General features: G+C 72.0%; 46 protein-coding genes (1 of these 46 running past the window's edge). 10 read left to right on the top strand and 36 right to left on the bottom strand.

The window, feature by feature from the left end:
• The 3 genes from ABIA33_RS12505 to ABIA33_RS12495 form a co-directional block, all read right to left on the bottom strand.
• Window positions 1-41 carry the 5' end (the start) of a hypothetical protein gene (locus tag ABIA33_RS12505; protein ID WP_370080510.1) on the bottom strand. It extends 334 nt beyond the left edge of the window, so the window shows 41 of its 375 coding nt (coding positions 1-41); it begins with the start codon at window positions 39-41; its stop codon lies beyond the left edge, outside the window.
• Between the two features lie 433 nt (window positions 42-474).
• Window positions 475-1,155, bottom strand: a complete 681-nt coding sequence (locus ABIA33_RS12500; RefSeq protein WP_370080508.1) for a ribonuclease HII — start codon at window positions 1,153-1,155, stop codon at window positions 475-477.
• A gap of 161 nt (window positions 1,156-1,316) precedes the next feature.
• A complete protein-coding gene (locus tag ABIA33_RS12495; RefSeq protein WP_370080506.1) occupies window positions 1,317-1,931 on the bottom strand; it encodes a TetR/AcrR family transcriptional regulator in 615 nt (204 codons plus the stop codon).
• 113 nt (window positions 1,932-2,044) lie between these two features.
• On the opposite strand from ABIA33_RS12495, the gene ABIA33_RS12490 reads away from it, so the two are divergent.
• Complete coding sequence (locus ABIA33_RS12490) at window positions 2,045-3,601, top strand: MFS transporter (RefSeq protein ID WP_370080504.1); 1,557 nt, start codon at window positions 2,045-2,047, stop codon at window positions 3,599-3,601.
• Between the two features lie 44 nt (window positions 3,602-3,645).
• On the opposite strand, the gene ABIA33_RS12485 is transcribed toward ABIA33_RS12490, so the two are convergent.
• Window positions 3,646-4,125 (bottom strand): pyridoxamine 5'-phosphate oxidase family protein, encoded by a 480-nt coding sequence (locus ABIA33_RS12485; RefSeq protein WP_370080502.1) that lies wholly within the window; start codon window positions 4,123-4,125, stop codon window positions 3,646-3,648.
• A 200-nt stretch (window positions 4,126-4,325) separates the two neighbouring features.
• Between ABIA33_RS12485 and dapA the strand changes: the two genes are divergently transcribed.
• The gene (gene dapA, locus ABIA33_RS12480) at window positions 4,326-5,252 is read left to right on the top strand and encodes a 4-hydroxy-tetrahydrodipicolinate synthase (protein ID WP_370080500.1); all 927 of its coding nucleotides are present in this window, start codon (window positions 4,326-4,328) and stop codon (window positions 5,250-5,252) included.
• On the opposite strand, the gene ABIA33_RS12475 is transcribed toward dapA, so the two are convergent.
• The 4 genes from ABIA33_RS12475 to nrdR all read right to left on the bottom strand — a co-directional run bounded on the left by ABIA33_RS12475 (window position 5,242) and on the right by nrdR (window position 9,924).
• Window positions 5,242-5,529 carry a YciI family protein gene (locus ABIA33_RS12475; RefSeq protein ID WP_370080498.1) on the bottom strand — a complete coding sequence of 96 codons (288 nt, stop codon included), beginning with the start codon at window positions 5,527-5,529 and terminating at the stop codon, window positions 5,242-5,244. The two genes, dapA and ABIA33_RS12475, sit on opposite strands and share 11 nt — an antisense overlap.
• Before the next feature lie 20 nt (window positions 5,530-5,549).
• The gene (locus ABIA33_RS12470) at window positions 5,550-6,182 is read right to left on the bottom strand and encodes a phosphoglycerate mutase family protein (protein ID WP_370080496.1); all 633 of its coding nucleotides are present in this window, start codon (window positions 6,180-6,182) and stop codon (window positions 5,550-5,552) included.
• Between the two features lie 101 nt (window positions 6,183-6,283).
• Window positions 6,284-9,205: a vitamin B12-dependent ribonucleotide reductase gene (locus ABIA33_RS12465; protein WP_370080494.1), complete on the bottom strand. Its 2,922-nt coding sequence runs from the start codon at window positions 9,203-9,205 to the stop codon at window positions 6,284-6,286.
• Window positions 9,206-9,423: 218 nt separating this feature from the next.
• Entirely contained in the window at window positions 9,424-9,924 is a 501-nt protein-coding gene (gene nrdR, locus ABIA33_RS12460; protein ID WP_370080492.1) for a transcriptional regulator NrdR, read from the bottom strand.
• Between the two features lie 742 nt (window positions 9,925-10,666).
• On the opposite strand from nrdR, the gene lexA reads away from it, so the two are divergent.
• Window positions 10,667-11,389 carry a transcriptional repressor LexA gene (gene lexA, locus ABIA33_RS12455; RefSeq protein WP_370080490.1) on the top strand — a complete coding sequence of 241 codons (723 nt, stop codon included), beginning with the start codon at window positions 10,667-10,669 and terminating at the stop codon, window positions 11,387-11,389.
• A gap of 78 nt (window positions 11,390-11,467) precedes the next feature.
• Here the strand turns inward: lexA and ABIA33_RS12450 are convergent, their stop codons facing one another.
• The 14 genes from ABIA33_RS12450 to miaB all read right to left on the bottom strand — a co-directional run bounded on the left by ABIA33_RS12450 (window position 11,468) and on the right by miaB (window position 31,102).
• Window positions 11,468-13,615, bottom strand: a complete 2,148-nt coding sequence (locus ABIA33_RS12450) for an ATP-dependent DNA helicase (protein WP_370080488.1) — start codon at window positions 13,613-13,615, stop codon at window positions 11,468-11,470.
• Between the two features lie 40 nt (window positions 13,616-13,655).
• A complete protein-coding gene (locus tag ABIA33_RS12445) occupies window positions 13,656-14,531 on the bottom strand; it encodes a carbon-nitrogen hydrolase family protein (RefSeq protein WP_370080486.1) in 876 nt (291 codons plus the stop codon).
• A 227-nt stretch (window positions 14,532-14,758) separates the two neighbouring features.
• On the bottom strand, window positions 14,759-16,126 hold the full coding sequence (locus tag ABIA33_RS12440; RefSeq protein WP_370080484.1) for a lysine N(6)-hydroxylase/L-ornithine N(5)-oxygenase family protein: 1,368 nt from the start codon (window positions 16,124-16,126) through the stop codon (window positions 14,759-14,761).
• Between the two features lie 55 nt (window positions 16,127-16,181).
• A complete protein-coding gene (locus tag ABIA33_RS12435; RefSeq protein WP_370080482.1) occupies window positions 16,182-16,871 on the bottom strand; it encodes a GNAT family N-acetyltransferase in 690 nt (229 codons plus the stop codon).
• Complete coding sequence (locus ABIA33_RS12430; RefSeq protein ID WP_370080480.1) at window positions 16,868-18,871, bottom strand: IucA/IucC family siderophore biosynthesis protein; 2,004 nt, start codon at window positions 18,869-18,871, stop codon at window positions 16,868-16,870. Before ABIA33_RS12430 ends, ABIA33_RS12435 begins: the two co-directional genes overlap by 4 nt.
• Complete coding sequence (locus ABIA33_RS12425; RefSeq protein WP_370080478.1) at window positions 18,868-20,343, bottom strand: aspartate aminotransferase family protein; 1,476 nt, start codon at window positions 20,341-20,343, stop codon at window positions 18,868-18,870. The genes ABIA33_RS12430 and ABIA33_RS12425 overlap by 4 nt, the downstream gene beginning before the upstream one ends.
• Window positions 20,340-21,791 (bottom strand): diaminobutyrate--2-oxoglutarate transaminase, encoded by a 1,452-nt coding sequence (locus ABIA33_RS12420; protein WP_370080476.1) that lies wholly within the window; start codon window positions 21,789-21,791, stop codon window positions 20,340-20,342. The genes ABIA33_RS12425 and ABIA33_RS12420 overlap by 4 nt, the downstream gene beginning before the upstream one ends.
• 241 nt (window positions 21,792-22,032) lie before the next feature.
• Window positions 22,033-23,565, bottom strand: a complete 1,533-nt coding sequence (gene hflX, locus ABIA33_RS12415; protein WP_370080474.1) for a GTPase HflX — start codon at window positions 23,563-23,565, stop codon at window positions 22,033-22,035.
• 66 nt (window positions 23,566-23,631) lie between these two features.
• Entirely contained in the window at window positions 23,632-25,983 is a 2,352-nt protein-coding gene (locus ABIA33_RS12410; protein ID WP_370080472.1) for a bifunctional (p)ppGpp synthetase/guanosine-3',5'-bis(diphosphate) 3'-pyrophosphohydrolase, read from the bottom strand.
• 200 nt (window positions 25,984-26,183) lie between these two features.
• Window positions 26,184-27,071: a diaminopimelate epimerase gene (gene dapF / locus ABIA33_RS12405; RefSeq protein ID WP_370080470.1), complete on the bottom strand. Its 888-nt coding sequence runs from the start codon at window positions 27,069-27,071 to the stop codon at window positions 26,184-26,186.
• A gap of 43 nt (window positions 27,072-27,114) precedes the next feature.
• The gene (locus ABIA33_RS12400) at window positions 27,115-27,567 is read right to left on the bottom strand and encodes a hypothetical protein (RefSeq protein WP_370080920.1); all 453 of its coding nucleotides are present in this window, start codon (window positions 27,565-27,567) and stop codon (window positions 27,115-27,117) included.
• 264 nt (window positions 27,568-27,831) lie between these two features.
• Window positions 27,832-28,767 carry a tRNA (adenosine(37)-N6)-dimethylallyltransferase MiaA gene (gene miaA, locus ABIA33_RS12395; RefSeq protein ID WP_370080468.1) on the bottom strand — a complete coding sequence of 312 codons (936 nt, stop codon included), beginning with the start codon at window positions 28,765-28,767 and terminating at the stop codon, window positions 27,832-27,834.
• 141 nt (window positions 28,768-28,908) lie between these two features.
• Window positions 28,909-29,613 carry a class III extradiol dioxygenase subunit B-like domain-containing protein gene (locus tag ABIA33_RS12390; protein WP_370080466.1) on the bottom strand — a complete coding sequence of 235 codons (705 nt, stop codon included), beginning with the start codon at window positions 29,611-29,613 and terminating at the stop codon, window positions 28,909-28,911.
• 28 nt (window positions 29,614-29,641) lie between these two features.
• Window positions 29,642-31,102: a tRNA (N6-isopentenyl adenosine(37)-C2)-methylthiotransferase MiaB gene (miaB, locus tag ABIA33_RS12385; protein WP_370080918.1), complete on the bottom strand. Its 1,461-nt coding sequence runs from the start codon at window positions 31,100-31,102 to the stop codon at window positions 29,642-29,644.
• 157 nt (window positions 31,103-31,259) lie between these two features.
• Between miaB and ABIA33_RS12380 the strand changes: the two genes are divergently transcribed.
• Complete coding sequence (locus ABIA33_RS12380; protein ID WP_370080464.1) at window positions 31,260-32,279, top strand: TAXI family TRAP transporter solute-binding subunit; 1,020 nt, start codon at window positions 31,260-31,262, stop codon at window positions 32,277-32,279.
• Between the two features lie 49 nt (window positions 32,280-32,328).
• Here the strand turns inward: ABIA33_RS12380 and ABIA33_RS12375 are convergent, their stop codons facing one another.
• The 4 genes from ABIA33_RS12375 to ABIA33_RS12360 form a co-directional block, all read right to left on the bottom strand.
• Window positions 32,329-33,195, bottom strand: a complete 867-nt coding sequence (locus tag ABIA33_RS12375) for a MerR family transcriptional regulator (RefSeq protein ID WP_370080462.1) — start codon at window positions 33,193-33,195, stop codon at window positions 32,329-32,331.
• A gap of 39 nt (window positions 33,196-33,234) precedes the next feature.
• Window positions 33,235-34,176, bottom strand: a complete 942-nt coding sequence (locus tag ABIA33_RS12370; RefSeq protein ID WP_370080460.1) for an alpha/beta fold hydrolase — start codon at window positions 34,174-34,176, stop codon at window positions 33,235-33,237.
• Between the two features lie 134 nt (window positions 34,177-34,310).
• Entirely contained in the window at window positions 34,311-35,708 is a 1,398-nt protein-coding gene (locus tag ABIA33_RS12365; protein WP_370080458.1) for a sensor histidine kinase, read from the bottom strand.
• Window positions 35,708-36,487 (bottom strand): response regulator transcription factor, encoded by a 780-nt coding sequence (locus ABIA33_RS12360; protein WP_370080456.1) that lies wholly within the window; start codon window positions 36,485-36,487, stop codon window positions 35,708-35,710. Before ABIA33_RS12360 ends, ABIA33_RS12365 begins: the two co-directional genes overlap by 1 nt.
• A 243-nt stretch (window positions 36,488-36,730) precedes the next feature.
• Here ABIA33_RS12360 and ABIA33_RS12355 point away from each other — a divergent pair, with 243 nt between their 5' ends.
• From ABIA33_RS12355 to ABIA33_RS12340, 4 genes are all read left to right on the top strand, one after another.
• Window positions 36,731-37,519: an amino acid ABC transporter ATP-binding protein gene (locus ABIA33_RS12355; protein ID WP_370080454.1), complete on the top strand. Its 789-nt coding sequence runs from the start codon at window positions 36,731-36,733 to the stop codon at window positions 37,517-37,519.
• A gap of 194 nt (window positions 37,520-37,713) precedes the next feature.
• Window positions 37,714-39,339: an FAD-dependent monooxygenase gene (locus ABIA33_RS12350; RefSeq protein ID WP_370080452.1), complete on the top strand. Its 1,626-nt coding sequence runs from the start codon at window positions 37,714-37,716 to the stop codon at window positions 39,337-39,339.
• Window positions 39,340-39,800: 461 nt separating this feature from the next.
• Window positions 39,801-40,334, top strand: a complete 534-nt coding sequence (locus ABIA33_RS12345; protein WP_370080450.1) for a cysteine dioxygenase — start codon at window positions 39,801-39,803, stop codon at window positions 40,332-40,334.
• A gap of 41 nt (window positions 40,335-40,375) precedes the next feature.
• Window positions 40,376-40,861 (top strand): rhodanese-like domain-containing protein, encoded by a 486-nt coding sequence (locus ABIA33_RS12340; protein WP_370080916.1) that lies wholly within the window; start codon window positions 40,376-40,378, stop codon window positions 40,859-40,861.
• On the opposite strand, the gene rny is transcribed toward ABIA33_RS12340, so the two are convergent.
• From rny to ABIA33_RS12315, 5 genes are all read right to left on the bottom strand, one after another.
• Window positions 40,818-42,233, bottom strand: a complete 1,416-nt coding sequence (gene rny / locus ABIA33_RS12335; RefSeq protein WP_370080448.1) for a ribonuclease Y — start codon at window positions 42,231-42,233, stop codon at window positions 40,818-40,820. The two genes, ABIA33_RS12340 and rny, sit on opposite strands and share 44 nt — an antisense overlap.
• 243 nt (window positions 42,234-42,476) lie before the next feature.
• Window positions 42,477-43,184 (bottom strand): recombination regulator RecX, encoded by a 708-nt coding sequence (recX, locus tag ABIA33_RS12330; RefSeq protein ID WP_370080914.1) that lies wholly within the window; start codon window positions 43,182-43,184, stop codon window positions 42,477-42,479.
• Window positions 43,185-43,258: 74 nt separating this feature from the next.
• Window positions 43,259-44,446: a recombinase RecA gene (gene recA, locus ABIA33_RS12325; protein ID WP_370080446.1), complete on the bottom strand. Its 1,188-nt coding sequence runs from the start codon at window positions 44,444-44,446 to the stop codon at window positions 43,259-43,261.
• 232 nt (window positions 44,447-44,678) lie between these two features.
• The gene (locus ABIA33_RS12320) at window positions 44,679-44,873 is read right to left on the bottom strand and encodes a DUF3046 domain-containing protein (RefSeq protein WP_370080444.1); all 195 of its coding nucleotides are present in this window, start codon (window positions 44,871-44,873) and stop codon (window positions 44,679-44,681) included.
• Window positions 44,874-44,946: 73 nt separating this feature from the next.
• On the bottom strand, window positions 44,947-46,545 hold the full coding sequence (locus tag ABIA33_RS12315) for an MFS transporter (RefSeq protein ID WP_370080442.1): 1,599 nt from the start codon (window positions 46,543-46,545) through the stop codon (window positions 44,947-44,949).
• A 170-nt stretch (window positions 46,546-46,715) separates the two neighbouring features.
• Here ABIA33_RS12315 and ABIA33_RS12310 point away from each other — a divergent pair, with 170 nt between their 5' ends.
• Window positions 46,716-47,345, top strand: a complete 630-nt coding sequence (locus ABIA33_RS12310) for a TetR/AcrR family transcriptional regulator (RefSeq protein WP_370080440.1) — start codon at window positions 46,716-46,718, stop codon at window positions 47,343-47,345.
• A 7-nt stretch (window positions 47,346-47,352) separates the two neighbouring features.
• On the opposite strand, the gene ABIA33_RS12305 is transcribed toward ABIA33_RS12310, so the two are convergent.
• Entirely contained in the window at window positions 47,353-48,912 is a 1,560-nt protein-coding gene (locus ABIA33_RS12305) for a S8 family serine peptidase (protein WP_370080438.1), read from the bottom strand.
• Between the two features lie 192 nt (window positions 48,913-49,104).
• Here ABIA33_RS12305 and ABIA33_RS12300 point away from each other — a divergent pair, with 192 nt between their 5' ends.
• The gene (locus ABIA33_RS12300) at window positions 49,105-53,793 is read left to right on the top strand and encodes an ATP-dependent helicase (RefSeq protein ID WP_370080436.1); all 4,689 of its coding nucleotides are present in this window, start codon (window positions 49,105-49,107) and stop codon (window positions 53,791-53,793) included.
• Between the two features lie 379 nt (window positions 53,794-54,172).
• Here the strand turns inward: ABIA33_RS12300 and ABIA33_RS12295 are convergent, their stop codons facing one another.
• The 4 genes from ABIA33_RS12295 to rimO form a co-directional block, all read right to left on the bottom strand.
• Window positions 54,173-54,529 (bottom strand): helix-turn-helix domain-containing protein, encoded by a 357-nt coding sequence (locus ABIA33_RS12295; protein WP_370080434.1) that lies wholly within the window; start codon window positions 54,527-54,529, stop codon window positions 54,173-54,175.
• Between the two features lie 192 nt (window positions 54,530-54,721).
• Entirely contained in the window at window positions 54,722-55,234 is a 513-nt protein-coding gene (locus ABIA33_RS12290) for a CinA family protein (RefSeq protein ID WP_370080432.1), read from the bottom strand.
• Window positions 55,231-55,917 (bottom strand): CDP-diacylglycerol--glycerol-3-phosphate 3-phosphatidyltransferase, encoded by a 687-nt coding sequence (gene pgsA / locus ABIA33_RS12285; RefSeq protein WP_370080430.1) that lies wholly within the window; start codon window positions 55,915-55,917, stop codon window positions 55,231-55,233. Before pgsA ends, ABIA33_RS12290 begins: the two co-directional genes overlap by 4 nt.
• Window positions 55,914-57,416 carry a 30S ribosomal protein S12 methylthiotransferase RimO gene (gene rimO / locus ABIA33_RS12280; protein ID WP_370080428.1) on the bottom strand — a complete coding sequence of 501 codons (1,503 nt, stop codon included), beginning with the start codon at window positions 57,414-57,416 and terminating at the stop codon, window positions 55,914-55,916. The genes pgsA and rimO overlap by 4 nt, the downstream gene beginning before the upstream one ends.
• Window positions 57,417-57,671: the final 255 nt, after the last annotated feature.

The raw sequence follows: 57,671 nt of genomic DNA, 5'->3' as shown, positions 1-57,671 counted from the left end.
AGCGCGTGCTCCGGGGCGACGGGGATGGACTGGATGGCCACGGCCGGAACCTCGGCGGCCGGCGGCGCAGCCTGAGGCGCAGGCGCAGGCGCAGGCGCAGACGCGGGCGGGTGCAGGGGGGCAGCCGGGCGGCGCGGTGCCGGGCCCGGCTTGGGGATGCGCGGCGGCCCGGGACGCGGAATCGGGCGCGACGCGGCGGACGGACTGTGTGCGGCGGTGGTCCCAGCGGACGGTGTCACAGAAGGCATGATGCGGGTTGTCGCGTCCGTCTCGTCGTTGGATGGAACACGAGGGCCCGGGGCGGTCTTGTGGATCTCCAGCTCCTCGGCAGAATCTGGCGGCACACCGGATGGCGTCGCACAGCGCCCCAGAGCTTACTCGGTGCGGTCGAACAGCCGGTAGGGGGACCGGCCCTCCCTTTGAATCCGCCTGCTCCGGCGTCTGCGGCCACCCTTCCTGCGCCCCGACGCGGCGTCAGAAACCTAGCGACAACTGCTCCGAGCCGTCGCGCTGCCGTGAGGTGCGCAGATGGCTCCAGGCGGGCAGATCGTCCAGGTAGGCCCAGGAGAGCCGGTGATGCGCGGTCGGCCCATGCTCGGTGAGTGCCGCGCGGTGCACCGGGGACGGGTATCCGGCGTTGTCCGCGAACGCGTAGTCAGGGCAGTCCGACCCCAGCTCGGCCATATAGCCGTCCCGCTGCACCTTGGCGATGACGGACGCGGCGGCGACCGAGACGCACGACTGGTCGCCCTTGATCACCGTCCGGACCCACCAGGGACCGCCCAGGTAGTCATGCTTCCCGTCAAGGATGACCGCGTCGGGCCGGACCGGCAGCGCCTCCAGGGCCCGTACGGCGGCGAGCCGCAGCGCGGCGGTCATGCCCAGCTCGTCGCACTCCAGTGGCGAGGCGTGGCCGAGCGCGTAGGCGGTGACCCAGTCGGCGAGCAGCGGCGCGAGCTCGGTTCGCCGACGCGGCGACAGCAGCTTGGAATCGGTCAGCCCCAGCGGAGGGCGGCGCAGGCCGGTGACCGCGGCGCAGACCGTCACCGGACCGGCCCAGGCCCCTCGTCCCACCTCGTCGACGCCCGCGACCACGTCGGCGCCCGCCCTGCGGAGCGCGCGCTCGACACCGTGGGTCGGGGGTTCGACCGGCATGTCTGCTGCCCTCCGTGGCTCGGGGTGCGCGGTGGTTCGGCACCGGACGTGTCAGTGGTCGGGTGCACAGTAGAAGGTGCACCGCTCCAGTGTCCCAGGAATTCGGGGCCTCCCTGCCCAGCAGAAGGGAGCAGCGGACGATGAGACGGACGGCCTGCCCGTCACGCGCGGACCGCGGGCAGCAGCACCTGGTCGACGACCGCGACGGCGTCCTGCTCCGTCGGCGGTCCCAGCATCTTGGACCGGTACATCATCAGGGCCGGAGCGATGTCGGCGATGAGCGGGGTGGCCGCCCCCGGACGCACCTCGCCGCGCTCCACGCCCCGCCGCAGCACTTCGGTCATCAGTGCCTTACTCGGCTCGATCAAGCGCTGGTGCATCAGTCCGACGAAGGGGCGGGCCCGCTCGTGGTCCAGCTCGCTCATGATCGCGCGCCCGGCGCAGCCGGGGACCGAGACCATCGCCGCCCGCATCCGCAGGACCAGTTCCAGCAGATCGTCACGCAGACTGCCGAGGTCAGGTGCGGGACCGGGTTGGGGCAGAGTCGCCCGCAACGTGTCCAGGACCAGTTCCTCCTTGGACGCCCAGCGGCGGTAGATCGCGGCCTTGCCGGTACGCGCGCCAACGGCGACCGCCTCCATGCTCAACCTCGCGTAGCCGGTGTTGACCAACTGGTCCAGCGTCGCCTCAAAGATCGCCTGTTCGAGCACTCGGCCACGTCGACGCAGCGGTAGTGGATCGTTCCTCGCGCCGTCACCGCTGGTCGTGGCCGTCAACGGAATCCGCCTCCAGAAATCTTTAGTGAACGATTGCGTTCACAATGCCAGCGGCACTACCGTCAAACTCTAGTGAACGCGACCGTTCACTCATAGTCCACAGGGGGATTGTCGTGGCTATACCAAGCATCCTGAGCAGACCCGCCCCACCCCAGGCGCGCCGAGGTCAGCACCCTGGCGTCGCCCTCACCGTCATCGCCGCCACCCAGCTGATGGTGGTCCTCGACGTGACGATCGTGAACATCGCACTGCCTCACATCCAGACGGCACTGAAGCTCTCCACCACAAACCTTTCGTGGGTCATCAACGCCTACGCCCTCACTTTCGGTGGCCTACTGCTACTCGGCGGACGCATCGGCGACGTGCTCGGCCGCCGTCGGACGCTGATCACCGGCGTCCTGCTGTTCAGTCTCGCCTCCCTGCTCGGCGGCCTGGCCACCGCATCGTGGATGCTGCTGGCCGCCCGGGCGCTCCAAGGCGTGGGCGCGGCCATCGCCTCACCCACCGCGCTCGCCCTGATCACCACCAACTTCGCCGAAGGCCCGCCCCGCAACCGCGCCTTCGGCGTGTTCTCCGCCGTCGCCGGAGCCGGCGGGGCCATCGGCCTGCTCGCAGGCGGCATGCTCACGTCCTGGCTGTCCTGGCGCTGGGTCCTCTTCGTGAACGTCCCGATCGGCATCGCCATCGCCCTGCTCGCACCGCTGTACATCAACGGCTCCGAGCGCCGCCCCGGCCGCTTCGACCTCCCCGGCGCGCTGACCTCGACCCTGGGCATGGTCTCCCTGGTGTACGGATTCATCCGGGCCGCCCAGTACAGCTGGACCGACCGCCTGACGCTCGGGGCCTTCGCGCTGGCCGTCCTCCTGCTCACGTCCTTCCTGCTGATCGAGTCGCGGACAGCAGAGCCGATCACCCCGTTGAAGCTGTTCCGCAACCGGAACCGCTCCGGCAGTTACGGAATCATGCTCTGCCTGGCCGCGGCGATGTTCAGCGTCTTCTTCTTCGTCACCCTGTTCGTCCAGGACGTCCTCGGATACAGCCCGCTCCGCGCGGGGGTGGCATTCCTGCCGATCAGCGCCGCGATCATCACGGCTGCGCAGATCTCCGCCAGGCTCCAGGTCAAACTGGGTCCCAGGCCGTTCATGATCACTGGACCGCTGCTGGTCAGCGGTGGTATCGCCTGGTTGACCACGATCAGCGTGAACAGCAACTATGCGGAGGGGGTGCTCGGGCCCACGCTGATGGTCGGTTTCGGTATGGGCTGCGTCTTCGTCCCGATCATGCTGACCGCCGTGGCCGGGGTCGCGCCGCAGGAGACCGGGTCCGCGGCCGGACTCCTCAACACCACCCAGCAGGTCGGCGGCTCGCTCGGTCTGTCCATCCTGGTCACGGTGTTCGGCACGTCGAGCCGTCACGAGGGCAAGCAGCAGGTCGCGCAGTTCCTGGCCCACGCGACGCCGCAGCAGATCGCCGCCTTCCGGCACAGCGGCCAACTGCCCAAGCCGTACGCGAACCAGGTACTCGCCCAGGGAATCTCCAGCGCGTTCGAGATGGGACTGGTCTTCGCCCTCATGGCCGCAGTCATCGCCGTTTTCGTGATCAAGACAAAGCGGGCGGCGGCGACACCGGGCGGTTCCGGCATCCAGGACGCCCCGGCGATCGCCGCCTGACGGCGGCGAGCCGGGTCGCCGACCCGGCTGCCGGCCTCCGGCTGTCAGCTTCGCTCGAGCAGCCGGACGTCGCCACCCTCGCTCCATGCGTGGATGTCCAGGTGGTCACCGGCCGGTCGGACGAACGACAGTCCGGTGACCTCCACCCGGAACACGTCACACCCCTCCGGCTCGAACCCGGTGGCCGCGCTCAGCGCCTCCAGGTACTCCTGCCGGATTCCCTCCTCGGTGATCTCCACCGCCCGGCCGGCGATCTTGGCGTCGCCCTCCTTCACGTCCTTGTCCTCCGTGGCACTGTGCAGCGCCAGCCGGGGATCACGCCGCAGATCCGCCCCCTTGAGCGAGTCGGGCATCATGCCCAACCACAACTCGCCCAGGGCGAACAGCGGCTCGATCCCGCTGATCCGCGGCGAACCGTCCCGCCGCAGCGTGGCCATCAGGCCCATCCCGTGCGCCTCGAACCGCCCCCGCACAGCGGCGGCGAGCTCAGGCGCGACAACCTCGGTCTCGCTCCAGGTACTCATGCGCCCATCGTCCCGCCGGGGTCTGACAATCGGCGACCGAGCCGGTCGTTGACGTTTACTGAACGGTTTCCCTTAGAAGGGATCGCTGGTGCTTCATCGATGAGCCACGGCATGCTGATCGGGACCCGACGCACAACGGGCACAGACCCCCACAGCTCCGACCACCCAAGCTCCGACTACCAAAGAAGAGGTGGCCCAGCATGAATCCCGTCTTCGGGCGCGTCGTCCCGGCCATGGTCACGCCCTTCCACGCCGACGGAAGCCTCGACACCGAGGGCGCCCAGGCGCTCGCCTGCCACCTCGTCGAGCAGGGATGCGACGGGCTCGTCCTGAGCGGCACCACCGGCGAGTCCCCCACCACGACCGACGCGGAGAAGGACGCCCTGCTGCGCGCCGTCCTGGAGGCTGTCGGCGACCGGGCCATCGTGACCGCCGGAGTCGGCAGCAGTGACACCCGGCACACCCAGGAGCTGGCCCGCGCCGCGGAACGGGCGGGCGCGCACGGCCTGCTGATCGTCACTCCGTACTACAGCAAGCCGTCCCAGGAAGGCATCCGGCAGCACTTCACCGCAGTGGCCGACAGCGCCTCGCTGCCGGTGATGATCTACGACATCCCCGGCCGGACCGGAACCCGCCTCGAACGCGAGACCCTGCTCCGCCTCGCCGAACACCCGCGCATCGCCGCCGTGAAGGACGCCAGCTACGACCTGGCCGGCAGCGCGCAGGTCATCGCCCGCACCGAGCTCGACTACTACTCAGGCGCCGACGAGCTCAACCTTCCGCTCTACGCCCTCGGCGCGGTCGGTGCGGTCAGCACAGTCGCCAACGTCGCCCCCCACGCCACCCGCGCGATCCTCGACGCCCACACCAGCGGCGCGGCCAGCGCCGCCACCCGCCTCAACCAGCAACTCCTGCCGCTGGTCGAGGCCATGATGTCGCTCGCCCCCGGCGCGGTGACCGCGAAGGCACTCCTCCGCCACGAGGGCCTTCCCGCGGGTCCGGTCCGGCTGCCGCTGCTCGACGCGGACGCGGGGCTGACGGCGACCCTGAGCGTCGCTCTCAAAGAGGCCCTCGCACCCGCCCTGCGAGCGGACCGGCGAGCCGTGAGGTACGCGGCTACTCCTTGAGGAAGGCCAGCTCAGGCGCCGTCTTGGTGGCGGTGAACTCCACTACCTGGTAGGTCGCCACGCCGCCCACCCGGAACGGGTCCCCGGCCAGCACCGCGTCCAGCGCGGCGCGGCTCTCGGCACGCGCCAGCACCACACCGCCGACCCGGGGAATCTGCGCCCCGGAGGCGAGGAACGCTCCGTCCGCGTAGTTCCGGTCCAGCCACTCGCGGTGCGCCGGCACCAGCGCGTCGATCTGCTCCAGCGGAGCGGTGTAGGTGAGGGTGACGACGTACATCAGCGACTCCCGTGACTCGGTCAGACCCAGCGATCGAACGGTCGATCGAGGGTGTAGCGATCATCGGAACCCAGCAGCAGCGTCCGGAATTCCCCGTTCCCCGGATTGGACAGCGCCTCGAACTCCTCCACCGTCCAGTGGAACCAGCGCATGCAGAAGAGACGCATCATCAGCCCGTGCGTGACCAGCAGCACATTGGGCGGGTAGTCCGCGCGCTCGAAGTTCCGGTGCAGCGTTTCGAAGAAGGCGCCCACCCGGTCGTAGACGTCCGCTCCCGACTCTCCCTGCGTGAAACGGTAGAAGAAGTGGCCGTAGGCATCCCGGGTCTTCCGCTGCCGACGAATATCCTCCACGTCCTGGAGATTGCCCCAGTCCTGCTCCCGCAGACGGGGCTCCTCCATCGCCCGCAGACGCGCGGGATCGAGTCCGAGCAGCCCGAAGGTCTGCCGGGTCCGCAGGTACGGCGACACGTAGGCCTGCACGGGCTCCTCGCCGAAGAGGACCCGCAACTCCCGCCCGTTGGCCCTGGCCTGCTCCCGCCCCCGCGCCGTGAGTTGCAACGCATGGTCGGGTACCCGCTCGTAGATCGACTCGTCGATGTTGCCCTGGGACTCCCCATGCCTGAGCAGCACAATGCGCCGTGGACGTGCCATGTCCGCCACCCTAGCCCGACTCGAGGACGATCAACGCGAGGAGGGTGCCGACCGCGGTCGCGGTCGGCACCCCCTACTGCTGGGCTACTGATCCGGGCGGATCAGCTGCAGCCGCTGGTGGAGCCGCAGCCCTCGCAGAGGTAGCAGCTGCCCGCGCGGCGCATCTTGGTGCCGCAGGAGAAACAGAGCGGGGCGTCGGAGTTGATGCCCTGCTGGAGCTCGAGCAGCTCGGTGGAGTTGTGGACCACCGGGGTGGGCAGCGGCTGGACCGCGGTCGGGGCCGGGGCGGGGGCCGCCTTCGGCGCGACGTGGGGCTTGGCGACCGCACGGGGGGCGGACTGGGCCAGGCCCTCGACGTCCAGGTCCTCGTCGGTCGGCTCGTAGGAGCCGGTCTCCAGGTGACGCTGGCGCTCCTCGACCGAGTGGATGCCCAACGCCGAGCGAGTCTCGAACGGAAGGAAGTCCAGCGCCAGCCGGCGGAAGATGTAGTCCACGATCGACTGCGCCATCCGCACGTCCGGGTCGTCCGTCAGACCGGCCGGCTCGAAGCGCATGTTGGTGAACTTCGAGACGTAGGTCTCCAGCGGGACGCCGTACTGCATGCCGACCGAGACCGCGATGGAGAAGGCGTCCATCATGCCTGCGAGGGTCGAACCCTGCTTGGACATCTTCAGGAAGACCTCGCCGAGGCCGTCGTCCGGGTAGGAGTTGGCCGTCATGTAGCCCTCGGCGCCACCCACCGTGAAGGAGGTGGTGATGCCCGGGCGACCCTTGGGGAGGCGCTTGCGGACCGGGCGGTACTCGACGACCTTCTCGACCGCGGCAGGGACGGTGGCCACGACCGCCGGGGTTCCCTCGGCCTTGCCGTCGTTCTTGGTCTTCGCCGAGAGCGGCTGGCCGACCTTGCAGTTGTCGCGGTAGATGGCGAGGGCCTTCACGCCCAGCTTCCACGCCTCGAAGTAGATCTCCTCGATCTCCTCGACGGTGGCGACCTCGGGCATGTTCACGGTCTTCGAGATCGCGCCGGAGATCCAGGGCTGGATCGCGGCCATCATCCGGACATGGCCCATGGCGGAGATGACCCGCTCGCCCATGGCGCAGTCGAAGATCGAGTAGTGCTCCGGCTTGAGTCCGGGGGCGTCCACGACGATGCCGTGGTCGGCGATGTGCGCGACGACCGCCTCGACCTGCTCGGGCTGGTAGCCGAGACGGCGCAGCGCGCGCGGCACCGTGCCGTTGACGATCTGCATGGAGCCGCCGCCGACGAGCTTCTTGAACTTGACCAGGGCCAGGTCCGGCTCGACCCCGGTGGTGTCGCAGTCCATCATCAGGCCGATGGTGCCGGTGGGTGCGAGCACGCTGGCCTGGGCGTTGCGGAAACCGTTCTTCGCGCCAAGCCGGAGGACGTCCTGCCAGGTCTCGGTGGCAGCGGCCCAGATCGGGCTGTCCAGGTCGTCGGCGTGCTTGGCGGCGGTGTTGGCGTCGGCGTGCTGGCGCATGACCCGCTGGTGGGGCTCGGCGTTGCGGGCGTAGCCGTCGTACGGGCCGACGATGCCGGCCAGTTCGGCGCCGCGCTTGTAGGCGGTACCGGTCATCAGCGAGGTGATGGAGCCGGCGAGCGCGCGGCCGCCCTCGGAGTCGTACGCGTGACCGGTCGCCATCAGCAGCGCGCCGAGGTTGGCGTAGCCGATGCCGAGCTGGCGGTAGGCGCGGGTGGTCTCGCCGATCTTCTCGGTCGGGAAGTCGGCGAAGCAGATGGAGATGTCCATCGCGGTGATGACCAGTTCGACGACCTTGGCGAAGGTCACCGCGTCGAAAGTGTCGTCGTCGCGAAGGAACTTCATCAGGTTGAGCGAGGCGAGGTTGCAGCTGGAGTTGTCCAGGTGCATGTACTCGGAGCAGGGGTTGGACGCGTTGATCCGGCCGGACTCCGGGCAGGTGTGCCAGTGGTTGATCGTGGAGTCGTACTGGATGCCCGGGTCGGCGCAGGCCCAGGCCGCCTCGGCCATCTTGCGGAACAGGCTCTTGGCGTCGACCGTCTCGATCACCTCGCCGGTGAGCCGGGCGCGCAGCCCGAACTCGGTGCCGTTCTCGACGGCCTCCATGAACTCGTCGGAGACGCGGACGGAGTTGTTGGCGTTCTGGTACTGGACCGAAGTGATGTCGTCGCCGCCGAGGTCCATGTCGAAGCCCGCGTCGCGCAGGGCGCGGATCTTCTCCTCCTCCTTCACCTTGGTCTCGATGAAGGCCTCGACATCGGGGTGGTCCACGTCCAGGACGACCATCTTCGCCGCGCGGCGGGTGGCGCCGCCGGACTTGATCGTTCCGGCGGAGGCGTCCGCGCCGCGCATGAAGGAGACCGGGCCGGAGGCGTTTCCGCCGGAGCGCAGCAGTTCCTTGGAGGAGCGGATCCGGGAGAGGTTCAGGCCGGCGCCGGAGCCGCCCTTGAAGATCATCCCCTCTTCCTTGTACCAGTCCAGGATCGAGTCCATGGAGTCGTCCACGGCCAGGATGAAGCAGGCGCTGACCTGCTGCGGCTGCTGGGTGCCGACGTTGAACCAGACCGGGGAGTTGAAGCTGAACACCTGGTGGAGGAGGGCGTGGGTCAGCTCGTGCTCGAAGATCTCGCCGTCGGCCGGGGAGGCGAAGTAACCGTTCTTCTCGCCGGCCGCGCGGTAGGTCAGCACCACCCGGTCGATGATCTGCTTCAGGCTCCACTCGCGCTGCGGGGTGCCGAGCGCGCCGCGGAAGTACTTGCTGGTGACGATGTTGGTGGCGTTGACCGACCAGAAGTCGGGGAACTCGACGCCGCGCTGCTCGAAGTTGACCGAGCCGTCACGCCAGTTGGTCATGACGACGTCGCGACGCTCCCAGGTGACCTCGTCGTAGGGGTGCACGCCGGGGGTGGTGTAGATGCGCTCGATGCGGAGGCCCGCGCCCGCCTTGGAACCTGCGGCACCGGCCTTGCCGCCCTTGGCCGCACCGCCCTTGCCTGCTCGGGTACCGCTGGTGGTGTCTGTCATTGCCGCCTCCTCCTGGGCAAACGCCCTGAGCGCCCCGCTGCTTCCCGGGGACGCCCTTCGTGTCCGCAAATCAATTCCGCGCAGGCGGGCGCACCCCACGGGGGTCCCTCATGCGTTCGTCGTGAAGCTCGTGCAAACGTGTCGGTCGTGCTGGTCGTGCGTGCTGGTCCTACGTGTCGGTCGTGAAAAAAGTCGTGGGCGTCGGCGGCCGGGTGCGGCTACTGCGACGCGGGGGCGGGGGCGGGAACGGGAACGCCCTCCTCCGCCGCAGGAGGCCGATCCACGCGGAGCTCCGCGATGGCGGCCTCGAAGTCCTCCAGCGATTCGTACGCCCGGTACACCGAGGCGAACCTGAGATAGGCCACCACGTCCAGCTGCTTGAGTGGGCCGAGTATGGCCAGACCCACGTCATGGGTGGACAGCTCGGCGCTGCCGGTCGCCCGGACCGTCTCCTCGACCCGCTGGCCGAGGACGGCGAGTGCGTCCTCGCCGACCGGACGGCCCTGGCAGGCCTTGCGGACTCCGCTGATCACCTTGTCGCGGCTGAACGGTTCAGTGACTCCGCTCCGCTTGACCACCATCAGTGCCGCGGTCTCCACCGTGGTGAACCTGCGGTTGCAGTCCGGACACTGGCGGCGGCGGCGGATCGAGGTGCCGTCGTCGGTGGTGCGGGAGTCGACGACGCGGCTGTCCGGGTGCCTGCAGAAGGGGCAGTGCATGTCCGTTCCCTCCTGTCGTCGGCGTACCGGTCACGGGCCCGAACCCATGCCCGGACACGGGCCCGCGGTCGCGGTTTCCGGCCGTGGTCCCAGGCGATGATTCTAGGCGATGCCCGGCGGTCGTTCCCCCCGGGGGACCACAACCTGTGGGCTTCGAGGACCAATGTAACCACTAGATCTGGGGTGAGTGGCAAGCTTCGCCCACCGCGTGTCGTAGTGTCCGACTCACGCCCCGCGATCACCGCAGGTCAGAACGGAGGGGCGCCCGGAGGACTCACCCGGATGGCCCGGGAGCCTCTTGCCCGCCCCGCTCGTTGGCCGGGAAGGGGACGCCGGGATGCGCGAGGACGGCGCGCGCGGGGACGATTCATGAGATCCTGCTGATCGAACAAACGATCGCATCGGATTGCGCGCAGTACACCTGAAACCTTGATCACGTCAGGCAACTGGGCAATAATTCACTCGAACGTGTGTTTGGCGCAACCTTTCGATAGGCCATACCGTTGGCCTATTCAAGGGAGAACGTCCGTCGAGAGGGGCCGCCGTGACCACCGCAGAAAGTAGCACCGTCCCGGTGCAGGAAAGCTCCCAGCACGCCTTTGATCCGATGGCCCCGTCGGCCGGGATCGACCCAACGCCCAGCACGCAAACCCGTAGCCGGGAAGACCTCGGAAATGCCGCCTCCGGACTCGTTCCGGGGCAGGCTTCGGGCCCTTCCGCACCGCACTCCTCGGGACACTCCTTGGACGCTCTTGAAAGCCCGGCAACCGAAAGCACCGTGGGCGAAAGCCCCGCGCGGTCGCTTCCCGGCCGCCCGCCCGGAATCCGCACCGACGAGGCCGGGCTGACCGAACGGCAGCGCCGGGTCATCGAGGTGATCAGGGACTCCGTGCAGCGGCGCGGATATCCGCCGAGCATGCGGGAGATCGGCCAGTCGGTGGGCCTCTCCAGCACCTCCTCGGTCGCCCATCAGCTGATGGCCCTGGAACGCAAGGGCTTCCTGCGCCGCGACCCGCACCGTCCGCGGGCCTACGAGGTGCGCGGGATGGACGTCGTCCGCCCCGTGCCCGAGAGCACCACCGGGCGTCCCGCAACGTCCTATGTGCCCCTGATCGGGCGCATCGCCGCTGGTGGGCCGATCCTGGCCGAGCAGTCGGTCGAGGACGTCTTCCCACTGCCGCGCCAGCTGGTGGGCGACGGCGAACTGTTCGTACTCAAGGTGAGCGGCGACTCGATGGTCGAGGCAGCGATCTGCGACGGCGACTGGGTCACGGTGCGCCGCCAGCCGGTCGCGGAGAACGGTGACATCGTCGCCGCCATGATCGACGGCGAGGCCACGGTGAAGCGGCTCAAGCGCGAGGACGGCCACATCTGGCTGATGCCGCACAACGCCGCCTACGAGCCGATCCCAGGCGACAGTGCGACCATTCTCGGCAAGGTCGTCGCCGTACTGCGCCGCCTCTGACGGGATTCGACCACAGCACCTGCCGGGCGCGCCGTCCTGTGGACGGCGCGCCCGGCTGTGTCCAACCGGCCTCGGTGTTCAGCGCGCCTTGATCGGTCTGGGCGGAACGGCGGCCGCGTTAATCGCCGCCAGAGAACGGCGAACCTGGTTGCGGTCGGTGGTGTACCAGAAGTCCGGCATCGAGGAGCGGAAGAAACCGCCGTACCGGGCCGTGGCGAGCCGCGAGTCGAGGACGGCGACCACCCCCCGGTCGTCCGCCGCCCGGATCAGACGGCCCGCACCCTGTGCCATCAGCAGAGCCGCGTGGGTCGCCGCGACCGCCATGAAGCCGTTGCCACCGTGCTCCTCCACCGCCTTCTGCCGGGCGCTCATCAGCGGATCGTCGGGACGCGGGAAGGGAATCCGGTCCATCACGACGAGCTGGCAGGCGGAACCCGGGACGTCCACGCCCTGCCACAGCGACAGCGTGCCGAAGAGACAGCTCTCGGTGGAGGCCGAGAACGAGCGGATGAGCTCCCCCAGCGTGTCCTCGCCCTGGAGCAGGATCTCCCCGGGGACGCGCTCGCGCAGCGCCTCGGCGGCGGCCTTGGCAGCGCGCATCGACGAGAACAGGCCGAGCGTGCGTCCGCCGGCCGCCTGGATCAGCTCCGCCAGCTCGTCCAGCATGGCCGGTCGGTCCGGTTCCCGACCCGGCGGCGGCAGATGGCGGGCGACGTAGAGGATGCCCTGCTTGGGGTAGTCGAAGGGCGAGCCCACATCCATGGCCCGCCAGGGCGGGGTGGCCTCCTCCAGTGACTCCCCCACGTCGTCCCGTCCCGGTGCCGCCAGCCGGGCCGGCGGGGAGGCCGCGGCCGGGCTGGTGCGCTCGTCGGGCAGGCGGCCTTCGGGGCCGAGGCCCAGCGACAGGCCGACCCCGTTGAAGTCGCCGCCCAGTTTGAGTGTGGCCGAGGTCAGAACGACCGAGCGTTCCTTGTAGAGGTTCTCCCGCAGCAGTCCGGACACGCTCAGCGGGGCGACCCGGAGCGAGGAGGCCCCGTTGCCGAAGCGGTCGTTGTTCTCGATCCACACCACGTCGTAGAGGGAGCCCTCGAGCAGCCGGTCGGCGGTCTCGTGGACGGTCTCCACCGAAGCCATGGCCTGCTTGCGCACGGCGTCCTCGTCAGTGACGCCCTTGTCCCGCACCTCTCCCAGGGAGGTGATGACGGAACGGCAGGCCTCGCGGATCGCGGCGACGGCGTAGGCGATGTTCTCCGGGAGCTCCTCGACCCGACCCGGCTGGGCGATCTCCATCAGGCCGTGGAAGTTCTCGGCGGCGGCCTGGAGCGCGTCCACCGCCTTCTCGTTGGCGAGCTTCGCGGCGCGCTTCACCGCGCGGTTGACCGCTCCGGTGGTCAGCTCGGCGGTGGCGATGCCGGTCACCCGGGACACCAGTTCGTGCGCCTCGTCCACGATCAGCAGCTCGTGTTCGGGGAGCACGGGCGCGCCTTCGAGCGCGTCGATGGCAAGCAGCGCGTGGTTGGTGACGACCACGTCGGCGAGCTTGGCGCGCTCCCGGGCGGACTCGGCGAAGCACTCGCCCCCGTAGGGGCAGCGGCTCGCGCCCAGGCACTCCTTGGAGCTGACGGTCATCTGCGCCCAGGCCTTGTCGGACACACCCGGCGTCAGATCGTCACGATCGCCGGTCTCGGTCTCGTCGGCCCAGTCCCTGAGCCGCACGATGTCCTGGCCCAGCTTGCTGCTCGGCCCGCCGAGCACCACTGCCGGATCGAACAGGCCCTCGCCCTCGTCACTCGGGGCACCTTCGTGGACCCGGTGCAGGCAGAGGTAGTTGGAGCGGCCCTTGAGCATGGCGAACTGCGGTCGGCGGCGCAGCAGCGGCTGCAGCGCGTCCACGGTGCGCGGCAGGTCGCGCTCCACCAGTTGCCGTTGCAGGGCGAGGGTGGCGGTGGCGACGACGACGCGGTCACCGTGCGCGAGGGCCGGCACCAGGTAGGCGAGGGACTTGCCGGTTCCGGTGCCGGCCTGCACCAGCAGGTGCTCGGCGGAGTCCACCGCCGAGGCCACGGCCTCGGCCATGGCGACCTGACCGGGACGTTCCACGCCGCCGACGGCGGTGACGGCGGCGTGGAGAAGCTCCCCGATCCGGGAGGCCGGCGGGTCCGCCGCGGGGTCTGCCGATGGGGTGTCGTCGATGGCGCCCTCGCCGGGCGTGGAAAGTTGAGTCATGGCTTGCCCAGCCTAAGGCTCAGCACTGACAACAGGAGGTTCAGCCGAGGGTGGTGAGGGAGCGCGGCAGGTTCGGCGCGACCAACGAGGGGTCGATGAGGACCGGCTCCTCGGCACGGGCCCGGGCCAGCAGACGGGGGTCGAGCCGGGCAGTGGCCAGGCCGGGGTCGGCTGGGCCGGCATCAGCGAGGAGGGTTCCGTCCGGGTTCCAGACGGCGCTGCCACCGCAGCCGTGGTACGGGCCGGACGGCGCGCAGTGGTTGGCGAGCACGGCGTAGGACGTGTTGTCGAGCGCGCGGGCCGGGAAGACGGTGCCGCGCTGCTGCGCTCCGGACCCCCGTCCGAACATCGCCCCGACCAGGTAGGCGTGGCAGCCGTCGAGAGCGGCGGCCCTGGCGTGCTCGGGGAAGCCCGAGTCCCAGCAGATGCCGAGGCCGAGCCGCCACCCCGCCAGGTCGAGGGTGCAGCCGCGGCTTCCCGCGCTGACGCCCGCCGCCCGCTCGTTCGGCGTGACGTGCTGCTTGTCGTACCGGGCGGCGGTATGTCCGGCCCGGTCGAGGACCAGTGCGGAGATGCGCAGGGCGCCCGTGTCGACGTCCCGGGTCGGCGCACCCACCACGACGGCGGTGCGGGTCTCGGCGCAGGCGGCGGCGAGCGGGTCCAGCCGCGGGTCGTCGGGGGCGAGCGCGTACTTCCCCGGGTCGCCGCTGATGCCGGGCAGCTCATAGCCGGTGAGGAAGAGTTCCGGCAGGAGCAGCAGGTCCGCGCCCTCGTCCGCGGCACGCCTTAGCAGGGCGGTCGCGGTCGCGGTGTTGGCTGTGACGTCCAGCCCGACGCAAGCCGCCTGAGCGGCGGTGACGGTGAGCGGAGCGGCGGGGAGCGGGGCGGCGATCGGGGTCGTCAGGAGTGCGTCCATGGACTGCGAGCTTACGACCTGGGGGCGATAGGGCTCGGGTCGGCGCACGCCGTCGCAGTGACACTGTGCGGCTCCGCAGCGTGGCCCTCGATGGCAGCGCGCGGGGACGCCCTTGTAGCGGAGCTATTGGGGCCCCGGCGCCGGCCGCTGATGTCAGGGCCGCCGAAGCGGCAAGCGGAGGTGCCTGGCGGCGTGCGCCCGAGCCCCGTCGCTCCCCAGGTCGCCGGTCACGGCTCGGGTGTCAGGGCCAGGGCGGACGCCTCGGACCATGCGCTCGACTGCCGGGGAACGCCGAAGGTGGTCCAGGCCGTGCGGGCGGGAAGGCGGTGAATGGTGCGGCCGGCCACGGCGTTGAGAATGGTGGCGGCGCGGTGCGCACCGAGGCCGAGGTCGGGGGTCCCGACGCCGTGCGTGTGCAGTTCGGCGTTCTGGACGTAGAGGCCGGCGGTGACGTCGGGGCGCAGGCCCACCCGGTGGTCGAGGTCGACGCGGTAACGCCCCTGCTGGTCCCAGTCCACGAGGTCGGCCAGCGGGTCGAGCAGGGCCGGGCGGCGTGCGGAGTAGCCCGTGGCGAGGATCGTCGCGTCCGTGCGCACGGTGTGGGCGGAGCCGGTCTGCAGGTGGCGGCAGTGCAGTTCGAGGCCGCCGCAGGGGCCGGGGCGGGCGGCCTCGATCTCGGTGCCGGGCAGGATCACCGCATCGGCCGGCGCGCCGCCGAGGGTCCGGTCGTAGAGGGCGGCGTGGATCTCGGCGAGGGTGTCGGCACTGGCGGCCTTGTAGAGCTGCCACTGGGCCGGGACGAGGCGTTCCCGCACCCCCTCGGGCAGGCCGTGGAAGTAGCGGGTGTAGTCCGGGGTGAAGTGCTCCAGGCCGAGTTTGGAGTACTCCATCGGCGCGAGGGCCTGGCTCCGGGTGATCCAGCGCAGTTGCGGCCCGGGGGCGTCGCCGCGCCTGCGCAGCAGGTCGAGGAAGATCTCGGCACCGGACTGCCCGGAGCCGACGACGGTGACATCGCTCGCTCCCGACAGCGAATGGCGCACGCCGAGGTACTCCTCCGCGTGGTGGACGGAGCCTGCCGTGTGGAGCGCCGTGAAGGCCGCCGGTACGACCGGCGCGGTTCCGACGCCCAGGACCACGTTGCGGGCGGGGACGGTCCTGCCGCCGGGCAGTGAGACCTGGAAGAGCCGCGTCCTGGCATCCCAGCTGACGGCGCGGACCGGGCTGGCGAAACGGCAGTTGGGGAGGCGTTCGGCGGCCCAGCGGCAGTAGTGCTCGTACTCCCGCCGGGTCAGGTGCGACTGCTCGGCGAAGTAGAAGGGGAACAGCCGGTCGTGGGCCCGCAGATAGGCCAGGAACGACCACGGGCTGGTCGGGTCGACCAGCGAGACCAGGTCGGCGAGGAAGGGGACCTGCATCCTCGCCCCGTCGACCATCAGGCCCGGATGCCAGCGGAACTCCGGCTTGGCGTCGAGGAAGAGGGTGCGCAGCCCCGGTACGGCGTCGGCGAGGGCGGCCAGGGAGAGGTTGAACGGCCCGAGGCCGACGCCGATCAGATCGTGGGGAGTACGGGGCGGGAGCGGGGAGGTGAGGTCCACGGCAGGAGTTGCTTTCGGCGACAGGAGAGTGGGGAGAGAGAGTCGGGGAGGAGACTCAGCGGCGGGCGTAGATCAGCAGAGCGGCGTGTTTGTCGGCGAGCACGAGGTCCCGGTCGTGGTGGAACCCGGCGCGCAGGAACGCCTGGAGTGAGGGAACGTTGCGCACGTCCGGCTCGGCGACGATCCGGCGGGCGGCCTGGCGCTCCCGCAGCGCACGTTCGGCCACGGCACGGAGGAGGACCGGGCCGAGGCCCCTGCCCCGGCACTCCGCAGGGCCGAGCAGCAGGTGCACACCCGTGTCGTGGGGGCGGGCCGGGTAGTGCCGGGCCAGCGGGTCGAGGTCGGCGCGGTAGATCTCCCAGTAGCCGATCGGGACTCCGTCCAGCAGGCCGAGGCAGGGGACGCTGCGCCCGTCGCCGTCCAGTTGGGTCCGGATATGATGCTCGGTCAGTTCCGCCGGGCCTGCGAGTTCCCAGAAGGCGGTGACGACGGGATCGTTCATCCAGGCGGCGACGAGGGTGAGATCGCGCGGCAGGCGAACCGGCCGCAGCCGGAACGGGCCGAAACGCGTGTCCATCACGCCCCAGCTTCCGACACCGTCGAGCAGGTCGGCACTCGGCTGCCGATGCGGCAGCGGACGCGGTCCGGGCGGCGGGGAGACGGCCTGTTGCGCGGGGATGGCGTTGTGGCGGTCGCCCAGAGTGCGCCTGGGGCCGCCGGGGCCGGGCGGGGTCGGGCGGCTCACTGGGGGGCTCCTGAGGTCTGGTGAGTACGGACCGGGCCCGACGAGGCGCCGCCGACGACCGCGAGGGGGTTGTCGATGGTGACGTACACCGACTGGGACTCGACCGGGCCGACGAGTTCGTCCAGGCCGTGCAGTCGGGTCATCAGGTTGGCCTTGCAGCGCAGCGTGGGAGCGTCCAGCAGCAGCGCGGGCAGGGTGGACCGGGTGGCGGCCGCCGACGGCCCGGCGAGGAAGCCGCGCAGGGCGGCCAGCAGGACGCTCTCGTCGGCGAGGCGCTGGGAGCCGAAGGCGCCGACGAGGCCGAGCAGGTGGTTGATGCCGAGGTAGTAGGCGAAACGCTCGTCGGCGACGGCATCAGGGACGAAGGTGCCACTGGCCCTGCCGATGCCCGGGAGCCGGGCCTCGAGGGCACCGGCGCGGGACTCGCGGAAGTAGAAGCCCTGGTTGTCGCGGTAGCGGCCGCCGGTGGGCAGGCCGTGGGCGTCCAGCAGGACGAGGCTGTTCTGCTGGTGTGCCTCCAGGGCGATCCCGGCGTGCCCGTCGAGCCAGAGGACCGGCAGGACGGCGGCGTCGAGGTAGCGGAGGAACCACTCGGCGGCGACGGTCGGGGTGGGGCGTCCGCTGCGGGCGGCGAGGGTGTGGATCAGGTCGCCCAGGCGCGAGCGCGCGGGGGTGCCCGCAGCGGTGCTGTGCGGGCGCTCGGCGACCAGCCCGGCGACGCAGTGCGCCTGGTCGCCCGGGCCGAAGGGGCACTGCCGGATGACGGCGTCGACGCCGTTGGCCGCCGCCGGGTCCGCTCCCGGCAGGTCCACGCCGATCCAGGCCGGGTCGCGGACGACGTCGAATCCCGGATGCGCGGCCTGCCACTCCTGCCCGAGCCCGCCGCTGAGCAGGCGGTGGACCTCCAGGCCCCGATGGAGCTCCTTGCGGAGGTTCTCCCGGCGGGAGTTGGTGATCCGCAGGCCGAGGGACAGCTTCAGCATGTAGCGGGTGCCGGGCTGATGGACCGTACGCAGCGACGACGTGGGATACCAGGGGCTGCCGGACGGGCCGAGGTCGTGCAGCCGACCCGCGTCGAGGAGTTCGCGAACAGCTCGACGGTGCGTCAGCTCCCGTGCCTGCCAGGGATGCAGAGGGAGAGCAACGGTCCCCGGCGGGAGCGGCGGCCCGTCCTCGCCGCGCAGCGAGGCGGTGATCGCTGCAGCGTCCTCGGGCAGCGCGGAGTCGGCAGCGGCGAGGTCCTGGTCGACGGCGAACCAGTGCAGGAGGTGTGCGCCGCGCAGTTCCGGCGAGTAGGCGGCGGACTCGGCCTCGCTCAGGCCCTCCCGGCTTTTGGGCGTGGGATGCAGCGGATGGCCGAGGAGCAGCGCCTGTTCGCTGTCGAGGAACGGGGTGAGGAACGGGGTGGTGCCGAGAGCCGGCTCGGGAGCCCTCCTCCTGTCGGCGATGAAACCGGCGGTGCGGCGCACGGAGTCGGCGACGCGACCGGCCAGATCGGCGATGTGCCGCGGAACAGCTCCGTCGAGGCTCGTGGCCGGTGCGCTGCCGCGCGCGAGCAGGGCGGCCACCGTGACGGCGTCCACGGGGTGACCTGGATGCTCTGACGCCCCGGGGACCAGGCGGGCTCGGCCGAAGCGGTGCCAGCCGCTCGCCGACCAGTACCGGACCGGGACGGCGAGGAGCAGGCCGTCGCCGAGGGCGAGCCGGAGCACGCCGCCGGGGGGTTCACCGAGGTCGGTCTCCCGCACCCAGCAGCGCAGCAGGCTCTCGGTGGCGGCGCAGTCCGCGGCGACGGTGGCGTCGGGGTGCAGGAGCGGGTCGTCGGTCTCGGGCACGGCGATCGCACGTGACGCATCGCTCTGCGCCGCCGGAGCATGCGCCGCCTGGTCGTGGGCTGCCTGGTCGTGGACTGCGTGGTCGTGGACTGCATGGTCGTAGGTTGCGTGGTCGTGGGTTGCGTAGGTCTGCGCGGGGAGCCCGCCGGCGGCAGCAGTGCTCACGGATGCATCTCCTGATCTTCTTCTGCTCCTGCGGCGAGGACCAGCCCCAGCAGGCGGTCGACATCCGCTCGGGTCGCGTGCGGGTTGAGCAGGGTGAACTTCAGCCGGACGGCGCCCGGGCCGTCGCCGAGGGAGGTGCGGCCGACGACGGCGCGGCCCTCCGCCAGCAGGCGGCGCCGCAGCGAGGCGTTCACCCGGTCGGACCCGCCCTTCACTGGCAGATAGCGGAAGAGCACCGTGGTGAGCACGGGTTCGGCGGTGAGTTCGAGCCTCGGCTCGGCGGCGATCCGCTCGGCGGCGTAGCGGGCGAGTTCGTGGCAGCGGTCGACGAGGGCGCCGAGGCCCTCACGTCCGAGGGCGCGCAGTGTCACCGCGACCTTGAACGCGTCGGCCCTGCGGGTGGTGCGCAGGGAGCGGCCGAGCAGGGAGGTGTATCCGGCGTCCTCGTCGTCCTCGGGGTTGAGGTAGGCCACCCGTTGCGCGAGGGGTTCCAGCAGCTCGGCGTCACGGGCCAGCAGCACCCCGGCGGCAACCGGCTGCCAGCCCAGCTTGTGCAGGTCGAGCCCGACGGTGTCGGCGAGCTCGAGACCGTCGAGGAGCGGCGCGAGCCGCCGAGAGAACAGTGCCCCGCCGCCGTAGGCGGCGTCGACGTGCAGCCGTACGCCGTGCCGCCGGGCGATCGTGGCGACGGCCGGAAGCGGGTCGATCGCGCCGAGGTCGGTGGTTCCCGCGGTGGCGACGACGCACATCGGGGTCCGACCGGCCGTGCGCGCATCGGAGAGGGCCCAGTCCAGCAGGCGCGGGTCGAGCCTGCCGTCCGTCGTGGTGTCCACCGCCACCACGGCGTCGGGGCCCAGTCCGAGTACGGCGGCGGCGCGGGCGATCGAGAAGTGCGCGGCGGCCGAACAGTGGACGGTGAGCCGTCCGGCGCTGAAGTCCGCTCGGGGCACCGCGTCGCGGGCGAGCAACAGGCCCATCAGGTTGGACTCGGTGCCGCCGGTGGTGAGGACCCCTGCGGCGGCCTCGGGCCTGGGGAAGCCGACGAGTTCGGCCAGGGCGCGCAGCACGGCGAGCTCGACCGAGGTGCTGCCGGGCGCCTGGTCCCAGGAGTCCAGGGAGGGGTTCAGAGCGGAGGCCGCCAGGTCCGCGGCGACCGCCAGGGCGAGCGGAGGCACATGGAGGTGCCCGGCGCAGGCCGGATCGGCGGGGTCAGCTGCGGTGGCGGCAAGCGCTTCGGCCAGCAGCCGCAGGGCCTGCGCATCGCCGCGCTCGGGAAGCAGCGCCCGGGGCTCCAGCAGTTCGGCCAGGTCCGCGGCGACGGCCGCCGGCCCGCCTGCGGGCAGCGGCCCGCCGCGCCTGGCCGCGCCGGAGCGCAGCGCGTCGAGGACCACGGCGAGCAGCGGCTCCAGGGCGTCAGGACCCGTCGATCCCCCGGCCAGGGAGCTGTCGGCTGCGCCGTCGAGTCCGCTCACCACGCGCCTCCGGCGGCGTTCTCCGACGGTTCCTGACTCGGTCTCGCTCCAGCGGGTTTCCGGTCGCCGGACTCGGCGAGCGGCTCGCGATGGGCCGCCGAAGCCGCGTGCACGGCCTCGCCGAAGCGTTCCAGCACGGCCTCTGACTGCTCGTCGGTCATGGTCAGCGGCGGCAGCAGTCGGACCACGCTGTCGTGGCGTCCGCCGAGTTCCACGATCAGCCCCCGGCGCAGGGCCTCCTCGCGCACGGCAGCGGCCAGGACGGGCGCGGCCGGTCGGGCACCGAGTCGGTCGGCGTCCGCCCGCGGGTCCACCAGCTCGACGCCGAGCATCAGCCCCCGGCCCCTGACGTCCCCCATCGCGGGCAGCAGGCACCGCAGCGCCCGCAGCCGGGCGAGCATCCGCTCGCCGAGCACGGCGGCGCGTTCGGCCAGCCGCTCCTTCCGGACGAAGCGCAGCGTCGCGGTGCCGGCGGCCATGGCGAGCTGGTTGCCCCTGAACGTCCCGGCGTGGGCGCCGGGCGCCCACACGTCGAGCTCGCTGCGGTAGACGATCGCCGCGAGCGGCAGGCTGCCGCCGACCGCCTTGGACACCACCATGACGTCGGGGATCACCCCGGAGTGCTGCACGGCCCAGAACGCCCCGGTCCGTCCCACCCCGGTCTGCACCTCGTCGACGATCAAGGGGATGCCGTGCACCCCGGTGATCCGGCGCATCTCCCGGAGCCACGCGTCGGGGGCTGGAATGACGCCGCCCTCGCCCTGGACGGGCTCGACGATCATGCCTGCGGGCTGCTCCACTCCCCCTTGGGGATCCGCCAGCAGCGAGGCAGCCCAGCGTGCGGAGATCCGCGCGCCCTCCTCCCCGCCGACCCCGAAGGGGCAGCGGTAGTCGAACGGGAACGGCAGTCGTACCGGCTGCTGCACGGTGCCGCCGAGGCCGGCCCTGGCGGCGGTGTCGCCGCCTGCGGCGAGCGCGCCCGCCGTCATGCCGTGGTACGCCCCCGTGAAGGCCAGCAGTCCGCTGCGCCCGGTGGCGGTGCGGACCAGTTTCAGCGCCGCCTCGACGGCGTCCGTTCCGGCCGGGCCGCAGAACTGGATCCTGGCGTCGCGGGCGAACTCCGGCGGCAACGAGGCGAACAGCTCAGTCGTGAACTCGTCCTTGACCGGTGTCGCCAGGTCCAGGATGTGCAGCGGCGCCCCGGAGTCCAGCACCTGGCGGATGGCCTGCAGTACGACCGGATGGTTGTGGCCCAAGGCGAGCGCCCCCGCCCCGGAAAGGCAGTCCAGGTAGCGTCTCCCGTCCGCGCCCTCCACCGTCATCCCCCTCGCCCGCACCGGGACGATCGGCAGTGAGCGGGCGTAGGTGCGGGCTGCGGACTCGCGGGCGGCCTGTCGACCGAGGATCGCCTCGGGCCCGACGGCTGGTGGCTGGACGGTCAGCTGCACGGCCTCGGTTCCTCCTGGCTGGTCAGGGCGGTCCCTGGCCCGGCGCACCCGTACCGGCAACGCCTGAGCCAAGGCGTGCGCCCCCTCGGGCGACGCCCATTGGTCTAACGACCAAGGACCGTGCCAATCACGCACCACGGCGGTAGAACACACTCCCTGCACATATCCCTGAACAGCAGCGAAGGCCGACTGCCCCCTCCCGAGAGGGGGCAGCCGGCCTCCGGCCGAGCATGATGTGCTGTCAGTTCACCTGTACCACAAGGCTGTAGCGATCCAGCTCGGCCGCGAGATCGGGCAGCACCCGGGCCTTGAGCACGGTGCCCTCGCCGGTGTGCTCCTCGGAGAGCACCTCGCCGTCGCGGTGCACCCGGGAGACCAGATCGCCCCTGGTGTAGGGGACCATCGCGAACACCTCGACCGCCGGCCGGGGCAGCTGCTCCTCGATCAGCCGAAGCAGTTCCTCGATGCCCTGCCCGGTACGCGCCGAGACCACGATGGCGTGCGGCTCGCGGCGCAGCAGCCGCCGCAGCACCTCGGGGTCCGCCGCGTCCGCCTTGTTGATCACCACGATCTCCGGCACGCGCTGCGCGTCGACCTCCACGATGACCTCGCGGACGGCGGCGAGCTGCGCCTCCGGCTCGGGGTGCGAACCGTCGACGACATGGAGGATCAGGTCGGCGTCGCCGACCTCCTCCATGGTGGAGCGGAAGGCCTCGACCAGGTGGTGCGGCAGGTGTCGGACGAAGCCGACGGTGTCGGCCAGGGTGTAGACCCGGCCGCCGGGGGTCTCCGCGCGCCGGACCGTGGGGTCCAGGGTGGCGAAGAGGGAGTTCTCGACCAGCACCCCGGCCCCGGTGAGCCGGTTGAGCAGAGAGGACTTGCCCGCGTTGGTGTAGCCGGCGATAGCCACCGAGGGGACCTGGTGACGGCGGCGCTCCTGCCGCTTGGTGTCACGGCCCTTCTTCATGTCGGCGATCTCCCTGCGGAGCTTCGCCATCTTCTCGCGGATCCGCCGACGGTCCGTCTCGATCTTGGTCTCACCGGGACCACGGGTGGCCATACCGCCGCCGCCACCGGCGGAGGAACCGCTGCCACCACCCATCTGCCGGGACAGCGAAGCGCCCCAGCCGCGCAGGCGCGGCAGCATGTACTGCATCTGGGCCAGCGAAACCTGCGCCTTGCCCTCCCGGGACTTGGCGTGCTGGGCGAAGATGTCCAGGATCAGGGCGGTGCGGTCGACCACCTTGACCTTGACCACGTCCTCCAGGTGGATCAGCTGGCCGGGGCTGAGCTCTCCGTCGCAGACCACCGTGTCCGCGCCGGTGGACTGGACGATGTCGCGAAGTTCCCGGGCTTTGCCGGAGCCGATGTAGGTGGCCGGGTCGGGTCGGTCGCGGCGCTGGATCACGCCGTCCAGCACCTCGGAACCCGCCGTCTCGGCGAGGGCCGCGAGCTCCGCGAGGGAGTTCTCGGCCTCCTCGACGGTTCCGTCGGTCCATACGCCGACCAGGACCACCCGCTCCAGACGGAGCTGGCGGTACTCGACCTCGGTGACATCCTGCAGCTCGGTGGAGAGCCCGGAGACCCTGCGCAGCGAGGCGCGGTCACTTCGGTCGTACTGGTCGCCGTCGTAGTCGTTGCTGCGGTATCCGCCGCCGAGGCCCTCGTCGAATCCCGCGAGGTCCTCGTCCATCAGTGCGTCTGCTCGCAGGTCCGCCGGACGGCGCCGGTCCTGCTGCGCGGAAGCGTCGCGGGTTTCGTACGTGGAGGTCATTGCATCCTTAGGCCGGGGTCGGGCTGCACAGCCGTGCAGCTCGGAAGGGGGCGAACTGTCCGCCCCTTACTCAGTGAACGCCGCAGACCCGCTGCGGATTCCCGACGATGGTCGCACGGGCGCTCCGGAACGGTCACCCGTATTTTCTCTGCCCAGAGGCCCGGCTCGGTACACGTCGTACACGCCCGGCACCCGCAGCATGGCGCGCATCAGCTCCGGCAGGACGCTCGGGTCCGGCAGCTCCACGGTGTACGTGTGCCGTACCCGGAGCTCCTGCGGCGGCTCCACGGAGGCTGAGACGATGTCCACCCCCAGGGCCGACATCGCGGCGGTCAGGTCGGTGAGCAGCCGGGGCCGTCCCAGCGCGTCAGCCTGGACCGTGACCATGTAGCCGGCCGGTTCCGCCCCCTGGACCCAGGCGACCTCCACCGGGGCCCGCCCTCCGCCGGCCATGCCGCTCCCGGTCGGGCAGCCCTGGCGGTGCACGGCGACGCCGCCCTTGACCGCGAATCCGATCAGCGGGTCCGGCGGCACCGGCGTGCAGCAGCGCGCCAGCCGTACCGGGGCGTCGGGCATGCCCGCGGCGGTGACGACCGGCTGCTCCCTGACCGGCTCGCGGGCGGTCTCCGGATCGAAGACGGCCGGGTCGAAATCGCGGCGGTCCGACTCCGGGCGGTCGAACCCTGGGCGGTCGGACCCCGGACGGTCGGGCGCTGGGCGGTCGGACTCCAGTCGGTCGGACTCGGGCCGCTCCCCGTCCGGCGACTCCCCCTCGGGCTCGACCGGATGTCGGACCAGCCAGCGTTCGATCGCCAGCCGGGCGACAGCTGTCCGCGCGTGACCGAGCCACTCCGGGGACGGACCGCCCGGCTCCCCCGACTCGGTGAGCACGTCCACCACGTCGCCGTCGTGCAGCTGGGTGGAGAGTGCGGCGAGGCGGCCGCCCAGGCGCACTCCGATACATCGATGGCCGACGTCCTCGCCCAGCGCGTAGGCGGCGTCCACGCAGCTCGCACCGACCGGAAGCTGCAACGTCCGGCCGTCCTCGGTGACGACGGTCAGCTCGCCGTCCCCGGACAGGTCCGCGGTGAGCGTGGACCAGAAGGTGTCGGCGTCCGGGGTCTCCCGCTGCCACTCGAGCAGCCGGGAGAGCCAGCCGGGCCGGGCCGGGTCGGTGCGGTCGAGCTCGTCGCGGACGCCCTCGTCCGCGGGCGCCCCGGGACTGTCCAGGGCCACCACGCCGAACTCCGCGACCGCGTGCATCCGCTCGGTGCGGACCAGCACCTCCACGACCTCGGACTGCGCGGAGGCCACGGCGGTGTGCAGCGACTGGTACAGGTTGAACTTGGGAGCGGCGATGAAGTCCTTGAACTCCCCGGGAAAGGGCGTCCAGCAGGTGTGCAGCTCGCCGAGGACCGCGTAGCAGTCGGCGTTCTCCTCGACCACCACCAGCAGCCGTCCGAAGTCGCACGGCCCCAGCTCGGTGCGCCGGAGCCGGGCCCGGTGCACCGACACGCAGTGCCGGGGACGGACCGTCACCTCGGCCTGGATCCGGGCCTCCCGCAGCTGTCGCCGCAGCGCCCCGGCGAACTCCGCCAGCGGGTCGACGCCCTGCTCCTGCGCCGCCTCCCTGGCCGCAACCAGGGCCCTGGTCTCGGAGTACTCCTCGGAGTGGAGGGTGGCGAAGACGATGTCCTCGAGCTCGGTCTTGACGACCTGGATGCCGAGCCGCTCGGCCAGCGGGATCAGCACGTCCCGGGTGACCTTGGCAATCCTGATCCGGCTGGCGGGCTTCATATGACGGATGGTGCGCATGTTGTGCAGCCGGTCGGCCAGCTTGATGACCATCACCCGGACGTCCTCGCCGGTGGCGAGCAGCATCTTGCGGAAGGTCTCCGCCTCGGCCGCGGCGCCGAAGTCGACCTTCTCCAGTTTGGTGACCCCGTCGACCAGGTAGGCGACCTCGTCGCCGAAGCCGTCACGGACCTGATCGAGCGTCACCGCCGTGTCCTCGACCGTGTCGTGGAGCAGGGCGGCGACCAGGGTCGTGGTCTCCGCTCCGAGCTGCGCAAGGATCATCGTGACGGCGAGCGGATGGGTGATGTAGGGCTCGCCGCTCTTGCGGGTCTGGCCTCGATGGGACGCCTCGGCGACCTGGTAGGCGCGGTCGAGCAGCGCGAAGTCGGCCCGGGGGTGGTGCGCACGGTGGGCGCGGATCACCGGTTCCAGGGCGTCCGCGAACTGGGCCCGGCCGCCGGCCAGCAGTGCGGCGAAGCCGGCCCGGCCGAGCCCGGAGCGCGCCCGCGCGCGGCGCAGCCCGCCGCCCGACTCGGCAGCGGCCGCTGGGGCTATAGGTGGTGAGACGGTTCTGCGACCGCCCAGGGGAACAGCTGGAAGATCACCGGCATCGACGTTCATGCGCACCTCCGGCAGCGATCACCGGAGCGGCTCAGCACCCCGATGGTCCATGCTAGCCAGTGCAACACGCTCGGCGATGCCACGTGCTCCCAAAGTCACCTTGATCACCCGTTCGGGGGATTTGAAGCGGCGCGGGAATGGCAAGAATCCTAGGTTGGCCTCCGCCAGGCGCCGTACGGCCCGGCTGACGGGCCGGCCGGTCAGCCGGCCAGCCACCCCGCGTCGAGCTCACCGTCCGCGAGGATCACCGCGGGCCCGGTCATCTCGATCACGCCGTCCACCCGCTCGGTGATCACCAGCCGGCCGCCGGGCACGTCCACGGTGTAGGTCACCGGCTGCCCCGTCACCGCGGGGTCCGCCCCGTCCCTCCGAGCCGCGGCCACCATCACGGCGCAGGCGCCCGTACCGCAGGAGCGGGTCTCCCCGGAGCCGCGCTCGTGCACCCGCACAGCCACATGTCGCGGCCCCCGGTCCACCACGAACTCGACGTTCACGCCGGTCGGGTACGCCGACGCCGGAGCGACCGCAGGCGCGGCCAGCAGATCGCCGGCGTGCGCGAGATCGTCGACGAACGCGACGGCGTGCGGATTGCCCATGTTGACGTTGAGCGCCGGCCAGGAACGGTCCCCGACCGTGACCTCGATGGTCTCCGGGCCCGGCAGCGACGCCTGACCCATCTGCACGGTCACCTCGCCCGCCCCCTCGGGCCCGTCAGCGGCGACATGCGCCCGCCGGACGCCGGCCCGGGTGGCCACGGCCAGGTCGCCGACCTCCGCCAGCCCCGCCAGCACCAGGTACCTGGCGAACACCCGCACGCCGTTGCCGCACATCTCGGCGATGCTGCCGTCGGAGTTGCGGTAGTCCATGAACCACTCGGCCTCCGCGGCCATCGCCGCGGCCTCGGGGTGCGCGGCGGAGCGCACCACCCGCAGCAGGCCGTCCCCGCCCAGTCCTGCCCGCCGGTCGCAGAGCCGCGCCACCAGCGCGGGGGGAACCTCCAGGATGCCGTCCGGGTCCGGCACGATCACGAAGTCGTTCTCCGTGCCGTGGCCCTTGAGGAAACGCAGGCCCTTCAAGATCTCGCTCACCCGTCCATCGTAAGGGAGCACGGCAGCACGGATCCCGGGCCGGTCACCCGCCTATGCGGGCCACCCGCCACAGTCCGAGCGCCAGCACCGAGAGGGTGATCGCCGTGTAGATCAGCAGCGGGCGCCAGCCGGCGCGACGTCCCGACCCCTGACGCGGCAGTCCCGGCCAGGCGTAGCCGGCCCGGCGGGCGGCCACCGCACCCCACCCCGCCGAGGCGGCGGTGAGAAGCAGTCCGAGCATCCCGACCACGAGGCCGTCACCGCCGGCCTCGAAGGCGAGCGGGAAGGCGAACATCAGCGAGCCGAAGATCGCGAGAGCCACGATGGGCATGATCTGCCACAGTCTCAGCCGCCCCTCCGGGCGTAGTTCGCGCTCCCGGAAGTGGCCCTCGCCGATGCTGTCGGCGGGCGGAAGGGGCGTCAGTTCCGTGATCGGGAGCCCGTCGGGACCGAACGGGTCCTCGGACAGACGATGGGTCTCGGGGCCGGTATCCATCGACACGCGGCCTCCCTGGCGGTAGTTGCTGACTCCCTCAATGCTTGATGATGGCATGCACGCTGCGCCCGACCACGCCGTCTTGGGCCCGATCAGTGATCCGTGGCCATGACGTGATCAGCCCGTGACCGCTCACCTACCCTGCGCCGGTGGCACGCGGGTGGCGTACCCGGGAACGCGCCGTGTACACCGGTGCACACCGGCCCGGCCGGCTCTCCACGCCCGCCCCCTGGCCCTCCCGCGACCGGTGGCCGCGGAGGGTTGTCAGGACCCCGCAGCCACCAGTTCCAGCGAACACCTGAGCAGCTCGGCCGGGTCGCTGCCGTCCCCGTGCGTCAGCCAGTTCACCCGCGGGTCGCGGCGGAACCAGGACTCCTGGCGGCGCGCGAAGCGCTTGGTGGCGCGAACCGTCTCGTCGCGCGCCTCCTGCTCGCCGCACTCACCCGCGAGTTGGGCCAGCGCCTGCTGGTAGCCGAGTGCCCGCGCCGCCGTACGCCCCTCGCGCAGCCCAACCGCGGCCAGCCCTTCGACCTCCTTCACCAGGCCCGCCTCCCACATCCGGTCCACCCGCACCGTGATCCGCCGGTCCAGTTCCGGGCGGGGCACCTGGACGCCGATCTGTACGGCGTCGTAGACCGACTGGTGGCTCGGCAGATTGGCTGTGAACGGCCTGCCGGTGATCTCGACGACCTCCAGCGCCCGGACGATGCGCCGCCCGTTGCTCGCCAGGATCGCCTGCGCCGCGGGCGGGTCGACCTCGGCGAGTCGGCGGTGCAGCTCCACGGGGCCCTCCGCCTCCAGCTCCCGCTCCAGCCGGGCCCGTACCTCGGGATCGGTGCCGGGAAAGTCGAGCTCGTCGATGGCGGCGCGGACGTACAGCCCCGAGCCGCCCACGAGCACCGGCGTGCGCCCCTGCGCCAGCAGCACATCGATGACCTCGCGAGCCATCCGCTGGTACTCGGCGACGCTGGCCGCGACCGTCACGTCCCACACGTCCAGCAGGTGGTGCGGAACCCCTTGCCGCTCCTCCACCGTCAACTTCGCCGTTCCGATGTCCATGCCCCGGTAGAGCTGCATGGAGTCGGTATTGACCACCTCGCCGCCGAGTTGCTGGGCGAGGGCCACGCCGAGGTCGGACTTGCCCGCGGCGGTGGCGCCGACGACGGCGATGACCCGGGGAGTGAGAGAAGAGGTGCGCACACCTCCAGTCTGCCGGTTCGGACCGGCGCGCCCGGCAGTCGGCCTCGGCGGCTCGTACCCTATGCGTAGCTATGGGCGATAACTCCTCCATCGACACCGGCGGACGGACGAGGGCGCGGACCTCTAGGGCCGTGCCCTCCGTCAGATCCAGGCGGCGACGAAGTACCCGACGCCGTACGGCGCGTCCTCGTACAGCAGTTCAGCGGCGAGGTGGTCGCCCGCGGCCGCTGCCGCGAGCACCTGCCAGGGCGCACGCCCGGAGGCCATCAGCTCGAAGGCCAGCTCGTCGTCCATGGACGCCAGTTCGCGCCCGGCGTCCGCCGTGGCCAGGCCGCGTGCCGCGACGGCGTCGAACTCCTCGGCCCGCTCGTCCAGGTACCCGGGCGCCTTCACCGATCGTCGCGCGCTGCCCTCCCCCAGCACCAGCAGAGCGACCCGTGCCGCGGACTCGGCGAGCCGAACCCCGTTGGCAGCGCAGAGCTCCGGCTCCAGGTAGTCGGGTACCGCGAGCCCCCGCGCGGGGCCCTCCCAGCCGGCACGCTCCAGCAGCCACGCGCCCAGCGCGAGCGACGACGGCAGCGGCTCGCCCCCGTCCCGTCCCCCGCGCCCCAGGCTCACCGATAGATCGACGCCGTAGGGGCGGAAGGAACCGACACCGCCCTCGTCAAAGCTCCCGTGCTCGGCGTCCGGGCCGACCACCCAGAGCATGTCCGGGGCCGCGGCGAGGAGCGCGCCCACCGCCCGGTCGCAGGCCGCCCGCAGGATGTCCAGCTCGGGTGCGGCACCCGAGGCGATCTCGGGGACGAGCATCGGCGGGCAGGGGCAGACGGCGGCGGCGACCAGCATGGGTCGACCCTACCGGGCGTCCGCGCGGCTACCGGCAGCTCGGGACGTCGGCGGTCGGAAGCGGTGCGGGGACGCCCACGGTCGGCAGGCCCAGCATCACGCCTGCGGGCTTGGTGCCGACCGGAGCCGCCTGGCGCTTCTCCCAGGCGTCACCGGCTGGGGTCCGGCGCACGCCCAGCGGCGCGCCCTCCGCGAGCAGGTGGTGCGGGGCCGCGTAGGTGATCTCCACCGTGACCACGTCGCCGGGGCGGACGCCTTCCACAGGGCGGGTGAAGTGGACCAGGCGGCTGTCCGGAGCGCGGCCGGACAGGCGGTCGGTGTGCTGGTCCTTGCGGCCCTCGCCCTCGGCGACCAGGACCTCGACGGTGCGTCCGACCTGCTTCTTGTTCTCCTCCCAGGAGATCTCCTCCTGGAGTGCGACCAGGCGCATGTAGCGCTCCTGGACGACCGCCTTGGGGATCTGCCCCTCCATCTCGGCGGCGGGGGTTCCGGGCCGCTTGGAGTACTGGAAGGTGAACGCCTGTGCGAAGCGGGCCTCGCGGACCACGTGCATGGTCTGCTCGAAGTCCTCCTCGGTCTCGCCGGGGAAGCCGACGATGATGTCGGTGGAGATGGCCGCGTCGGGCATGGCCGCGCGGACCTTCTCGATGATGCCGAGGTAGCGCTCCTGTCGGTAGGAGCGCTTCATCGCGCGCAGCACCGTGTCCGAGCCCGACTGCAGCGGCATGTGCAGCTGGTGCATCACGTTCGGGGTCTCGGCCATGGCCGCGATGACGTCGTCGGTGAAGTCCTTGGGGTGCGGCGAGGTGAAGCGGACCCGCTCCAGGCCGTCGATCGAGCCGCAGGCGCGCAACAGCTTGCCGAATGCCTGGCGGTCGCCGATGTCCTGCCCGTAGGCGTTGACGTTCTGACCGAGCAGGGTCACCTCGACCACGCCCTCGGCGACCAGCGCCTCGACCTCGGCGAGGATGTCGCCGGTACGGCGGTCCTTCTCCTTCCCGCGCAGCGCCGGGACGATGCAGAAGGTGCAGGTGTTGTTGCAGCCGACCGAGATGGACACCCACGCCGCATAGGCGGACTCGCGGCGGGTGGGGAGGGTGGAAGGGAAGACCTCCAGCGACTCCAGGATCTCGACCTGGGCCTCCTCCTGGACCCGGGCGCGTTCCAGCAGCGCGGGGAGGTGGCCGATGTTGTGGGTGCCGAAGACCACGTCGACCCAGGGCGCCTTCCTGACGATGGTCTCGCGGTCCTTCTGGGCGAGGCAGCCGCCGACGGCGATCTGCATCCCGGGCTGCACCGCCTTCACGGAGGCGAGCTGGCCGAGGTTGCCGTAGAGGCGGTTGTCGGCGTTCTCGCGCACCGCGCAGGTGTTGAACACGACGACGTCGGCGTTCGCCCCGGCGGCGGCCCTGGCGTAGCCGGCGTCCTCGAGCAGGCCGGACAGGCGCTCGGAGTCGTGCACGTTCATCTGGCAGCCGTGCGTACGGATCTCGTATGTCCGTGCGGAGGTCTTGGAAGCTTCTGCGGTACCCACGCACCCAAGGGTACGGGCAGGTCGGGCCGGGCTCGTGCGGGTTCCTCCACGGGCTCCTCCGTGGGTTCGTCCGGGGTTCCTCCGGCGCGGTCGGGCTGGCAGGATCACCCGCATGGCTGAAACCTGGCACCTGCGCACGCTGCTCGCCCGAGGGGCGCGCTCGCGCGTGGTCCGGGCCGTGACGGCACTGGTGGTGCTGGGCGCCGGCGGGCTGGGGTGGTGGCTCGGCTCACCGGACGGGGTGGCGTATCCGCGGGGCACCTACGGGATGGCGACCGGCTCGGCCGGGGGCGTGTACGAGCGGTACGGCCGGCTGCTCAAGCCGAACGTGACCCGGGACATCCCAGGGGTCACCCTGCGCCTGGACGCGAGCGTGGGCGGCCCGGACAACCTGCACCGGATCGCCGACGGCCGGGACACCTTCGGCATCGCGACCGCGGACGCGGTGGCGCACTACGCGGGGCCGAACGGCTCCCGGCTGCGGGCGATGGGACGGCTGTACGACGACTACGTCCAACTGGTCGTGCCGAGCGGCTCGTCGATCCACTCCGTCCAGGACCTGCGCGGTCGGCGAGTGGGGACCGGGCAGCACGGCTCGGGGGTCGCGCTGATCGCCGACCGGGTGCTGGGGGTCGCCGGGGTCCATGTGGTCTCGGTTCCGCTGGGCATCGACGAGGCGCCGCAGCAGTTGCGGGACGGGCGCATCGACGCGTTCTTCTGGTCCGGAGGGCTGCCTACACAAGGGGTCACCACGCTCACGGGCGAGTCCCAGGTGCGGCTGGTGCCGCTGGGCGGGCTGGCGGCGGCGCTGGACGCACTCGCGGCGAAGGAGGACCCGGGCGCGAGGAACACCCAGATCTACCGCGGCTCGACCATGCCGGCGAGCGCGTACCCGCGGACGTTTCCCGACACCGCGGTGTCCACGATCGCCGTGGCGAACCTGATGGTCACCCGGGACGACGTGCCGCTCGGCCTGGTGCAGCGGATGACGGGGGCGGTCATCGCCAGCAGGGACGTGATCGGCGAGCAGGTGCACTCGGCGCAGATGGTGGACATCCGTTCGGCGATCTACACCGATCCTCTGCCACTGGCGGAGGGGGCGCGGCGGTACTACGTGTCGGCGAAGCCCTGACGGCTCCAGGTTTCGGACAGCCCCAGGGCCTGAGCCCGCGCGGCAGACGCTACGGACGTCCCGTCAGTTCGTTCTGGACCAACCCGCGGAGCGGGCCGGACACGGCCGCGTCGAGCATGCGGGTGGCTTCCAGGCGCATCGACCGGGCGAGTTCCGCGTCCACCGCGGACTGGGCCAGCGGCCGCAGGCGGCGGACGGTGCCGACGGCTTCGGCGGCCTCGGCGTCGGTCAGCTGGTGTCCCGCGTAACGGACGAAGATATGGACGGCGCTGAACTCGACGAAGCGCCGGGCGAGGTGGCCGATGTCACCGCGCAGTTCCTCCAGGTGCGCGATGATCGCGGGCAGCGGGACACCGAGCGCGTGGAGTTCGACCGCGACGGCGAGCAGGCCGGGGCTGGGGACGATGAACTCCGGCGCCCCGCTGTCGCCGGCCGCCCCGCTGTCCACTGCCACGGCGCCGTCCACCGCCGCCCCGCCGTCCACCGCAGCGCTGTCGGCGTCCTGGATCGGCTCCAGCACGCCGAGGCGGACCGCGTCGGCGATGGCCTGCTCGTCCTCCACACCGTGGAAGGACTCGATCAGCGCGGCCCGGCTGAGCCGCTCCGGTTCCTCGTCCGTCCACGGCGCGGTGACCTCGGCGACCAGGCCGAGGACCCCGCCGAGCCCGCGCCCGCTCTCCCAGGCGTCCAGGAGTTCCTTGATCCCGGCCAGCGTGTGGCCGCGGTCCAGCAGTTGGGCGACCAGCCGGAGCCGTTCCAGATGGGCCTGATGGTAGACGTTGGCCCGGCCGCGCCGGTCGGCCGGAGGCAGCAGGCCACGGTCCTGGTAGGCGCGCACGTTGCGGACGGTGGTGCCGGCCGCACGGGCGAGGTCGTCGATCCGGTACTCCGTGCGCTGCCTCGGCACCGTCGTCACGTTGTGTTCCTCCACTCCCCGGATTGCCGAACGCAAAGCTCAGCGCGGCACCGAGCGTACCGCCGGGACGTGTGCGGACGCGGTGGTGGAGCCGACGGAGGGCACGCTCCCGTCGCGGACCGCGTCCAGGAACTCGCTGATCCACTCGGCGAGCTGGTCGGGGCGGGTGAGCGGCAGCCAGTGCCCGGCGTCGACGGTGCGGCGGCGCAGCACCGGGGCCCAGCGGTCGAGGTCGTCGTAGAGGTGCCGGGAGAGGTACGGATCGCCGGTGGGGACCACGAGTTGGACCGGAACGGTGGCGATCCGGTCGGGTCGGGGGTCGCGCAGCCGGTCGCGCATGTTGGCGCGGTACAGCCACGTGCCGTTGGCTGCGTCCTCGGGAAGGGTCGCCGAGGGGCGGTCGTCCGCGACGGGAAGCCGCTCCATGACGCGGCGGACGGCGGGCCAACGCCGACCCAGCGGTCCGCGCCACAGCGCTTCCGGAACACGGGGTACCTGGAAGGCGTAGACGTACCAGGAGCGCAGTCCCTGGCCCAGGGCCTGCAGCAGGCTCCGGGCCGTCGGCGGGTGCAGGCGGTCGCGCAGCCAGAAGCCGAAGTGGTCGAGACAGGGTCCGGAGATGCTGGTGAAGGAGGCGAGGCCGCCGCGCAGCCGCGGCGAGGTGGCGAACTCCCAGCCCTGGACCGAGCCCCAGTCGTGTCCGACGAGGTGGACCGGCCCGTACGGGGCGAGTGCGTCGAGCACCGAGAGGAAGTCCTCCTCCAGGCGTTCCAGCAGATAGCTCTCGGCGCGGGGCTCGGGCGCGGAGGACTGCCCCGCGCCCCGGACGTCGTAGGCGACGACGTGGTAGCGGGCGGCGAGACGGGTCATCACCGGTTCCCAGACCTGCTTGCAGTCCGGATATCCGTGCAGGAAGAGCAGGGTGGGACGGGTGGTGTCACCCGCCTCGACGACGGCGAGCTCGACGTCGTCCGCAGTCACGCGGTGTTCCCTGGCTTCGGGGATCATCGGGTCTCCCTACCTGCGCCCACATTCTCATCGGTCAATGTGTCAGTGGTTACTGGCGCGGTCAATGGTCAGAGCATCACCGAGGTGCGGCCGGCGCGCCACCCGGTTCAGGACGTGGGCACGGCCAGGGTGACGGTGAGCCCACAGGGCTCGTTGGGACCGAACTCCAGCTCGCCGCCCGAGGCGGTGAGCAGGGTGCGGGCGATGGAGAGACCGAGACCGGAACCGTCGACGTTCTGGTGTCGCGGGCTGCGCCAGAAGCGGTCGCCGACCCGGTCCATCTCCTCCTCGGTCAGGCCTGGCCCGGCGTCCGAGACCGAGACGGCCAGGCGCCCCGCGGTGGCGCTCACGGCGACCCGCACCTGCTCGCCGCGCGGGGTGAACTTCAGCGCGTTGTCGATCACCGCGTCCAGCGCGCTGCCGAACCCGACCGGGTCGGCCAGGCCGAGCATGGGCAGCTCCGGAGCGTCGTAGACCAGGCCGACGCCCCGGTCCTGGGCCAACCGGGACCAGCCCTCGACCCGATCGCCGGCGAGCCGGGCCAGATCGGTCGGCTCTGCGCCCTGGCCGGCGTGCTCGGCGACAGCGAGTCCGAGCAGGTCGTCGAGGACCTGGGCCAGCCGCCGGCCCTCCACCCGTACTCCGGTGAGTTCGTCCTCGTGTCCCTCCGGCAGTTCCATGCCCATCGCCTCAACCCGCAGCATCAGCGCGGCCAGGGGGTTGCGCAGCTGGTGCGAGGCGTCAGCGACGAAGGCCCGTTGCTGGTCCAGCACCCGCTCGACGTGGTCCGCCATCTCGTTGAACGCCCTTGCCAGCCGCCGCAGTTCAGGTGGGCCACCGGCGGGGGCCACTCTGGACGCGAGCCGCCCGGTGGCGATGTCGTGGGTCACCTTGTCCAGGTCCTGCACAGGGCGCAGCACCCACCCGGTCAGCAGGACGGCGGCGGCGACGGCGACCAGGACGGCCACCGCCTCCCCGCCGCCGAGCAGCAGCCAGCGGCGCAGGATGCGCGCGCCCAACGCCCCGGTGGGCGACTCGGTGACGACCACCGCGACGACGTCGCCGTCCCAGACCACGGGCGAGGCCACGACCAGCCGCCGATCCGACTGCCACGGCCAGGCCTGCGCCGGGTCGTGGCTACGCCGCCCGTCCAGCGCCTCACGGAACGGCTGCGCGGAGTCGCCCTGGGTGGCGTCGGTCCAGCCGCCGGGGTCGGCGGTGATGGGCTTGCCGCTGAGGTTGAACACCCCGGCGGGGATGCCGTAGACCTCGTAGTAGCGCCGCACCTCGGTGACCAGCGTGCGGAGCTGCTCGTCCGCGGTCGGCGTGCCCGACTGGCCGATCGGGTTCTGGGCGAGAGCGGCAAAGCGGGCGGTGTCGTCGATCCGGTCCACCACCAGGCGCTGCTGCTCCGCCGCTGCCTCGCTGATCGCCAGCGGAAATCCGAGCGCGACGAGCACGCAGGCCATGAGGGCGAGCAGGATGCCGAGCAGGCGAGTACGCATCAACCAGCTGCCGGGTCGACGCCGGTCACGGGGACAGCCGTGGGAACGGTATCCGGGGTGCCGCCGTCCTGCGGGAGGACCAGCCGGTAGCCGATGCCGCGGACGGTCTCGATCAGGGCGGGGACGGCGAGCTTGTGCCGCAGCGAGGCGATGTGGACTTCGAGGGTGCGCGCGGTGCCCTCCCAACTGCTGCGCCAGACCTCGCTGATGATCTGCTCGCGGCGGATCACCACGCCGGGGTTCTGCGCGAGCAGGGCGAGCAGGTCGTACTCCTTGCGGGTGAGCGGCACATCGCGGTCGTGGACCAGGGCCCTGCGGGCGGCGGGGTCCAGGTGCAGGCCCCAGGAGCGGCTGAGCCGGTCGGCGGTGGTCTCCGCCGGGCGGGCCGGGTCGGCGGCGGGTGGCGGCGGACCGGAGCCCCGCCTGGCCACGGCGTGGATCCGGGCCAGCAGCTCGCCCATGTCGTAGGGCTTGACGACGTAGTCGTCGGCGCCGAGGTTCAGGCCGTGGATCCGGGAGCTGATGTCGGAACGCGCAGTGACCATGATCACAGGGATGCCGACCCGGCGCCGGATCTGGCCGCAGACCTCGAAGCCGTCGCGGTCGGGCAGCCCGAGATCGAGCAGCACCACCCGGTAGGGTCCGCGCCCGTCCGGCACCAGGGCGTCCAGCGCCTCGTTCCCGGTGCGGGCGTGCCGTACGTCGAAGCCGTGCTTGCTCAGCACCGTGACCAGCGCGGCGGCCACATGGTCGTCGTCCTCGACGAGGAGCAGGCGCATGTCGTCTCCTCCTTGCGGCGGGCACTCCTGTGGAGTGCACCCCATCCCGGTTGAGCCCTCCCGGTCAAGCCCTGTCCCGCCAGGCGAACGGACCGTTACCGAGCTGCGATGATCATCACAGCGGGCGGCGATCCTCAAATCCCCCTCAGAAAACACTTCAGCCCCTCGGAGCAGGCATATCGTCTTGGGAAGGCCCCGTGATCGTCCGCGCGGGGCCGCCACCCGAACCGAAGGAGCGCGAACGTGCCCGAAGCCGTGCAACAGGGCGGCTCGGCCGAGAGCCTGGTCGCGCTACGCGGCGTCAGCAAGCGCTCCGGGCTGGTGCAGGTGCTCCACGAGATAGACCTCGACCTGGCGCGCGGGGAGATCGTCGCGGTGCTCGGTCCCGCCGGCTGCGGGAAGTCCACGCTCTGCCGGGCCGTCAACGGCCTGGAACGGATCGACTCCGGCACCATCACCATGGAGGGGCAGCCGCTGCGAAGCCGCCGCCGGGCGCTGTCCCGGAGGCTGTCCCGGGTAGGGGCCGACATCGCGGGTATCGGGCCGGTCGTCCAGTCGTTCAGCCTGTTCGCCCACCGCACCGTGCTGCAGAACGTGACGCTCGGGCAGTCCTGGATCCGGCGTCTCGCGGCGTCGGACGCGGAGCGGAGGGCGCTCGCACTGCTGGAGCGCGTCGGCATGGCCGAGCACGCCGCCCGCTACCCGTGGGAGCTCTCCGACGGCCTGCAGCAGCGGGTTGCCATCGCCCGCGCTCTGGTGAGCGGTCCCAAGCTGATGGTGTTCGACGAACCGGCCGTGTCGCCCGTCCCGTCGCCGGCCGACGACGTGACGAAGGTGCTGCGCAGCCTGGCGGCGGAGGGAATGGCGACCCTGGTCGCCACCCGCGACGCGGCCTTCGCCCGTTCGACGGCCGACCGGGTCGTGTTCATGGCGGGCGGACGCATCATCGAGCAGGGTCCGCCGGACGAGTTCTTCACCAGGCCGCGGACGGCACGGGCCAAGGACTTCCTCGCCGGAGGGCAGAACCGCTGAGCGTCCCACGGTCGCCGTGCGACGCTCCCGGCGAGCCGCGGGGCGGTGCGGCGCGCAGGACCGGCGCGGGACCGGGCGCGCCACGAACCGGCGTACACCTGAGACTGCTTGACGCCGCGCCAGGCGATCTGTTGCAGTGACCTCATGACTGGCCCAGCCCGTACCGGAAGAGCCGCACCCTCGGCAGGGCGCCCGTGGACCCCGTGATCATCGCCGGGGCCGGTCCGGTGGGCCTGGCGCTGGCGCTGGCGCTGGCACGCCACCAGGTTCCCTCCGTGGTTCTGGACGACGGCGCCGGTGTCTCCCCGGAGGGGGCACGGTCGACCGTGCTGCGTGCCGACACCACCGAGTTCCTCGCCCGAGTCGGCTACGGCCGGGTCGCCGCCGACGGGCGCGGTTGGACCTCCTGGCGGACCCTGCGGCGCGGCCGCGAGCTGCTGCACCTCCCGCTGCCGGCCGACGAGGTGCTGCACCTGGCCCAGCACCGGCTCCAGCGCGGGCTGCGCGACGCGGTGTCCGCCACCCCGCTGATCGACCTCGTCCAGCACTCGGCCGTCACCGAGGTCGAGCAGGACGCCGACGGTGTGAGCGTCCACAGCGGGAAGACCTGGTGGCGCGGCAGCCATCTGGTCGGTTGCGACGGGCCGCGCTCGACCGTGCGCAAGCAACTGCAACTGCGCTTCCCCGGGCGCGCCGCCGCCGACCACTACGCCGTCGCCACGGTCAGGGTCGACCTGCCGTTCCCAGGCGAGGCCCGGCTGCACCGCGACGCGCCGCAGCCCATGGAGAGCCGGGGCACCGGTAGCCGCGAGGTGACCGCCCGGCCCCTCCCCGACAGCGTCTGGCGGCTCGACTGGCGGCTGCCGGTACAACGTCCCGCGCTCACGCCCGATGCCGTGGTCGAGCAGCTGCGGGCGACCCTGTCCGGGTGGAACGGGGGCACGGTTCCCGCCTACGAGCTGATCACGACGGCCGACCACGTCGTCCAGCAACGGCTGGCCACCCGGTTCCAGGTCGGCCGGGTCTTCCTCGCCGGGGACGCCGCGCACCTGCTCGGCTCGCTCGGGATGCAGAACCTCGACGAGGGTCTGCGCGACGCCGACAACCTGGCCTGGAAGCTCGCGCTGGTGTGGCACAACTGCGCCACCGAGCGCCTCCTGACCACCTACCAGCAGGAGCGCCGGGGCTCGGTGATCGCCCGGCTGCGCGCCGTGGACCAGGCCATGCCGCTGCTGCAGCCCAGCACTCCCCTGCTGGAGGCGCGCCGCAGCGTGCTCTCCGGCTCGCTTCGGCGCAACGCCACCCTGTTGTCCGACGGCACGCTCGGTCGGGGACGCCTCGGCGCGGCTCCCGCCTATCCCGGGCGCACCCGCCCTTCGCTCAGCCCGGCGCTCTCCCCCACCAGCCCCGGCGTGCTCGTCCCTGACGTGCCCGTGGTGACCACGGACGGCGCCTCAGACCGGTTGCGGGCCCGCCTCGGCCGGGGCTTCCTGGTCGTCCTGGTCGCGCCCGGCACCACCGTGTGGGCCAGCGAGCACTGGCTCGGCGCGGGGCTCATGCCCCAGCTCACCGAGGCCACCGAGGCCCTGCCGCTACCGGCCGAGCTGCTGGTCACCGAGGCCTATCCGACGGCGGTTCCGCACACCGTGCTGCTGATCCGGCCGGACGGGCACCTCGTCGCCGCCCTGCACGGCTGCCGTCCGGACGACCTGTGGACGCTGGCCGACCGCGCCAGGGGCGGCTCCGCCGAGCTGCCGAGCCCCCGCGACCGCGCCGCCACGGCTGGGAGTCGTGTTCCGGCCGACCGGGCCCGTGCCTGATCGGCGGTCCCGTCCGGCGGAGCTGACGGGAGATCAGCCTTGACGATCACTACACCCCGTGCTTCACTGGCGCCCATGTGGCAGCAGTGCAGGTGGCTTCGGCCACTCGGAGTTTCGGCTGAGGGCTCGGGTGTCGCCCCCCGAGACGTCGGAGCGCTGTCCACCATGTCGATGACCGGCGTGCACCTGGTGCGCCGCGCCCACCTGGACCTGGTCCGGTACATGGGCGCGCTCTGTACACCCGGCTAGCAGCCGTCCCATCCCGCTCCACTGATGTCTGCGGCGATCGCCGCTCCCTCGTGCGTGCCCGCGTCGGACTCCGCTCGCTTCGCTGAGCCTCCCGACGCGTTGAGCCGTACGCCGAACCGCCTCGCACGACCGCGAACCGCCCTCGCTCCCCTTGCGCAGCGCCGCGCACGGCTTCCGCGTACCCGGTCGCCTCCACACCTCAGGATGCCCCCTTGCCGCTCACCCGCACCCGCACACGCACCCGCAGCGACTCCCCGATCCCCACGCTCGGCGACCTGCTCGCGTTCGCCAGAGCGACCGCCGCGGACCCGCTCGCGCTGGCCCAGCTCGCCATCAATCCGGAGGAGCGCACCTGGGTGCGACTCGAAGGGCCGATGGGCAGCGAGGCATGGCTGATCGGCTGGCCGCCCGAGTCCGAGACCGGCTGGCACGACCACGGCGGATCGAGCGGCGCCTTCGTCACCGCGAGCGGCGAGCTCAGCGAGTTGTCGCTGGGACTGCCCATCCCGACCGACGGCTGGCGCAGCCTGGAACTCGCCGAGGGCGTCGACCGCCGACGGGCCCTGCCGGCAGGCCGGGGCCGGTCCTTCGGCCCGCACCACGTCCACCAGGTGATCAACCCTTCGGAGCAGCAGCACGCGGTGTCGGTGCACTGCTACTACCCGCCGCTGCCCAAGGTGCGCCGCTACGCCCGCACCGGCGACGTCCTGCGGCTCGCGCTGGTCGAGATGCCCGAGGAGTGGTGACCGTGACCCTGGCCACACCACCCACGACGCCCTCGCCCTCCTTGGCGCCGGCGCCGCTGCCGACGCCGCTGCCGGTGGGAATCGACGAGCTGCTGGACCGGGAGCGAGGGCACCTCGATCGCCTGACGCCTGATCAGGCAGCGGACGCCATAGCCGACGCCGGGGCGTTGCTGGTGGACATCCGCTACGCCGCGCTGCGCGACCGGGACGGCACGGTCCCCGGCGCGCTGATCGTGGAACGCAACGAACTGGAGTGGCGGCTCGACCCGCAGTGCGACTACCGGCTGCCCGAGGCCACCGGGCACGACCTGCAGATCATCGTGTTCTGCAACGAGGGCTACGCCTCCAGCCTGGCGGCGCGCTCGCTGCAGGCACTCGGGCTGAGTCGGGCCACCGACCTGATCGGCGGTTTCCAGGCCTGGGCAGCCGCCGGGCTTCCAGTACAGCCCCCCGCGGGTCGGGGCAAGGGAGGCGAGGACGGGATCAGCGGGCGTACTCCGTCGCCCGGCTCTCCCGGATCACGGTGATCCGGATCTGCCCGGGGTAGGTCAGCTCCTCCTCGACCTGTTTCGCCACATCCCGGGCGATGACCTGTGCCTGGAGGTCGTCGACGGCCTCCGGCAGCACCATCACCCTGACCTCCCGGCCCGCCTGCATCGCGAAGACCTTGTGTACGCCCTCATGGCGGGCGGCGATCTGCTCCAGCCGTTCCAGCCGGCGCGCGAAGAGTTCGAGCGACTCGCGGCGTGCCCCCGGACGGCCACCGGAGCAGGCGTCCGCCGCCTGCGTCAGTACGGCCTCGACGGTCTGCGGTTCCACCTCGTTGTGGTGCGCCTCTATGGCGTGGACGACCTCCTCCGCCTCCCCGTAGCGCCGTGCCAGTTCCGCGCCGATCAGGGCGTGGCTGCCCTCGACCTCGTGGGTGAGCGCCTTGCCGACGTCGTGGAGCAGGGTGCAGCGCTTCACCAGCGCCGGGTCGACCCGCAGCTCGGAGGCCATCATCCCGGCGATGTGCGCGGACTCCACCAGGTGGCCCAGCACGTTCTGTCCGTACGAGGTGCGGTAGCGCAGTCGGCCGAGCAGGCGCAGCAGCTCGGGGTGCAGCTCGGCGACTCCGACCTCAGCGAGCGCGTCCTCGGCCGCACGGGCGCACATCCGCTCCACCTCGATCAGGCTGCGCTCGTACTCCTCCTCTATCCGGAGCGGATGGATCCGGCCGTCGGCGACCAGCGCCTCCAGCGTGAGCCGGCCGACCTCCCGGCGCACCGGGTCGAAGCAGGACAGCAGCACCGAGGCGGGAGTGTCGTCGATGATCAGGTTGACGCCGGTGACGCTCTCGAAGGAGCGGATGTTGCGGCCCTCGCGGCCGATGATCCGGCCCTTCATCTCGTCGCCGGGCAGCCGGAGCACGGTCACCACCGACTCCGCGGTCTGCTCGGCGGCAACCCGCTGGACCGCCGTCGCGACGATCTCCCGCGCCCTCGACTCGCCCTCGGTACGCGCCCGCCGCTCGATCTCGCGTACGGTACGCACCGCCTCACGCTTCGCCTGCTCCTCGGCGCCGCGCACGATCTCGGCGCGGGCCTGGGCCGCGCTCAGCCCGGCGGCGCGCTCCAGCGCCAGCCGCTGCTCGGCCTCCGCGAGCACCGCCTGAGCGCGCAACTCCTCGCGCTGCCGGACGAGCACGGCCTGGGCCTCGGCGGCCTCGACCGCGCAGGCGTTCAACCGCCGCTGCTCGGCCTCCAGCCGGCTCTCGCGCTCGGTGCTGCGCAGCTCACGGCGTTCCCACTCCGCGCGCAGCCGGACCAGCTCCTCGCGCTGGCGGTGCAGCTGGGTGCGGGCTGTCAGCAGCGCACCTGCCAGGACCAGACCGGCCAACACGAAAAGCGCGATCTCCATCGGTCCTCCCCTGCAGGCTGCCCTGCTCCGCAACACGCGGTGAGGGACCGTCCGGGCACCGACCGACCGGTGTGCGGGAACGCCAAAGGCACCCTTTGCCCGCAGGAGACAGGTCGTCAGATCATCGAACCGCTGAGCCCGTTCGGATGCGCCCGCAGTGATCCCTCACTGCTTGTGAGGCTAAGTCCAGGTTACGAAACGGTCAAGATAGCGATCGAATCTGTCCGTTCGCCATCAACCGGTTCACTCGTCCTCCTCGGGCTCCATGACCTGCTCGGCGTCCAGTGCAGCCCGCACCACGCGCAGTGCCAACCCCTCCGAGTAACCGCGCCGGGCGAGCATCCCGGCGAGACGGCGGATGCGGACCTGCCGGTCCAGGCCGCTGGTCGAGCGGAGCTTGCGTTCCACCAGCTCGCGCGCCGTGTCCGCCTCCTGCTCGGGGTCGAGCTGGGACACCGCCTCGGCGACAACCGTGTTGTCGACGCCGCGACTGCGCAGTTCCATCGCCAGGGCTCGCCGCGCCAGGCCCCGACCGCGGTGGCGGGACTCCACCCAGGCGCCAGCGAAGGCGGCGTCGTCGATGAGCCCGACCTCCTCGAAGCGGGAGAGGACCTCCTCGGCCACCTCCTCCGGCAGGCCGCGCTTGCGCATCGCGTCGGCGAGTTGCCTGCGGGTCCGGGGCGATCCGGTGAGCAGGCGCAGGCAGAGCGCGCGAGCCTGTGCGGCTGGGTCGGCCGGTTCCCCCGGAGGCGCGTCCTCCCGGTCGGGCGTCGATTCACCGCCCCAACCGCGTCGGCGCGCCCGGCCACGACGGCGTGATCCAGGGCCCGGTTCGAATGCCGGTTCGAGATCCGGTTCGGGACCCGCTTCACCGTCCGGTTCAAGGTCCGGCACCGGATCCGCTTCACGGTCCGGCCGGTCGGCGGGGAGGGCGTACTCCTCCCCGCCGATGCCGTTGGCGCACCAGTCGCGCGGCCCCCAGGCGTCGCGCGCCGGTGTCTGCTGATCGGGCCGGCCTGTCACGGTCAGGACTTGTTCGCCGTCACCGGCTCAGCCGCAACGGCCGGAGTCGGCACCACCGGAGCCTCCGCAGCCACAGGAGCCGCGGGGGTCGCCGCGGCCGCAGCCGCCGCCTTCGCCTTGCTCGCGCGGGTGGTCACCGACTTGACCACGGGGATGATCTCCTTGACCGCGGGCTCGGCACCGCCCTCGACCTTGCGCGGTCCGACGCCCAGCTTCTCCTTGATCTTCGTCTCGATCTCGTCGGCCAGGTCCGGGTTGTCCCGGAGGAAGTTGCGGGCGTTCTCCTTGCCCTGGCCCAGTTGGTCGCCCTCGTACGTGTACCAGGCGCCGGCCTTGCGGACGAAGCCCTGCTCCACGCCCATGTCGATCAGGCCGCCCTCGCGGCTGATGCCCTGGCCGTAGATGATGTCGAACTCGGCCTGCTTGAACGGCGAGGCGACCTTGTTTTTGACCACCTTGACGCGGGTGCGGTTGCCGACCGCCTCGGTGCCGTCCTTGAGGGTCTCGATCCGGCGGATGTCCAGGCGCACCGAGGCATAGAACTTCAGCGCCCGGCCACCGGTCGTGGTCTCCGGCGAACCGAACATCACGCCCACCTTCTCGCGAAGCTGGTTGATGAAGATGGCGGTGGTCTTGGACTGGCTCAGCGCACCGGTGATCTTGCGCAGGGCCTGGCTCATCAGCCGGGCCTGCAGGCCGACGTGGGAGTCGCCCATCTCGCCCTCGATCTCGGCGCGGGGCACCAGCGCGGCCACCGAGTCGATCACGATCAGGTCGACCGCGCCGGAGCGGATCAGCATGTCCGTGATCTCCAGTGCCTGCTCACCGGTGTCCGGCTGGGAGACCAACAGGGCGTCGGTGTCCACGCCGAGCTTCTTGGCGTAGTCGGGGTCGAGCGCGTGCTCGGCGTCGATGAAGGCGACGATGCCGCCGGCCTTCTGGGCGTTCGCCACCGCGTGCAGGGTGAGGGTGGTCTTTCCGGAGGACTCCGGACCGTAGACCTCGACCACGCGGCCGCGCGGCAGCCCGCCGACGCCGAGGGCGATGTCCAGCGCGATCGAGCCGGTCGGGATGACCTCGATCGGGGCGCGCGCCTCGTCGCCGAGGCGCATCACCGAGCCCTTGCCGAACTGCCGTTCAATCTGGGCGAGCGCGGTCTCAAGGGCCCGCTCGCGGTCGTTCGCTGCCATGGATTCCGTCCTGGGGGTCTGTGCTGAGCGCTTCATCACGCAAGACGCTAGCGCGCACCACTGACAATCGGCCCCTGACCGGGCGTACGCCTGTGGATAACTCGCTGCGGCTCAGTATAGGGAACGCCAGTTCGATTCACTGGCGGCACTCCCGTTTCGGCCGGACCCACCCTCCCCATCAGCCCTTCCCCGCCAGCCCTCCCCACCAGACTTCCCCACCAGACCGTCCCGGTCAGCGCTGCGAGGCCGGCACGTCCACCGCGCTGCACACAGCGCGCCACACGTCCTTCGCCTCCCAGCCCGCGTCGAGGGCCTGGTGCACCGTTCGCCCGCCGAGCTCGGTCATCACGTGGTCCCGCGCGAAGCTGTCCGCGTACACCGCCCCGAAGTGGGCGTTCATCCTCTTCCAGAACTCCGTCAGCCGCATGGGTTCCAGTATCGGACAGCAGTGGGCCGTCCCGACGCCGGTCGGGACGGCCCACTGCTGTCGACTCGCGGGTTCACCCGGCGTGGGCGACCTCCGCTCCGGCGAGCGCGCTCTCATGCAGGTCACCGCGCCGGATCAGGGTGAAGCCGATCAACGCGCTGACGGCGGCGACCGCGCCGCCGGCCAGCAGGACCTGGTCCAGGCCGTGCACGAACGCCGTCCGCGCGGCCTCGGCAACCGGCTGGGCCAGGCCCTTGGGCAGCGCACCGGCGAGCTGGTCGCCCGCCCCCGCGGCCACGCCCTTGCCGAACTGGTGCGCCTGCGGGCCGAGCCGGCTTCCAGCGGCGGAGGAGGCGAAGGAGTTGACGACGCGGTGCTGGAACATCGCGCCGAACCCGGCGATGCCGATGGCGATGCCGACCTGCTGGAAGGTCTCGCCCATCCCGGCCGCCATCCCGGCGCGCCCCGGCTCGACGACCGCGATGGACAGCGAGGCGCGCGGAGGGTTGAACATGCCCATCCCCGCGCCGGTGACGACCATGCTGGGCAGCAGCGCGGTCCAGGTGCTGTGCACATCGACCAGGGAGACCAGGGAGAGACCGACCGCGATCAGGGTGAGCGACGTGCCCACCAGGATCCGCGGCGGGACGGCGACGGTGAGGCTGCCGGTGATCGCCGCGACCACGAACAGCGTGAGCGTCAGCGGCAGGAACCGTAGGCCGGTGGCCCAGGGCGAGTAGCCGAGGACGTTCTGCATGTAGGAGACCTGCAGGAAGATCGCGGACATCCCGGCGGCGTTGGCGAGCAGCGTCGCGGCGGAGATCCCGTTGAACGTCCTGATCCGGAACAGCGTCAGGTCGAGCATGGCGTCGGCGCCGGCCCGGCGCTCGATGGCCACGAACAGCACCAACAGGGCGGCGGACCCGGCGAACATGGCGAGGATCGGCGCGCTGGTCCAGCCCTGGGCCTCGCCGCGCAGGAAGCCCAGCACCAGCAGGGTCAGCGCGGTGGAGAAGAGGACCAGGCCGGCCCAGTCGACGCGGTGCGCGCCGGGTTCGGCCGACTCGCGGATCCGCAGCGCGCCGAGGACCATCGCGACGATCCCGATCGGCACGTTGACCAGGAAGATCCAGCGCCAGCTGAGGCCGTCGGTGAGGCCGCCGCCGATCAGCGGGCCGAAGGCGATGGCGAGCCCGGAGACCCCGCCGAAGACGCCGAACGCCATGGCCCGGTCCTTGCCCCGGAACTCCTGCCCCAGCAGCGCCGGGCCGACCGCGAACAGGACGGCGGCGCCGACGCCCTGAGCGCCTCGGGCGAGGTTGAGGGCGAGGATGCCCGGCGCCGCGCCCGCAGCCAGCGACGAGAGTGTGAAGATCGCGAATCCGGTGATGAACACCCGCTTGCGGCCGAGCCGGTCGGCGAGCGAGCCGCCGGTGAGCAGGAAGGCGGCGAGGGTCAGCGCGTAGGCGTCCAGGACCCACTGCAGGTCGGAGAAGCCCGCGTGGAGCGTGGTGCGCAGGTCGGGCAGGGCGACGTTCACGACCGTGAGGTCAAGCATCAGCATGAAAGTGGCGATCGAGACGATCGCGAGGGTCCACCAGCGGTTGACGGCGGGGTTGCGATCGGCCGCCGCTCCGTCCGGTACGTGCATGGTTTCGACGGCGGTAGACATGGCTGTCCCCTTGACGGTGAGTCGGCGGGTGTGCGGCAATGGGCCACGAACATGAACGCGAGTCATTGCTCGCATTTACTGGTCCGAGAATACGAGCCTTTGCTCGCATTAGTCAACGGGCCTAGACTGGCCGGGGTCGACGACGGTCGGCGGCGGCGACGGAGGCGGGCGTGGCACAGCAGGTCGAGGGCGCGGTGGCCGCCCCGAAGCGGCGGCAGGCGCGCGGCGAGCGCCGCATCGCCGAGCTCCTGGAAGCGGCCGGCCAGGTCTTCGCGGAGTCCGGCTACTCGGCGACGACGACCAACGCCATCGCTGCCCGCGCGGGCGTCTCCCCGGGCACCCTCTACCAGTACTTCCCCAACAAGGACGCCATCGCGGACGCCCTCGCCGAGCGGTTCGCCGCCGAGCTGGAGACGCTGCAACGGCTCCTGGTGCCGGACCTCGCCGCGCTGCCGCTGGACGAACTGCTCTCCCGGGTGCTCGACCCCATGCTCCGCTTCCAGTTGGAGAACCCGGCCTGCCCGGTGCTGTTCATGGGCCCGGACGTGCCGCAGCGCCTCGCGGACGTGCACGCACCGCTGCAGGCGTCGTTGCTGGCCGGAGTGGCGGACCTGCTCGGGGCGCTCGCCCCGCAGCTGCAGCCCGACGAGCTGCAGCGCAGCGCGGCGGTGGCGCTGCACATGTTCAAGGGCGTACTGCCGCTGCTGGTCACCACTCCCCCGGCGGAACTCCCCGCGCTGGTGGAGGAGATCAAGACGATGTTCCTCGGCTACTTCACCGTGCTGATCGGGCGCGGCTGACGCACCGTCACGGGGTCGGCAGCTCCACCAGCCCGTACCCGTAGTAGGCCGCCCCGGGGCAACCGTCGCCGCCGACCTGCCCGGACGGGCACTCCTCGGGCCGCGCCGCCCGCTCCAGCAGCCGCGCGAGCTCCGCGCCGCCCGCGCCGGGGTGCTGCGCCGCCTCCACCGCCGCCACGCCGCTGACGTGTGCCGCCGCCATCGAGGTCCCGGCCAGGGCGGCGTAGCCGCCACCCGGCCAGTCGGACACGACCGCCCGGTCAGGACCGCCGTCCGGATCTCCACCCGGCGCCGCCAACTGCACTCTGCCGGCACCCCAGTTGGAGTAGCCGGCGAGGCTGCCGTCCGGGTCCAGGGCGGTCACGTCCAGCACCCCGGGCAGTCCGCCCGGCAGCCGGATGCACTCGGCGCCCAGGCGCCTGCTGACCGGGGGCGTGCCGTCGACCCGGTCGTTGGGGCTGCGGTCGTCGGTGCGCACCCCGCCCAGGTCCTGCGCGTCGTTCCCGGCCGAGGCGACCACCACCGCGCCCTTCGCCTGGGCGTAGCTCACCGCGCGGCCCACGGCGGCGGTCACTGCCGCCTGGTCGGGATCCTCCGGGCAGTTGTACTTCCACGGGTCGCCGAAGTAGCTGTCATTGATCACCCTTGCGCCGTGGTCGGCGGCCCAGAGGAAGCCGCAGACCAGGTTCTCGCCGTAGTACTGCCCGACCGCGCCGAGCAGCCGCACGGCGGCGATCCGTACGCCGGGGGCCACGCCTGCCACACCGTCACCAGGGCGGTTCGCGCCGATGATGCCGCTGACGTGGGTGCCGTGGCCGCTCTCCCCCACCCGGGGGTCGGGGCGCCAGGCGCCGGGGCTGCTGTCCGGGCTGCCGGTGGAGCAGGAGGCGGAGCGGCCGGGGTCGACGGCCGAGCGCAGATCCGGGTGGGTGTCGTCGACCCCGGAGTCGAGCACGGCGACGACGACGTCGTGGAGCTTCGCCGGACGGGCGGCGGCGACACCCACCATCCGCTGGTTCCACTGCGCCCGACCGTGCGGGTCCGCCGCCGGCGGGACGTCGTCGCGCGCCCCGCCCTCCTGCCCTGCCGTCAGACCGTGGACTGCCGCGATGCCGTGGACCGCGATGCCGTGGACCGCGATGCCGTGGACCGCGATGCCGTGGACCGCGTCGCCGCGACCGCCCTTGCCGCGGGGCGACAGCGCCTCGGGCTTGAGCCCTGACCCCACCGCCGGATCGGTGACGGGCGCGGTACGGCTCGCGCCGACGGCGAGCACGCCCGGTGCCCGGCGCACCCGGGCGGCGAAGTCCCCGCCGGCGCTGTACGCCAGCACCACTCCGATCTGCGGATACTCCTGCACCACCCGGCCGCCGCTCTGCCGCACGGCCTGGTCGGCCGCGGGCACGCCCGCCGCGTCCGCCTGCCGACCCACCACCAGATAGCTGAGATACATCGGCGACGATCCGCCGACATAGGGAACCGCCCCGCCGAGCAGCAGCCCCGCCACTGAGAGCACGACGACGCAGCGGGCAAGCCCGGCGGTACGACCCGCCTGATTCCGCCGCACCGACGCCTCCACCGCTCGGGAACCCCGGGAACCCAAGCGGGGATATTAATACGATATGAGCGGATATCGGATCGCGCCCGCTCGCATTTCCGGTCACCGAGCCAACCGCTCCGGTGCCGCTCCCACGCTCTGCCGAGCCGGAACGGGCGACCGTTCGCAGGACTGTCAGTGGCGCGGTGCACCATTGGGGACATGGCCGAACCCAAGAGCCCCCGCTCCCGTTCCGCCGCCGCGGCACGCGCCGCGGCCGCCGCGGCCGCGACCGCCGACGGGCAGGACCCGCTGGCGGGGTTCGGCGCGCCCGCGCGGGCCTGGTTCACGGCCGCGTTCCCCGCCCCCACCGCCGCCCAGGCGGGGGCCTGGCGGGCCATCGGCGAGGGCTCCGACGTCCTGGTCGTCGCCCCCACCGGCTCGGGGAAGACCCTTGCGGCCTTCCTCTCCTCGCTCGACCGGCTCTCCGTCACCCCGCCGCCCGCCGAGAACAGGAAGCGCTGCCGGGTCCTCTACGTGTCGCCGCTCAAGGCCCTGGCCGTGGACGTCCAGCGCAACCTCCGCGCGCCCCTCGCCGGGCTGCGCCAGGCCGCCCAGCGCCTGGGCCTGCCCGAGCCGGAGATCGAGGTCGGCATCCGCTCGGGTGACACCCCCGCGGCCGAACGGCGGCGCTTCGCCACCCACCCGCCGGACATCCTGATCACCACCCCCGAGTCGCTGTTCCTGATCCTCACCTCCGCCGCCCGCGAGGCCCTGCGCGGCGTGGAGACGGTCATCCTGGACGAGGTCCACGCCGTCGCCGGGACCAAACGCGGCGCGCACCTGGCGCTCACTCTGGAACGGCTCGACCAGCTGCTGCCCGCCCCCGCCCGCCGCATCGGCCTGTCCGCGACCGTGCGCCCGGTGGACGAGGTCGCCAGGTTCCTCAGCCCGCAGCGCAAGGTGACGATCGTTCAGCCGCCGTCCGAGAAGCGCTTCGAGCTGTCCGTCGTCGTCCCGGTCGAGGATCTCGGGGAGCTCTCGGGTGGCCGCCCGGGCGCGGAGCAGCCGGAGAACAACTCCTCCATCTGGCCGCATGTCGAGGAGCGGATCACCGACCTGGTCCAGGCGCATCGCTCCACGATCGTCTTCGCCAACTCGCGCCGGCTCGCCGAGCGCCTCTGCGGCCGCCTCAACGAGGTCGCCCACGAGCGCGCCACCGGCGAGTCCCTCGCGGATGTGCACGCCCCCGCCCAGCTCATGGCCCAGGCCGGGGTCAACAGGGCGGCCCCGCCGGTGCTGGCCAGGGCCCACCACGGCTCCGTCTCCAAGGAGCAGCGCGCCGACGTCGAGGAGCAGCTGAAGTCCGGCCTGCTCCCGGCCGTCGTCGCCACCTCCAGTCTGGAGCTGGGCATCGACATGGGGGCGGTCGACCTCGTCGTCCAGGTCGAGTCACCGCCCTCGGTCGCCTCCGGGCTGCAGCGGGTCGGTCGCGCCGGGCACCAGGTCGGCGCGGTTTCGACCGGCGTGGTGTTCCCCAAGTACCGCGGCGACCTGGTGCAGGCCGCCGTGGTGGTCGAACGGATGCGCAGCGGCTCCATCGAGTCCCTGCGCATCCCGCGCAACCCGCTGGACGTCCTCGCCCAGCAGATCGTCGCGATCACGGCCATGGACAGCTGGGACGTGGACGAGCTGCTGGCGATGGTCCGCCGGGCCGCGCCGTTCTCCGCGCTACCGCTCTCCGCGTTCGAGGCCGTGCTCGACATGCTCGCCGGGCGCTACCCGTCGGACGCCTTCGCGGAGCTGCGTCCCCGCGTCGTCTGGGACCGCGTCGCCGGCACCGTCACCGGGCGCCCCGGCGCCCAGCGCCTCGCCGTCACCTCCGGCGGCACCATCCCCGACCGGGGCCTGTTCGGCGTGTTCCTGGCCGGTCATGACCCGAAGAAGGGCGGCGGCAGGGTCGGCGAACTCGACGAGGAGATGGTGTACGAGTCGCGGGTCGGCGACGTCTTCACCCTCGGCACCTCCTCCTGGCGGATCGAGGACATCACCCACGACAAGGTCCTCGTCTCGCCGGCTCCCGGCGTCCCCGGCAAGCTGCCGTTCTGGCACGGCGACTCCCTCGGCCGCCCGCTGGAACTGGGCCGCGCCGTCGGCGGCTTCCTGCGCGAGCTCAGCGGCCTGGCCCCGGAGACCGCGACCGAGCGCCTGCACAGCGCCGGTCTCGACGCCTGGGCCGCCTCCAACCTGCTCGGGTACCTCGCGGAGCAGCGGAAGGCGACCGGCCACCTCCCGGACGACCGCACCATCGTCGTGGAGCGCTTCCGGGACGAGCTCGGCGACTGGCGGATCGTCATCCACTCCCCCTTCGGCGCGCAGGTCCACGCCCCCTGGGCGCTCGCGCTCGGCGCCCGCCTCGCCGAGAAGAACGGCCTGGACGCCCAGGTGATGCACGCCGACGACGGCATCGTGCTGCGGCTGCCCGACGCCGACCTGATGGACTTCCCGGACCCCGACGCGCCGCTCGGCCCGCCGTCAGCCTCGGACGAGGCGCCGATCGGCGCGGACGCCGCCGTGTTCGACCCGACCCAGATCGAACAGACCGTCACCGACCAGGTGGGCGGGTCCGCGCTGTTCGCATCCCGCTTCCGCGAGTGCGCGGCCCGCGCCCTGCTGCTCCCCCGGCGCAGCCCCGGACGCCGCACGCCGCTCTGGCAGCAGCGCCAGCGCTCCGCACAACTCCTGCAGGTCGCCAGCGAGTTCGGGTCCTTCCCGATCGTCCTGGAGGCGGTCCGCGAGTGCCTGCAGGACGTCTTCGACGTGCCGGGACTGGTCGAGCTGATGGGCGACATCGAGTCGCGCCGGGTCCGTCTGGTCGAGGTCACCACCCCCGAGCCGTCGCCCTTCGCCCGCTCCCTGCTCTTCGGCTACGTCGCCCAGTTCCTCTACGAGGGCGACTCGCCGCTCGCCGAACGCCGCGCCGCCGCGCTGGCGCTGGACTCCCGGCTGCTCGCCGAGCTCCTCGGCCAGGCGGAGCTGCGGGAACTCCTCGACCCCGCCGTCCTGGACGAGCTGGAGCGGGAGTTGCAGCGGCTCACCCCCGAGCGCCGGATCAAGGACGCCGAGGGCCTCGCCGACGCCCTGCGCCTGCTCGGCCCGCTCAACGCCGACGAGCTGGCCCTGCGCGGCTGCGAGCCCGACTGGCCCGGCGAGCTCGAAGCCTCCCGCCGGATCATCGACGTGCGGGTCGCGGGCGAGCAGCGCTGGGCCTCGATCGAGGACGCCGGCCGCCTGCGCGACGCCCTCGGCACCCCCATGCCCGTCGGCGTTCCGGAGGCCTTCACCGAGCCCGTCAAGGACCCCCTCGGCGACCTGCTGGCTCGGCACGCCCGTACCCACGGCCCCTTCACCGTCGCCGACACCGCCGCCCGCTTCGGCCTGGGCCCCGCCGTCGTCCACGGCGTCCTGCAGCGCCTCTCCGCGACCGGGCGCCTGGTCCAGGGCGAGTTCCGCCCCGGCGGCGCGGGCAGCGAGTGGTGCGACGCCGAGGTGCTGCGACGGCTGCGGCGGCGCTCGCTGGCGGCACTGCGGCACGAGGTCGAACCCGTACCGCCACGTGCCCTGGCCGCCTTCCTGCCGCAGTGGCAGCACCTCGGCAGCCACCGGCTCCGGGGAATCGACGGACTGCTCCGAGCCGTCGAACAGCTGCAGGGGTCGCTCGTCCCGGCCTCTGCCCTGGAGCTGATGGTGCTGCCGTCCCGTGTCGCCGACTACAGCCCGGCGATGCTGGACGAGCTCACCGCCTCCGGCGAGGTGCTGTGGTGCGGCGCCGGCGCGCTCCCCGGGAAGGACGGCTGGGTCACGCTGTGCCCCGCCGACACCGCGCCGCTGCTGCTCCCGGCTCCGCTGCCGTTGGAGCTCAGCCCGCTGCACCAGGCGGTGCTGGCGGCGCTGGCTCCCGGCTACGGCCTGTTCTTCCGTCAGATCGCGGACCAGGTCGCCCAGCAGCAGGATCTGACGCCCACTCCGCCCGAGTTGGCCGCGGCCCTGTGGGACCTGGCCTGGGCGGGGTATCTCACCAATGACACCCTGGCGCCGATGCGCGCCCTGCTCGGTTCGGGCCGCACAGCGGGATCCACCGCGCATCGCGCGCCCCGGGCGACCCCCCGTGCCCGCTACGGCTCCGGCCGTCCGGCGGTGGGCGCCGGGCGGGCCGCCTCGCTGCCGACGACAGCCGGGCGCTGGTCGATGCTGCCCGCGGCCCTGCCCGACCCGACCCAGCGCGCCCACGCGCTGGCCCAGACCCTGCTGGACCGTCACGGCGTGGTCACCAGGGGCGCGGTGCAGGCGGAGCGCGCGCCGGGCGGCTTCGCCGGGGTGTACCGGGTGCTGACGGCCTTCGAGGAGAACGGCCGCACCCGGCGCGGCTATGTGGTCGAGGGCCTGGGCGCGGCCCAGTTCGCCACCGACGGCGCCATCGACCGCCTCCGTGCCGTCCACAGTGCCGCCGAGCGCGACGGCGCCCCGGACACCGCGCCGAGCGCGGTGGTCCTCGCGGCTGCCGACCCCGCCAATGCCTACGGCGCGGCCCTGCCCTGGCCGGAGGCCCCGTCCGGCCCCTCCTCGGGGCACAAACCCGGCCGGAAGGCCGGCTCCCTGGTCGTCCTGGTCGACGGCGAACTGGTCTGCTACCTGGAACGCGGCGGCAAGTCCCTGCTGTCCTGGGCCGCGGACACCGACGCCCTGCGCCTGGCCGCCGACGCCCTCACCCGCTCGCTCCACGAGGGCGCGCTGCCCACTCTCACCGTGGAGCGCATCAACGGCGAGGCCGCGCTCACCTCACCGCTCAGCGCCCCCCTGGAAGCCGCCGGATTCCATCCCACCCCCCGCGGCCTCCGCCTGCGCCGTTGACACCGGTTTCACTCGTACGGGTCGACGACGCCGCGTGCTGTGAACCGGCAGCAGGCTCAACGTCCAGCCGCCGGCGAACATCAGGCCGATGCGCGTGTCCGCGCCGAACCCGCCCCAGAACAGACCCCACCAGCAGGCAGCGGTGACCAGTAGGGACACCACCCAACCGAGCGGGCTGCGGCGGGGAAGCCTCAGCGATGTCGAGGGCCATTTCAAGAGACGTCACCTCGCGATCCCCGCGGCGGCAGAGCAGAAGCTCCATCGTAGGCAGAAGCACCATCGTAGCTATTCCGTGACATTTCAGACAGGCGAATGTGACCTGAACGCAACGATGACCCCTCCGCAGGGGAGGGGTCATCAGGTGGATCCTTACCGGGGTTCAGGCCGCGACGACATCCATCGCGCTGGCCTTGGGCACCAGGGACGGCATCCGGTCGGGGGCGCCCGCAGGCACCGGCACCGGCTCGACCAGGACCGGGCGTACCGGCTCGCTGGCGGCCAGCTCGGCAAGGGACAGCTCGTCGCTGACCTCGCGCATGACCTCGGACATTCGCACGTCCAAGGCGTCACAGATGGCGGACAGGAGTTCGGAGGACGCTTCCTTCTGGCCGCGTTCCACCTCGGACAGGTAGCCGAGGGAGACCCGCGCAGAGGCAGAGACCTCGCGCAGGGTGCGGCCCTGGCGCTGGCGCTGCCGACGCAGCACGTCACCCAACAGACGACGGAGCAGGATCATCGGTGGCTCCCTCCTTGGACCGCGGCTCGAGACGTCACTGCCCCACCGTACCGCTTGGCCCGCGTCGCGTGCGGGGAGCCCGGTCGTGTTCACTCTGGGCTGTATCCATGGCCCCTCCCCTGCTGTTCGCGGTATGGACGCTGGAACTTCCCTGTCCATCACTTGTTCTTATGCCCGTTCGGACCACCCTCGCTAACCATCCCGACCCTCACTCCTGTTCCCGACGCCGTTCCCGGCGGCCAGTGACAGGACCCTTCCCAGCAGGTCGAGCGCGCCCTCCACGGACCCTTGCCGGATTCTGGCACGCCCCTCCGACAGTGCGAGCGAATTCGTCGATAGTCCGTCCGGACCGGCCACGGCAACGTATACGGTGCCAACCGGCTGCCCGTCCTGGGGCTCGGGCCCGGCCACGCCCGTGGTCGCCAGGCCGTAGTCCGCGCCCATGAGGCGGCGCACTCCTTCGGCCATCTGCGCGGCAACCTCCGGGTCCACCGCGCCCCGTGCTGCGAGGAGGGCCCGGTCCACGCCGAGCACCGACGCCTTGAGGTCGGTCGCATAGGCGGTCACCGATCCGCGGAAGCAGCGCGAGGCGCCGGGCACGGCCACGAACTCGGCAGCCAGCATGCCGCCGGTCAGCGACTCCGCGACGGCGACCGTCGCCCCCAGGGCTTCCAGCTCCCGGAGCCGCAGCGCCGCCGAGTTCACCTGCCGCCCTGCTCCCTGGCGAGCCCCGCGCGGCGCAGCACGACGGCCTGCCGTACGTAGTCGAGGCCGGTCAGCACGGTCAGCAGCACGGCCAGACCCATCAGCCAGGCCCGGGCGCTCGCCAGCGGTCCGGTCAGCACCAGCACGTACATGCCCACGGCGATGCCCTGGGTCAGGGTCTTCAGCTTCCCGCCCCGGCTGGCCGGAATCACCCCGTGCCGGATCACCCAGAACCGCATCAGTGTGATCCCGATCTCACGGGTCAGGATGACGATGGTCACCCACCAGGGGAGGTCCCCCAGCGCGGACAGCGCGACCAGCGCCGTGCCCATGATCGCCTTGTCGGCGATCGGGTCCGCGATCTTGCCGAAGTCGCTGACCAGTCCCATCCGCCGGGCGAGCTCCCCGTCGAAGAGATCGGTGATCATCGCGATCGCGAAGGAGGCCCAGGCGACCGCACGCCACTTGGGATCGTGGCCGCCGTTCGCCAGCAGCAGTGCGGCGAAGACCGGCACGATCAGCAGCCGCAGCATCGTCAGGTAGTTCGGGATGTTCCAGAGACTGGGTCGGGAAGCGGCCGTCGCCTCCACCACGGGCCCGTCGCCGCCGCGGGCGGGCGGGTTCTGCTCTGCGGCGCCGCCGGCGACGCCGCCTCTGGCTCCCCCCTCGGCGCCTTGGATCACGCGCCCACCCCAACCGCGAACGCCTCCGCGATCAGATCGACGCCCTCGCTGGCCATGACCTTGGCCTCGATCAGGTCCCCGACCCTCACCCCGTCCAGCGCTCCGGTCAGCGAGGTGATGCCGTCGGTCTCCGGCGCCTGGTGCGCGGCCCGTCCGATGACCGAACCGTCCTCGTCCTCGTCGATCGACTCGACCAGGACCGTCACCGTGCTGCCGAGGCGCTCCTCCGCGCGCTGCGCGGTCATCTCCTCGGCGAGCCGGCTGATCTTGGCCAGCCGCTCCGCTACGACGTCCTCCGGCAGCTTGCCCTCGTAGGTCGCGGCCTCGGTGCCGTCCTCGTCCGAGTAGCCGAACACGCCGATGGCGTCGAGGCGGGCGTGGGTGAGGAACCGTTCCAGCTCGGCCAGGTCCTGCTCGGTCTCGCCGGGGAAGCCCACGATGAAGTTGGAGCGGGCACCGGCCTCTGGAGCCTTGGCGCGGATCTCGTGCAGCAGGGTGAGGAAGCGGTCGGTGTCGCCGAAGCGGCGCATCCGGCGCAGCACGTTCGGGGCCGAGTGCTGGAACGACAGGTCGAAGTAGGGCATCACACCGGGAGTGTTGGTCAGCGCCTCGATCAGGCCGGGGCGCATCTCGGCCGGCTGGAGGTAGCTGACCCGGACCCGCTCGACGCCCTCGATCGCGGCGAGTTCGGGCAGCAGGGTCTCCAGGAGACGAATGTCACCCAGGTCCTTGCCGTACGAGGTGTTGTTCTCGCTGACCAGCATGACCTCGCGGACGCCCTGCTCGGCGAGCCAGCGGGTCTCGTTGAGCACGTCGGAGGGGCGCCGGGAGAGGAAGGAACCGCGGAAGGCGGGGATGGCGCAGAAGGAGCAGCGGCGGTCGCAGCCGGAGGCGAGCTTTACCGAGGCGACCGGACTGTCGTCCAGGCGGCGGCGCAGGGTGCGGGGTCCGGAGACCGGGGCGACGCCGTCAGGGAGGTCCGTGATGGGCGCCTCGGGCGCCGCTGCGGTCGCGTCGGAGTGTCCGTGCCCCGGAACGGCGACAGCGCCGCTCTCGGCCGCCTGCTGGCGCTCCACGGGGCTCAGCGGAAGCAGCTTGCGGCGGTCGCGCGGGGCGTGCGAGGTGTGGTGGCCGCCGGAGAGGATGGTCTGCAGGCGGTCGGTGATGTCGGCGTAGTCGTCGAAACCGAGGACGGCATCGGCCTCCGGCAGGGCCTCGGCGAGCTCCTTGCCGTAGCGCTCGGCCATGCAGCCGACAGCGACCACAGCCTGGGTGCGGCCGTGGCCCTTGAGGTCGGAGGCCTCGAGCAGGGCGTCGACGGAGTCCTTCTTGGCGGCCTCGACGAAGCCGCAGGTGTTCACGACGGCGATATCGGCGTCTGCGGCGTCATGGACCAACTCCCAGCCGTCAGCCTCCAGGCGCCCGGCGAGTTCCTCGGAATCCACCTCGTTACGGGCGCATCCAAGCGTGACAAGGGCGACTGTGCGGCGTTCGGACATGGCGCCCAGATTACCGAGGTTTTCACGTGCGTGACGCGACCAGCCCCTCCAGGCCCACCACAGCGTCACCCAGGGGCCCGGGGAGTGGCTCCCCGAACCAGCACAGCACCGAGGTTTTCACGTGCGTGACGCGACCAGCCCCTCCAGGCCCACCACGGCATCACCCAGGGGCCCGGGGAGTGGCTCCCCGAACCAGCACAGCACCGAGGTTTTCACGTGCGTGACGCGACCAGCCCCTCCAGGCCCACCACAGCG

This window comes from Streptacidiphilus sp. MAP12-16 (assembly GCF_041262165.1).
Classification (GTDB): Bacteria; Actinomycetota; Actinomycetes; order Streptomycetales; family Streptomycetaceae; genus Streptacidiphilus.
This window is presented reverse-complemented; position numbering and strand designations above follow the sequence as displayed.

What these genes read in the sequence shown, in the direction of transcription:
- ABIA33_RS12500 (WP_370080508.1), bottom strand. Translation starts at nt 1,155, where the DNA reads ATGCCGGTCGAACCCCCGACCCACGGTGTCGAGCGCGCGCTCCGCAGG.
- ABIA33_RS12485 (WP_370080502.1), bottom strand. Translation starts at nt 4,125, where the DNA reads ATGAGTACCTGGAGCGAGACCGAGGTTGTCGCGCCTGAGCTCGCCGCC.
- dapA (WP_370080500.1), top strand. Translation starts at nt 4,326, where the DNA reads ATGAATCCCGTCTTCGGGCGCGTCGTCCCGGCCATGGTCACGCCCTTC.
- ABIA33_RS12475 (WP_370080498.1), bottom strand. Translation starts at nt 5,529, where the DNA reads ATGTACGTCGTCACCCTCACCTACACCGCTCCGCTGGAGCAGATCGAC.
- ABIA33_RS12470 (WP_370080496.1), bottom strand. Translation starts at nt 6,182, where the DNA reads ATGGCACGTCCACGGCGCATTGTGCTGCTCAGGCATGGGGAGTCCCAG.
- ABIA33_RS12465 (WP_370080494.1), bottom strand. Translation starts at nt 9,205, where the DNA reads ATGACAGACACCACCAGCGGTACCCGAGCAGGCAAGGGCGGTGCGGCC.
- nrdR (WP_370080492.1), bottom strand. Translation starts at nt 9,924, where the DNA reads ATGCACTGCCCCTTCTGCAGGCACCCGGACAGCCGCGTCGTCGACTCC.
- ABIA33_RS12450 (WP_370080488.1), bottom strand. Translation starts at nt 13,615, where the DNA reads ATGACTCAACTTTCCACGCCCGGCGAGGGCGCCATCGACGACACCCCA.
- ABIA33_RS12445 (WP_370080486.1), bottom strand. Translation starts at nt 14,531, where the DNA reads ATGGACGCACTCCTGACGACCCCGATCGCCGCCCCGCTCCCCGCCGCT.
- hflX (WP_370080474.1), bottom strand. Translation starts at nt 23,565, where the DNA reads ATGACCTCCACGTACGAAACCCGCGACGCTTCCGCGCAGCAGGACCGG.
- ABIA33_RS12410 (WP_370080472.1), bottom strand. Translation starts at nt 25,983, where the DNA reads ATGAACGTCGATGCCGGTGATCTTCCAGCTGTTCCCCTGGGCGGTCGC.
- ABIA33_RS12400 (WP_370080920.1), bottom strand. Translation starts at nt 27,567, where the DNA reads ATGGATACCGGCCCCGAGACCCATCGTCTGTCCGAGGACCCGTTCGGT.
- ABIA33_RS12390 (WP_370080466.1), bottom strand. Translation starts at nt 29,613, where the DNA reads ATGCTGGTCGCCGCCGCCGTCTGCCCCTGCCCGCCGATGCTCGTCCCC.
- ABIA33_RS12380 (WP_370080464.1), top strand. Translation starts at nt 31,260, where the DNA reads ATGGCTGAAACCTGGCACCTGCGCACGCTGCTCGCCCGAGGGGCGCGC.
- ABIA33_RS12365 (WP_370080458.1), bottom strand. Translation starts at nt 35,708, where the DNA reads ATGCGTACTCGCCTGCTCGGCATCCTGCTCGCCCTCATGGCCTGCGTG.
- ABIA33_RS12360 (WP_370080456.1), bottom strand. Translation starts at nt 36,487, where the DNA reads ATGCGCCTGCTCCTCGTCGAGGACGACGACCATGTGGCCGCCGCGCTG.
- rny (WP_370080448.1), bottom strand. Translation starts at nt 42,233, where the DNA reads ATGGAGATCGCGCTTTTCGTGTTGGCCGGTCTGGTCCTGGCAGGTGCG.
- recA (WP_370080446.1), bottom strand. Translation starts at nt 44,446, where the DNA reads ATGGCAGCGAACGACCGCGAGCGGGCCCTTGAGACCGCGCTCGCCCAG.
- ABIA33_RS12320 (WP_370080444.1), bottom strand. Translation starts at nt 44,873, where the DNA reads ATGCGGCTGACGGAGTTCTGGAAGAGGATGAACGCCCACTTCGGGGCG.
- ABIA33_RS12315 (WP_370080442.1), bottom strand. Translation starts at nt 46,545, where the DNA reads ATGTCTACCGCCGTCGAAACCATGCACGTACCGGACGGAGCGGCGGCC.
- ABIA33_RS12300 (WP_370080436.1), top strand. Translation starts at nt 49,105, where the DNA reads ATGGCCGAACCCAAGAGCCCCCGCTCCCGTTCCGCCGCCGCGGCACGC.
- ABIA33_RS12295 (WP_370080434.1), bottom strand. Translation starts at nt 54,529, where the DNA reads ATGATCCTGCTCCGTCGTCTGTTGGGTGACGTGCTGCGTCGGCAGCGC.
- rimO (WP_370080428.1), bottom strand. Translation starts at nt 57,416, where the DNA reads ATGTCCGAACGCCGCACAGTCGCCCTTGTCACGCTTGGATGCGCCCGT.